Origin of the sequence: Sphingomonas sp. PAMC 26605 (assembly GCF_000241485.1) — a bacterium.
GTDB lineage: Bacteria > Pseudomonadota > Alphaproteobacteria > Sphingomonadales > Sphingomonadaceae > Sphingomonas.
Map to the genome: position 1 here is coordinate 2,827,210 of NZ_JH584241.1, position 43,188 is coordinate 2,870,397.

The 43,188-nt window shown below is 67.3% G+C and carries 31 protein-coding genes; 10 read left to right on the forward strand and 21 right to left on the reverse strand.

Annotation, left to right across the window (positions count from 1 at the left end; translation table 11 throughout):
- Positions 1-131 precede the first annotated feature (131 nt).
- Both RH90_RS13270 and miaA read right to left on the reverse strand, forming a co-directional pair.
- The gene (locus RH90_RS13270) at positions 132-1,877 is read right to left on the reverse strand and encodes an acetolactate synthase 3 large subunit (RefSeq protein ID WP_010186200.1); all 1,746 of its coding nucleotides are present in this window, start codon (positions 1,875-1,877) and stop codon (positions 132-134) included.
- Positions 1,878-1,956: 79 nt separating this feature from the next.
- Positions 1,957-2,886, reverse strand: a complete 930-nt coding sequence (gene miaA, locus RH90_RS13275) for a tRNA (adenosine(37)-N6)-dimethylallyltransferase MiaA (RefSeq protein ID WP_010186201.1) — start codon at positions 2,884-2,886, stop codon at positions 1,957-1,959.
- On the opposite strand from miaA, the gene serB reads away from it, so the two are divergent.
- Positions 2,879-3,760, forward strand: coding sequence for a phosphoserine phosphatase SerB (gene serB / locus RH90_RS13280; RefSeq protein ID WP_029625308.1), 882 nt, complete (start codon positions 2,879-2,881; stop codon positions 3,758-3,760). The genes miaA and serB overlap by 8 nt on opposite strands.
- Before the next feature lie 72 nt (positions 3,761-3,832).
- Here the strand turns inward: serB and RH90_RS13285 are convergent, their stop codons facing one another.
- Positions 3,833-4,870: an SPOR domain-containing protein gene (locus tag RH90_RS13285; protein WP_029625309.1), complete on the reverse strand. Its 1,038-nt coding sequence runs from the start codon at positions 4,868-4,870 to the stop codon at positions 3,833-3,835.
- A gap of 174 nt (positions 4,871-5,044) precedes the next feature.
- Between RH90_RS13285 and RH90_RS13290 the strand changes: the two genes are divergently transcribed.
- From RH90_RS13290 to RH90_RS13300, 3 genes are read left to right on the forward strand one after another with little or no spacing between them, the layout of a single operon-like run.
- On the forward strand, positions 5,045-5,764 hold the full coding sequence (locus RH90_RS13290) for a ParA family protein (RefSeq protein ID WP_010186204.1): 720 nt from the start codon (positions 5,045-5,047) through the stop codon (positions 5,762-5,764).
- Position 5,765: 1 nt separating this feature from the next.
- Positions 5,766-6,320: a hypothetical protein gene (locus RH90_RS13295; protein WP_029625310.1), complete on the forward strand. Its 555-nt coding sequence runs from the start codon at positions 5,766-5,768 to the stop codon at positions 6,318-6,320.
- A 20-nt stretch (positions 6,321-6,340) separates the two neighbouring features.
- Positions 6,341-7,738 (forward strand): SPOR domain-containing protein, encoded by a 1,398-nt coding sequence (locus tag RH90_RS13300; protein WP_010186206.1) that lies wholly within the window; start codon positions 6,341-6,343, stop codon positions 7,736-7,738.
- A gap of 22 nt (positions 7,739-7,760) precedes the next feature.
- Here the strand turns inward: RH90_RS13300 and RH90_RS13305 are convergent, their stop codons facing one another.
- From RH90_RS13305 to RH90_RS13315, 3 genes are all read right to left on the reverse strand, one after another.
- Positions 7,761-8,996 (reverse strand): dihydroorotase, encoded by a 1,236-nt coding sequence (locus RH90_RS13305; RefSeq protein WP_029625311.1) that lies wholly within the window; start codon positions 8,994-8,996, stop codon positions 7,761-7,763.
- On the reverse strand, positions 8,993-9,979 hold the full coding sequence (locus RH90_RS13310) for an aspartate carbamoyltransferase catalytic subunit (RefSeq protein ID WP_010186208.1): 987 nt from the start codon (positions 9,977-9,979) through the stop codon (positions 8,993-8,995). The genes RH90_RS13305 and RH90_RS13310 overlap by 4 nt, the downstream gene beginning before the upstream one ends.
- A 90-nt stretch (positions 9,980-10,069) precedes the next feature.
- On the reverse strand, positions 10,070-12,385 hold the full coding sequence (locus RH90_RS13315) for a TonB-dependent receptor (protein ID WP_010186209.1): 2,316 nt from the start codon (positions 12,383-12,385) through the stop codon (positions 10,070-10,072).
- A gap of 316 nt (positions 12,386-12,701) precedes the next feature.
- Here RH90_RS13315 and RH90_RS13320 point away from each other — a divergent pair, with 316 nt between their 5' ends.
- On the forward strand, positions 12,702-13,682 hold the full coding sequence (locus tag RH90_RS13320) for a LacI family DNA-binding transcriptional regulator (protein ID WP_232280355.1): 981 nt from the start codon (positions 12,702-12,704) through the stop codon (positions 13,680-13,682).
- Here the strand turns inward: RH90_RS13320 and pgmB are convergent.
- Together pgmB and RH90_RS13330 are read right to left on the reverse strand one after the other, a co-directional pair.
- Positions 13,673-14,347: a beta-phosphoglucomutase gene (gene pgmB, locus RH90_RS13325; RefSeq protein ID WP_010186211.1), complete on the reverse strand. Its 675-nt coding sequence runs from the start codon at positions 14,345-14,347 to the stop codon at positions 13,673-13,675. The genes RH90_RS13320 and pgmB overlap by 10 nt on opposite strands.
- Positions 14,344-16,479 (reverse strand): glycosyl hydrolase family 65 protein, encoded by a 2,136-nt coding sequence (locus RH90_RS13330; RefSeq protein ID WP_010186212.1) that lies wholly within the window; start codon positions 16,477-16,479, stop codon positions 14,344-14,346. The genes pgmB and RH90_RS13330 overlap by 4 nt, the downstream gene beginning before the upstream one ends.
- Positions 16,480-16,628: 149 nt before the next feature.
- Between RH90_RS13330 and RH90_RS13335 the strand changes: the two genes are divergently transcribed.
- Entirely contained in the window at positions 16,629-17,867 is a 1,239-nt protein-coding gene (locus RH90_RS13335; protein ID WP_010186213.1) for an MFS transporter, read from the forward strand.
- A 21-nt stretch (positions 17,868-17,888) separates the two neighbouring features.
- On the opposite strand, the gene RH90_RS13340 is transcribed toward RH90_RS13335, so the two are convergent.
- The 3 genes from RH90_RS13340 to RH90_RS13350 form a co-directional block, all read right to left on the reverse strand.
- Positions 17,889-18,971, reverse strand: coding sequence for a catalase family protein (locus tag RH90_RS13340; protein WP_010186214.1), 1,083 nt, complete (start codon positions 18,969-18,971; stop codon positions 17,889-17,891).
- 166 nt (positions 18,972-19,137) lie between these two features.
- Positions 19,138-20,271 (reverse strand): aldose epimerase family protein, encoded by a 1,134-nt coding sequence (locus RH90_RS13345; RefSeq protein ID WP_010186215.1) that lies wholly within the window; start codon positions 20,269-20,271, stop codon positions 19,138-19,140.
- 234 nt (positions 20,272-20,505) lie between these two features.
- Entirely contained in the window at positions 20,506-22,434 is a 1,929-nt protein-coding gene (locus RH90_RS13350; RefSeq protein WP_157134592.1) for a potassium transporter Kup, read from the reverse strand.
- 256 nt (positions 22,435-22,690) lie between these two features.
- On the opposite strand from RH90_RS13350, the gene RH90_RS13355 reads away from it, so the two are divergent.
- Positions 22,691-24,256 (forward strand): DUF1800 domain-containing protein, encoded by a 1,566-nt coding sequence (locus RH90_RS13355; RefSeq protein ID WP_010186217.1) that lies wholly within the window; start codon positions 22,691-22,693, stop codon positions 24,254-24,256.
- A 19-nt stretch (positions 24,257-24,275) separates the two neighbouring features.
- Positions 24,276-25,490: a DUF1501 domain-containing protein gene (locus tag RH90_RS13360; RefSeq protein WP_010186218.1), complete on the forward strand. Its 1,215-nt coding sequence runs from the start codon at positions 24,276-24,278 to the stop codon at positions 25,488-25,490.
- A gap of 18 nt (positions 25,491-25,508) precedes the next feature.
- Here RH90_RS13360 and RH90_RS13365 read toward each other — a convergent pair whose 3' ends face one another.
- Complete coding sequence (locus tag RH90_RS13365) at positions 25,509-26,060, reverse strand: BLUF domain-containing protein (RefSeq protein WP_081476943.1); 552 nt, start codon at positions 26,058-26,060, stop codon at positions 25,509-25,511.
- Between the two features lie 190 nt (positions 26,061-26,250).
- Here RH90_RS13365 and RH90_RS13370 point away from each other — a divergent pair, with 190 nt between their 5' ends.
- Positions 26,251-27,771, forward strand: coding sequence for a hypothetical protein (locus RH90_RS13370; RefSeq protein WP_010186220.1), 1,521 nt, complete (start codon positions 26,251-26,253; stop codon positions 27,769-27,771).
- An 86-nt stretch (positions 27,772-27,857) separates the two neighbouring features.
- Here RH90_RS13370 and RH90_RS13375 read toward each other — a convergent pair whose 3' ends face one another.
- The 3 genes from RH90_RS13375 to RH90_RS13385 all read right to left on the reverse strand — a co-directional run bounded on the left by RH90_RS13375 (position 27,858) and on the right by RH90_RS13385 (position 34,061).
- On the reverse strand, positions 27,858-29,354 hold the full coding sequence (locus tag RH90_RS13375; protein ID WP_010186221.1) for a tryptophan halogenase family protein: 1,497 nt from the start codon (positions 29,352-29,354) through the stop codon (positions 27,858-27,860).
- A gap of 20 nt (positions 29,355-29,374) precedes the next feature.
- Positions 29,375-31,402 (reverse strand): hypothetical protein, encoded by a 2,028-nt coding sequence (locus RH90_RS13380; RefSeq protein ID WP_010186222.1) that lies wholly within the window; start codon positions 31,400-31,402, stop codon positions 29,375-29,377.
- Positions 31,403-31,469: 67 nt separating this feature from the next.
- The gene (locus RH90_RS13385; RefSeq protein ID WP_010186223.1) at positions 31,470-34,061 is read right to left on the reverse strand and encodes a TonB-dependent receptor domain-containing protein; all 2,592 of its coding nucleotides are present in this window, start codon (positions 34,059-34,061) and stop codon (positions 31,470-31,472) included.
- A 480-nt stretch (positions 34,062-34,541) separates the two neighbouring features.
- Here RH90_RS13385 and RH90_RS13390 point away from each other — a divergent pair, with 480 nt between their 5' ends.
- Positions 34,542-35,198, forward strand: a complete 657-nt coding sequence (locus tag RH90_RS13390; protein WP_010186224.1) for a sulfite oxidase-like oxidoreductase — start codon at positions 34,542-34,544, stop codon at positions 35,196-35,198.
- 46 nt (positions 35,199-35,244) lie between these two features.
- Here RH90_RS13390 and RH90_RS13395 read toward each other — a convergent pair whose 3' ends face one another.
- The 6 genes from RH90_RS13395 to RH90_RS23965 all read right to left on the reverse strand — a co-directional run.
- Positions 35,245-36,285, reverse strand: a complete 1,041-nt coding sequence (locus RH90_RS13395; protein WP_037492786.1) for a LacI family DNA-binding transcriptional regulator — start codon at positions 36,283-36,285, stop codon at positions 35,245-35,247.
- Complete coding sequence (locus tag RH90_RS13400; protein WP_010186226.1) at positions 36,282-37,496, reverse strand: MFS transporter; 1,215 nt, start codon at positions 37,494-37,496, stop codon at positions 36,282-36,284. The genes RH90_RS13395 and RH90_RS13400 overlap by 4 nt, the downstream gene beginning before the upstream one ends.
- Positions 37,497-37,545: 49 nt before the next feature.
- The gene (locus RH90_RS13405) at positions 37,546-38,964 is read right to left on the reverse strand and encodes a GH1 family beta-glucosidase (RefSeq protein ID WP_010186227.1); all 1,419 of its coding nucleotides are present in this window, start codon (positions 38,962-38,964) and stop codon (positions 37,546-37,548) included.
- Between the two features lie 81 nt (positions 38,965-39,045).
- Positions 39,046-41,307, reverse strand: coding sequence for a beta-glucosidase (locus tag RH90_RS13410; RefSeq protein ID WP_010186229.1), 2,262 nt, complete (start codon positions 41,305-41,307; stop codon positions 39,046-39,048).
- A gap of 9 nt (positions 41,308-41,316) precedes the next feature.
- Positions 41,317-42,861 carry a tryptophan halogenase family protein gene (locus RH90_RS13415; RefSeq protein WP_010186230.1) on the reverse strand — a complete coding sequence of 515 codons (1,545 nt, stop codon included), beginning with the start codon at positions 42,859-42,861 and terminating at the stop codon, positions 41,317-41,319.
- Positions 42,862-43,000: 139 nt separating this feature from the next.
- A partial coding sequence (locus RH90_RS23965) for a hypothetical protein (RefSeq protein ID WP_037492792.1) occupies positions 43,001-43,188 on the reverse strand: 188 nt, incomplete at its 5' end.

The following is a 43,188-nucleotide window of genomic DNA, read 5'->3' on the forward strand; positions in this document are numbered from 1 at the left end:
TTTCTCCCCTCCCGCTTGCGGGAGGGGTTGGGGGTGGGCGCCCGACCTCCGCGCGCGGAACGCCTGTGGATAGCGCGAGCCCACCCCTAGCCCCTCCCGCAAGCGGGAGGGGGATGACGTCAGCTTGCCCATCACACCAGCGCCTTCGCTTCGTCGTCCATCTCGCCCGAGACTTCGCTCGCCTGGAGCAACATCTCGGTATGCGCGGCGCCGCTCGGGATCATCGGGAAGCAGTTGGCGAGCTTGGCGACGCGGCAGTCGATGATCACCGGCCCGTCATGATCGAGCATCGCGGCGATCCCGTCGTCGAGCTGGCCGAGGCCCTCGATGCGGATGCCCTTCCAGCCATAGGCCTCGCCGAGCTTGACGAAGTCGGGCAGGGAATCGCTGTAACTCTCGGAATAGCGGCTCGAATAGGTGAGCTCCTGCCACTGGCGGACCATGCCCATATATTCGTTGTTGAGGATGAAGATCTTGACCGGCAGCCGGTATTGGCTTGCCGTCGCCAGTTCCTGGATGTTCATCTGGATTGAGGCTTCGCCCGCGATGTCGATGACCAGCGCCTTGGGATTGCCGAGCTGCGCGCCGATCGCGGCGGGCAGGCCATAGCCCATCGTGCCGAGGCCGCCGCTGGTCAGCCATTTGTTGGGCGCGTCGAAGCCGAAATGCTGCGCCGCCCACATCTGGTGCTGGCCGACCTCGGTGGTAATGATCGGCGCACGCTTGTGCGTCGCCTCCCACAGCGCGCGGATCGCACGCTGTGGCATGATGTCGGCGTCGGTCTCGGGAAAGCCGAGGCTGTCGAGCGCGCGCCAGCCCGCGATCATCCGCCACCATTCGGCGAGATCGGGCTTGGGATGGCGCCGCGCCTTGAACACGCGGACCATGTCCTCGAGCGCATGGCCGACGTCTGCGACGATCGCGAGGTCGACACGGACGTTCTTGTTGATCGACGAACGATCGATATCGATGTGGATCTTTCGGCTGAACGGGCTGAACGCGTCGAGCCGCCCGGTCACGCGGTCATCGAAGCGCGCGCCGAGGCAGACGATCAGGTCGGCCTTGTTCATCGCCAGATTGGCTTCGTAAGTGCCGTGCATGCCGAGCATGCCGAGCCACTGTTCGCCGCTCGCCGGATAGGCACCGAGGCCCATCAGCGTCGAGGTGACCGGCGCGCCGCTGATCCGCGCGAGTTCGCGCAGCAACTGGCTCGCCGCCGGCCCTGCGTTGATGATGCCACCGCCGGTATAAAGGATCGGACGTTCCGCGGCCGCGAGCATGTCGACTGCTTGCTCGATCGCGGTCTGGTCCGCCTTGATCTGGGGACGATAGGTCTTGTGGCGGATCGGCCCGGGCTTGGTGTAGCGCGCGGTCGCGACCTGCACGTCCTTGGGGATGTCGATCACCACTGGGCCGGGGCGGCCCGAGGTGGCGATGTAGAACGCCTCGTGGATCGTGTCGCCGAGCCTGGCCGGATCCTTCACCAGGTAATTATGCTTCGAACAGTGGCGCGTGATGCCCACCGTATCGGCTTCCTGGAACGCATCGGTACCGATCAGCGCGGTCGGCACCTGCCCGGTGATCACCACCATCGGGATCGAGTCCATCAGTGCGTCGGTGATGCCGGTGACGGCGTTGGTCGCGCCCGGGCCCGAAGTGACGAGCACCACGCCGGGCTTGCCGGTCGAGCGGGCATAGCCTTCGGCGGCATGCGTCGCGGCCTGTTCGTGGCGTACGAGGATGTGCTTGATCTTCCCCGAGCGGAACAGCGCGTCGTAGATCGGCAGGACGGCGCCCCCCGGATAGCCGAAGACGACCTCCACGCCGAGATCGCACAGCGCCTCGATCAGGATGTCTGCTCCGCTCTTCTCAGTCACGTCTCGTCTCCCGTCGCGCTACCGGTTTTAGCAGCGTTGGAGCGGCGCTGCTAGAGTAACGAAATATGCGTGTCAACGGCTATCCGCGCAACAATATGTCGAATTGCTCGATGCGTTCGCTTGCTTCCATGGCATGCGAGCGCTTCCAGCTCGGCGGGGGCTGATTCCGGAACCAGGTGTATTGGCGCTTGGCATATTGCCGGGTGGCCAGGGCCACTTGCTCGAGCGCTTGCGCCTGCGAAATGTCTCCGCGAAGCGCCGCCGCCAGCTCGGCAACCCCGATCGCACGACGGACGGGGGCATCCGCCGCGATCTCGCCCCGATCGAGCAAAGCGCGGACTTCGTCGGGCGCACCGCCGGCGAGCATCGCCGCGGCGCGACTGTCGCAGCGCGCCATCAACCAGTCGCGATCGGGCAGCAGCACGAGCGCGGCGAGGCGGATGCGCTCGGCGATCCCGCCGCTGCGCTCGCTTTGCCATTCCGCGAGCGTCCGGCCGGTCGAGCGGACCACTTCGAGCGCGCGAGCCACGCGCGTCGTGTCGGCGGGAGCGAGCCGGGCGGCGGCGGCTGGGTCGAGCGGCGCGAGTGCGGCATGCGCCGCGGCGACGGGGAGCGCGCGGACTTCGGCGCGGACGGCCGGGTCGATCTCGGGCACTGGCGCGATCCCATCGAGCAGCGTGCGCAGATACAGGCCCGTTCCGCCGACCAGCACGGGTAGCTTGCCATCCGCGTGCGCCGCGTCGATCGCGGCGCGCGCCTCCTCGGCCCAGCGCGCGGCCGAATAGCTCTCCGCGCCGTCGACATGGCCGAACAGCCGGTGCCGTACGCGGGCTTCGTCCTCGGGCGTCGGGCGTGCGCTGAGAATCCGGAGGTCGCGATAGACCTGCGCCGAATCGGCGTTGATCACCACGCCGTCATGGCGTTCGGCGACTGTGATACCGAGTGCGGACTTGCCGCTCGCGGTCGGCCCTGCGATGAGCGCGACCTGCGGGAGATTCAGAGTGTTCATTGCCACCTTGATAGCATCGGAAACGCTTAGCGCAGGCGATCTTTCTGCCGCGATTGATCGGATCGCCGCGGCGGGGTGTGCGCCGGCGACGTCGGCATGGATCGAGCCCGAGAAAGCGGTCGATATCCTGTTCGGGGTGTCGCCCGACGCGGCGCGCAAGGCGCTCGAGGGCGTGTTCGACGGCGTCGACGTAGTCGTGCAGGCGGTCGAGGGGCGCGAGAAGAAGCTGCTCGTCGCCGACATGGATTCAACCATGATCACCGTCGAATGTATCGACGAGCTCGCCGATTATGCCGGGATCAAGCCGCAGATCGCGGCGATCACCGAGGCCGCGATGCGCGGCGAGCTCGATTTCGAAGGCGCGCTCGATGCGCGCGTCGCCTTGCTCAAAGGGCTCGACGAGGCGTTGATCGAGCGCTGCCTCGCCGAGCGCGTGACGATCATGCCGGGGGCAGTGGCCCTGGTGCAAACGATGCGCGCGCGCGGCGCGACCGCGATCCTCGTGTCGGGCGGCTTCACGCGTTTTGCCGATCCGGTCGCCGAGCGGATCGGCTTCCACCGCGCGATCGCCAACCGGCTCGAGCTGGGCGAGGGTGTGCTGACGGGGACGGTCGCCAAACCGATCGTCGGGTCGGACACCAAGCTGCAGACGCTGCTGGCGGCGCGCGCCGAACTCGGCCTGTTGCCCGAGCAGACGCTTGCGGTCGGCGATGGCGCCAACGATCTGGCGATGGTGCAGGCGGCCGGGCTGGGCGTTGCCTATCACGCCAAGCCGATCGTCGCCGCGGCGGCGGCGGCGCGGATCGACCATGGAGATTTGTCCGCGCTGCTCTACGCGCAGGGGATTGCACGCAACGATTGGGTGATGGCCTAGCACCGCAGAGGCGTGCGTTTCTTGGCGCGATCGGAGCCCGGTCCTTCGATCCTCAGCGTGCTGGTCGGCCCGTCACGGCGCGACCGGCACGCAGGGCTTGACCGCCCCGCACGCCGTCAATGCCGCGCCCTTCGAGGCGAACGGCCCGACCAGTACGCGCGTCATCGCGCCGCTCTTGACGTATTGCACCTCGGCGCCGGCGAAGCGGTGCGCGACTTGCTCCCACAGCTTGCGGGCGTTGGCGGGATCGCCGAACGACCCGAGCTGGACCTTCCAGCCGCCGCGGCTGGTCGCGATCGACGTCGGAGCGGGCGCGCGGGCCGAGCGCGCAGGCGCTGCGGGTTCGGGCGCGACAGGGGCGGACGCCACGGGGGCGGGCGGCCGAACGCGGGCTGGCTTGGCCCGCGTCGGCTGCCGTTCGGGCGCGAGCGCGAGCACTTCGGGCTTGCGCGGTGCGGACGGGTCGTAATCGGACGGCGGCACGTCGGTGCCGCGGATACCCGCGCTGCGCGGCTTGCCCGCGATCTCTGGCGGGAGTTCGGGGCGCTGCGCCTCGGCCTCGTAGCGGCGCGCGAGCTCGAGCCCCTGCTGGCGCTGGTCGGTCGGAATCGCCTTGTCCATCTGCGCCTGCACCTCGGAGGCGCGCGGGGTGTTGGCGGCGGCGGCGCGGACGATCCAGGCATACGCGCGCGGCCAGTCCTTCGCCCCGCCATCGCCGTTGAACAGCATCGTGCCATAGACAAGTTGCGCACGCGGTTCACCGCGATGCGCCGCTTTCTCGAGCCACGGCGCGGCTTCGCTCGGCTTGTGCTGATCGAACAGGACCAGGCCGTATTTCGCCTGCGCGGCGACATGGCCCTGCAGCGCCGCCTTGCGGAACCAGCTTTCGGCGACGGGAATGTCGACCGGCACGCCACGCCCAAGCGTATAGGCCTGCGCCAGGTTGAACTGCGCATCGGCGTCGCCGGCATTCGCTGCGGGGCGCCATTCGGCGACCGCCTTCTTATAGTCGCCGCGGCCCCAGGCATCGACCCCGTCGCGTACGTCCGCCATCGCGGGCGCGATCGCCAGCATCGTTCCTGCCAGCGCCATCCATACTCGCTTGCGCATGCTCTTCGTCCCGTCCCGTCCGACCGTATCGCCTGACCATGCCGACTAGCGCCGGTTTGGCAAAGATTTCGTTAGCCATTCTCCCTGGCACACCCATACGCGCCGTCGCGTTAACCCTTCCTTGACCGATCCTATGGCAATCGGTTGCCTCGATTAAAGGGGCGAAAGGGGCTCATGCGCGTTCTTGCGATGGCATCTCAGAAGGGCGGATCGGGCAAGACAACCTTGTCCGGCCATCTGGCAGTACAGGCGCAGCTTGCCGGGGCAGGGCCCGTCGTGCTGATCGACATCGATCCGCAAGGTTCGCTGTCGGATTGGTGGAACGAGCGGCAGAGCGAGTTTCCCGCCTTCGCCCAGACCACCGTCGCGCGGCTCGCCGCCGATCTCGAGATCCTGCGCCAGCAGGGCTTCAAGCTCGCGATGATCGATACGCCCCCCGCCATCACCATGGCGATCCAGAGCGTCATCGCCGTCGCCGAGCTGATCGTCATCCCGACCCGCCCGAGCCCGCACGATCTGCGCGCGGTCGGCGCGACGGTCGATCTGTGCGAGCGCGCGGGCAAGCCACTGCTGTTCGTCGTCAACGGGGCCACTCCGAAAGCACGGATCACCTCGGAAGCCGCGGTCGCGCTGTCGCAGCACGGCACGGTCGCGCCGATCACGATCCACCACCGCACCGATTTCGCCGCATCGATGATCGACGGGCGCACGGTGATGGAGGTCGATCCCAAGGGCCGCTCGGCGCAGGAAGTGCGCGACCTGTGGAGCTATATCTCGGACCGGCTCGAGAAGAATTTCCGCCGCACGGTGTTCGCGACCCCGACCTCGGTCAACGGCTTCGGCGCGCCGCGCCCCGCCGCGGGTGGTGGCTTCGGCCGCCGCGTGGTGAGCTGAAATGAGCATGTTCGGAAACCCCAAGCCGACTGCCTCGCTCTCCTCGACGCTGCTCGCGCGCAAGGGCATGGCGAAACCCGCGATGCGGCCGCAGGGCTTCGGTGGGTTCGGTGCCATCCCGGGCGCGCACGACGATCTCGGCTGGAACGACATGGGCGGCGACCTGCCGCCGGCCGCGCCGGTGCCGCCGGTGCTGGTCCAGCGCGAAGTGCTGCGCGAGGAATACGCGCAGCACTTCGCTGCGGCTGAGCCAATCGTCGAACCCTCGCCCGTCGCGGCCGCGCCCGAGCCGACGCGTGTCGCGATCAAGCCGGTTTCGGTCGCGACCGCGACGCGGATCGGCCGCGAGACGAGCAAGAAGCATAACAAGGCGCGCCCGAAATCGGCGTTCACGCTGCGGCTCGACGAGGAGCGGCATCTGCGCCTGCGGCTCGCCAGCGCGCTGCACAATGCCTCGGCCCAGTCGCTGGTGACCGAAGCACTCGACCAATTCCTGCAAACGCTGCCCGAAGTCGACGATCTGGTGCGCCAGTTGCCGACGCGGACGAAACGCTAGACCCCGAGGAGGGCGTTACGATGAAGACCCGGTCCGCCATCACCTTCGGCCCGCTCACGCTGGGGCTCTCGATCCTGATCCTCGGCGCCACGGTCGGCGCCGGCGCAGTATCGACGATCGCCGCCGCGAGCGCGCGCGAACAGTCGCGCGCCGAGAAGGAAGCGCGCAGCGAAGCCGCATCCGCGCAGCAGGCGCTGCGCGCCGGCCGCTTCGCCGAGGCGATCGGCCATGCGGAGCGCGCCGTCGGCGACCAGCCCGACGCCGCCGAATATCGCATGATCCTCGGACAGAGCTATCTCAAGGCCGGGCGCTTCGCCTCGGCGCGCGACGCCTTTGCCGACACGCTCACGCTCGCACAGGGCAATGGCAAGGCAGCGCTCAACCTCGCGCTCGCGCAGATCGCCACCGGCGACTGGGCCGGCGCGCGCAAGACGCTCGACGCCAATGCGGCGGTCATTCCGGTCAGCGATCGTGGCCTCGCGACGGCCCTCGCAGGGGATCCGGCGAGCGCGGTCGAAATGCTCGGCGCCGCGGTGCGCGCGCCCGAAGCCGATGCCAAGGTTCGCCAGAATTACGCGCTCAGCCTGGCGCTCGCCGGGCGCTGGCGCGAGGCGCAGGCGGTGGTGGCGATGGACGTCGCGCCGGCCGATGTCGCGCGCCGTATCCTCGATTGGTCGACCTTCTCGCGGCCGACCTCGGCTTCGGACCAGGTCGCGACCCTGCTCGGCGTCAAGCCGGCGGTCGACCCCGGCCTGCCGGCCGCGCTGGCGCTCAACGGCGCGTCGCGCGGCGGTACGACTGCGCTGGCGCAGGCCCAGGCGCCGATCGACAACTATATGCCCGGGCAGGCCACCCCTGACTCGGCAACCCCGGCACCCGTCGCCGTTGCCGACGCCACCGCGACTCCCGCACCGCCGACCGCGCCCTCGCAGCAGGTCGCGGCCGTCGGCCCGACGATCGCTGGCGTGGTGTTTGCCGAGCGCAAGGAAGTCGTCCAGCCGCTGCCCGTCGCCTACGCCAACAGCACGGCCAAGCGCCGCGGCGACGCTCCGCGCCTGACGGTCGCCAACATCGTTGCGGCGTCGCGCGTGGTGGCAACGTCTCCGGCGCCGCGCTCCATTACCCGCGGCAGCTTCTTCGTCCAGCTCGGCGCCTATGACACCGCCGGCGTCGCGCATGATGCCTGGACTCGCGCCACGCGCAGCTATGCCGGTTTTGCGAGCCATACGCCGCAGGGCATGACCGTGTCGCGCGGCGGCAAGCAATTCTATCGCCTGTCGGTCGGCGGTTTCGCGCGCGCCGATGCGGTATCGCTGTGCCAGAGCTATCGCAGCCGCGGCGGCCGGTGCTTCGTCCGCGCCGGTGCGGGCGATCAGGTCGCGATGTGGGCGAAGGGACGCGAACTGGCGTCGCGCTGAGCGCGCGTCGGGCGGGGGAGCGTCAGGCGGGGACGGGCAGGGCGGTGCCGCCCTTGAACAGCCGTAGCACCTTCCCCTGCACCGGCAGCCCGTCGAACGGCGTGTTGCCGGCCTTGGCGTGAAGTCGGTCGCCTTCGATCTGCCACGGCGCATCGGGGGCGAGCAGCAGCAGATCGGCAGGGGCGCCGACGCTCAGCGAGCCCGCGTCGACGCCAAGCACCTTCGCGGGATTGGCCGACAGCAGCGCGAACAGCCGCTGGAGCGACAGTGTCTCGTCGCGCACCAGCCCCAGGCCGAGCGCGAGCAACGTCTCGGCCCCCGCCATGCCCGATGCCGAATCGGCGAACGGCAGGCGCTTTTCCTCGGGGCCGCGCGGGTCATGCCCCGAGCACAGCACGTCGATCGTCCCATCGGCGAGTGCGGCAACCGCCGCCTGGCGGTCACTCTCGCTGCGCAACGGCGGCGAGAGGTGCGCGAAGGTGCGGAAATCGGTCATCGCGATATCCGACAGCAGCAGATGTGCGGGCGTGATCCCGCAGGTGACGTGCACACCGCGACGTTTTGCCGCGCGGACCAGTTCGAAACCGGCGGCGGTCGTGACCTGGCGGATATGGAGCATCGCGCCGGTTTCCTCGGTGAGCATCAGATCGCGCGCGATCGCGAGCGCCTCGGCGATCGCGGGTGCGGAGGGGAGGCCCATCCGCGTTGCGGTTTCGCCTGCGGTAGCGACTGCGCCCGCAGTAACGCCGCCGTCCTCGGCATGGGTGATGACCGCCAGGCCGAGATCGCCGGCATAGGCCAGCACCTTGCGCATCACGCCCGAACCGGCGATCCACTGCCCCCCGGTGCCGACCGCACGTGCGCCGGCATCGCGGTTGATCGCCATTTCGGCGAGATCGGTCCCGGCAAGGCCCCGCGTTGCGGCCGCGATCGGATGGATCCACAATCCCGGCCGCCCGATCAGCGCCGCACGCTGGACGATGCCTGGGTCGTCGAGCACAGGCGATTGATCGGGCATCAGCCCGACGCGGACGATTCCGCCGGCATGAAACGCGGGCAGATCGATCGCGAACACGCCGAGATCGACGATCGCCGGCGCGAGCGTCGCGCCCCCGCAGTCGATCGTCTCGGCATCGGAGGGAACGTCGATCAGCCCGGTCGCGACGATCCGGTCGCCCTCGACCAGCACGCCGCCCTGCGACACGCCCGCGACGGGGCAGATTAGGGTCGCGTTGAGCAAGGCGAGCATCCGGCTCATGCCCAGCCCGCCACACCACGCGAGCGCCGCGTCAGCACGTCGAGGCAGGCCATGCGCACCGCGACGCCCATTTCGACCTGCTCGGTGATCGCCGAGCGCGCATGGTCGGCGACCGCGGAATCGATTTCGACCCCGCGGTTCATCGGGCCAGGGTGCATCACCAGCGCATCGGGCGCAGCGCGCTCGAGCCGCTTGAGCGTCAGCCCGTAGCGCAAGTGAAATTCGCGGTTCGACGGGATGAAACCCCCCGCCATCCGCTCGTTCTGGACGCGTAGCATCATCACGACGTCGGCGCCTTCGAGCGCTGTGTCGAAATCGGTGAAGGGCGTAACGCCCATGCGTTCGATCCCTTCGGGCAGCAGCGTCGCCGGAGCACAGACCCGCACTTCGGCGGCGAGCGCGGTCAGCGCGAGAATGTTCGACCGTGCGACGCGACTGTGGAGGATGTCGCCGCAGATCACCACGCGCTGCCCGGCGATCGTGCCGCGGCGGCGGCGGATCGTCAGCGCGTCGAGCAGCGCCTGGGTCGGATGTTCGTGCTGCCCGTCGCCGGCATTGAGCACGGGGCAATCGACCTTGCCCGCGATCAGCCGGACCGCGCCCGAGCTCATGTGGCGGATGACGATGACGTCGGCGCGCATCGCGTTGAGCGTCATCGCGGTGTCGATCAGCGTTTCGCCCTTCTTCACCGAACTCTGCGCCGCATGCATGTTGACCACGTCCGCGCCGAGCCGCTTGCCCGCGATCTCGAACGACAGCAGCGTCCGCGTCGAATTCTCGAAAAAGGCATTGATCAGCGTGAGCCCGCCGAGGCGCTTGTCGCTGATCGCGCGCGTGCGGTTGGCGGCGACCCAGCCATCGGCTTCGTCGAGCAGGAACAGGATCTCGTGCGGCTGCAATCCCTCGATTCCGGTGAGATGCCGGTGCGGAAACACGGCGCGGCCCGGGATGAGCGAGGCGGGGCGGTGATCGGAGGGTTGCATCGAAGCCGTCGCCTAGCCGGGCTGCGTGACAGTGGCAAGGCAAGATCGGGGGTGGGAGAGGGCGGCTGACGCGACCCTCTCCCGCGGCGGTTAGAAGCCGTAGCCCACCGTCACGCGATACGACCGCCCGAAGATCGGCCGCACGTCGGGCAGCGCGGCGCCCGGCCCGGCGAGGAAGCGCGGATTGCCCTCGGTCAGGCCGTGCGAGTTGGTCAGATTGTCGCCCGCCACCTGGAAGGTGAAGCGATCGACCTTGGCGCGCAGCCCGGCGCTGACGGTGGCATAAGCCGGCAGCAGCTGCGTGTTGGCGAGATCGCTGTAGCGCTTCCCGATCGCTTCATAAGTGCCGTAGAGCGTGACGTCGCTCGTGTCCGATGCTCGCAGCGTATAGGTCGGCGTGACGCGAACCTGATACGACGGGATGCGCTGCGCATTCTTGCCGTCGAACGCCGGGATCGCCGGCGTATCGGTCTTGGCATCCTCGATCACGGCATTGCCGGTCAGCCCGAAGCCGCTGGCGTGATGATACGAGGCGTCGAACTCGATCCCCTTGGTCTTCGAGCCCGCGATCTGCGGCGGCACGCCGACATCGTTATACACCGCGCCGACGACCTCGTCGTAGAAGCCCGTCACTGCCGCATCGAAGCCGCCGCCATGATATTTCACGCCGCCTTCGTAAGAGCGTACACTCCAGTTGAGATCAAGCCGCGGCCCGGTATTGCCGAGCTGCGAGCGGACGTCGTCGAACGACGGCGAGTGATACCCTTGCGAGATTCGCGCATAGACGTCGAAGCTGTGCGTCGCGCGATAGTTGAGCCCGACCGTCCACGGGGTCGCCTCGCGGTGAATGTTCGAATGATTGGGCAGGCCGTTGCCGGTGATCGAGAAGTCGATGTCGGTCCATTGGTGGCGCACGCCCGCATCGAGCCGGAGCGCTTCGGTGATGTTGAACGAATCCGACAGATAGATCGCGTTCACATCGGCGCGGCCGCGGTCGGAAATGTCGAACGCGCTGAGCGGGCCGTTGTTGAGATTGACGAGATCGCCCGATCCGCCGACCTGCATCCAGCGGTTGCCGCCGAGGCTCCATTTGTCGTCAGAGGTGAAGTGCGTGAAATAGTAACCGAGGTTGAGCATGTTGGCACCGCGCTTGTAGTTGAGCACCGCCTCGTTCGACACGCTCTGCAGCTTCTTCTCGACCACCCATGAGCCGAACTGCTGGACGTAATCGGTCGCTGCGACCGGCTGGTTGGTGGTCAGCGTACGGACCGAGGTCTGGCCGGGATTGCGATTGTTCGGATCCGCAAGCGCTGTCGCGACGGTCACTGCGCCAGCTCCGGCGGGGACCAGGCCAACCGTGCGCAGCGTTCCGCTGGTGAACCCGACGCGATCGGTGACCGAGAAGCCGCCGCCGAAATCATAATCGAGCGTCGCGCCGGTCACGACACCCTTCCAGCCGCGCCCCTTGGCGAGATCGACACGCTCGGTCTGCCCGCTGCCGGCGGCGCCGGGGGTGATGATCGTCGCATAGCGGTTGTACTGGTTGAGTTGGTTGTAGCGGCCGAGATCGAGCCCCGGCACGTCCGCCGCGAAGGGTAGGAACCATTCGCCGTGATCGTCGGTGTAGCGCGCGAACACGTTGATCTTGCCGCCGGTGAACTTCTTGGTCACGTTTGCGGTGATCTGCTGGCCCTTCTCGGTGTCGAACCCTGCGCGGCGGACGCTGTCGCCGCGCGAGATATAGCCGCCGACCATGTAGTAGAGATCGTCCGCCGCCTTGCCGCTGACATAGCCGTCGGTGCGCCACGCGCTGTAATCGGTGATCGATGCGCCGATATAACCGTGCGTCACCTCGCCGCCTTCACGCAGCCGCAGATTGGTGGTGAGGCCAGGCTGGCCGTCGGTGTAGAGCGACTGCGGGCCGCCATTGACGCCTTCGATGCCCGCGACGGTCTCGTCGATCCGCACGATCCCGGTCTGGTCCATGAACGACAGGCTGCTGACGCCATAGACGGGCACGCCGTTGAACTGCAGCGAGAGGAACGGCGCGTCGCCGGTGCTCGGGATGCCGCGCACGAACACGTTCGAGGTGCCGACGCCGCCCGAGCTCTCGACCCACACGCCGGGGATCGATTTCAGCGCGTCGCCCGAGCTCTTCGGCGCCTGCAGCTTGAGCGCATCCGCCGAGATGGTCGTGATCGAATAGCCGGCTTCGAGCTTGTTGATGCCGTTGCCGCCCGCACGACCGGTGACGACGATGTCGGGCTGCGCTTCTTCGACGACGGGGGGCGCGGCATCAGTGGGAGTCGGCGCGGGGGCGACTTGCGCGACCGCCGGGCTGGCCAAAGCGACTGCCAGGGCGATCCCCGAAACCGCTTCGAACGCGCGCGTGGGTGAAATGGTCATAATCCTCTCCTGCAATTGCGCGCCCTCTCGCGAAGCGCCTAGAAGCGAAGAGATACACGCCTATGAATTGCATTTCAACGATTTGTTACAGGTGCGTGATATTGCATACTGGAATCGTTGACGACAGAGCGGCGGCAATTTGCTAGCGCTACCAACACGGGGCGTTACGAGGGCGAGCTGTTGCATCGCGGCGGACGTCGGGCCTATCTCGTAGCGAACGCCGTGCCCGGACGGGCAAGGCGAGCGAATTTCAGGATCGCCGCGTGGCCGGGGGTTGAGGAGAGCGAATTTGCGTCGACGCGCGATGGACATGAACATGGGGGACATCGCCCAGCTTGCGAACGTCTCGAAGCCGACGGTGTCGCGCGTGCTCAACAACAGCCCGCTGGTGAATGAAGAAACGCGCGAGCGGGTGCTGAAGATCGCGCGCGAGAACGGCTATGCGATCAACCGCAACGCGCAGAAGCTGCGCCAGGCGCGCAACGACACCGTCGCGGTGGTGCTCGATTTCGGCTCGCACCGCGCCGGGCGAATCGCCGATCCGTTCATCTTCGAGCTGCTTGCCGGCGTTTCGGAAGCGCTGTCGGTGCGCACCCAGGATCTGCTCCTCTCGCCGCCGAGCCTGACCGACGTGCAGAGCCATCTCGACCTGATCAGTTCGCGCGTCGCCGATGGGTTCATCTTTCTTGGGCAAGGCGTGCGTGAGCCGATGCTGCGGGATCTGGCGCGCGCGGGGGCGGCGTTCGTCGTCTGGGGCGGGGTCGATCCGAACGAGCCTTATTGCTCGGTCGGCAGCGACAATCGGCTGGGTGGGCAGCTGGCAGGCGAGTTGTTCGTCAAGCGCCAGGCGAAGCGCTGGCTCTACGTCGGCAACATCGCGCATTCCGAGATCCGGATGCGCTTCGAAGGGCTGCGCGCAGTCGCCGCGCAGCACCCCGAGGTCAGCGTCGAGCATCTCGATGTCGAGCAGATGGCCTATGCGACGACCTATCAGACGATGGCGAAATGGCTCCAGCACAACCCCGCGCCCGATGCGGTGTTCGCCTTTTCGGATACCGCCGCGATCGCGATCGTCAGCGCGTTTCGCGAGATCGGGCTCGAGGCGCCGGCCGATTATGCGCTGTGCGGTTACAACAACATTCCGCCGGCTGCGGATTTTACCCCGGCGCTGACGACGATCGAGCAGGAGACGCATCTTGCCGGCGCGCTTCTCGTCGAAAAGCTGATGCAGTTGCTCGAGGGCGGCAAGCCCAAGTCGAGCTTGCTGCCGACGCGGTTGATCGTCCGTCAGACCTGAGGTCGCGCCGACAGCCTTAAGACTGTCGCGAGATCGACGGCATCGGTTGTCGCGAAGATCAGGTCGGCCTTGGCGAGCGTGTCAGGTTCGCCGATCCCGATCGCGACCATCCCGGCGGCCTTAATCGCCTCGACCCCGGCAGCGGCATCTTCGAACCCGACGCATTCGGCGGGCGGCACGTCGAGCGCGGTGGCGCACGCGAGGAAAATGTCGGGCGCGGGCTTCGACCGCGCGGCGGCGGCATCGGCGACGTGATCGATCGCGTCGGTCAGCCCGGCGCGGTCGAGTACGGTCACCGCGTTGCGGCTCGCGGAGGCCACGCCGATCGCCAATCCGGCCGCGCGTGCATCGGCAAGCAATCGTCGCGCGCCGGGCAGCACGTCGGCTTCGCCCATCGTCGTCAGCGCATCGAGATAGAAGCCGTTCTTGCGCGCAGCGAGCGCTTCGCGCGCCGCCCGGTCGCGCGTTACGCCGCCGAGCTTCAGAATATGGTCGAGCGACCCCATCCGATCGACGCCCTTGAGCGCTTCATTGTCGTCGGCGTCGAACGCGATGCCAAGCTCGTCTGCAAGCCGCTTCCACGCGACGAAGTGCAACCGCGCGCTGTCGACCAGCACGCCATCGAGATCGAAGATCGCCGCGCGAAAGGGAAGCGCGCTGCTCATGCGTCGAGCGCCTCGGCGACAGGCGCGGCGTCGACCCCGTTGATCCGAACGCGGACCGGCCGATCGCCGTGGACCGCAACCGACGCGTCCGCGCCCGATACGGAAACACCGACCTGCGCGCCGCGGAACGAAAGCGAGAAGCTGTAGTCGGGCAGCCCGGGGATCGCGACTGGATCGAGGCACAGGATGTCGTCCTCGACGCGCATTCCGGCAAACCCCATCGCGAGCGTCGTCCAGCTGCCTGCGAGCGCCGCCATGTGAAGGCCATGATCGGTATTGCCGAACAGGTCGGACAGATCGGTCAGCGCCGCGACCCGCCAATAATGCGCGGCGCGCGCGCCGTCACCGGCATGCGCTGCCGCGGTGGCGAAGGCGCTCGCCGACAAGGTCGAATCGTGCGTCGTCGTCGCCTCATAGGTTTCGAGCAGGCGCTGCCGCATCGCGGGTTCGAACGCCTCGGGAAGCAGCGCGAGCGCAAGCACCGCGTCGGCCTGTTTCGAAACGCGCCGACGATAGATGGCGAGGGGATGGAAATGCAGCAGCAGCGGATATTTGTCCGACGGCGTTGCCTCGAACGGCCAGGGCTCGAGCGCGAAATAGGCATCGTCCTGCGCATAGACCTGCCGCGCGTCGTCGAACGGCAGGAACATCGTGTCCGCCGCGCGGCGCATGCGCTCGGCCTCGGCCGCCCCGAGCAGCCCGCTCGCGAGTCCCTCGCGCGCGGCGAAGCGCAGGTGCCGCGCCGCCATCAGATTGGTGTAGAGGTTGTTGTTGACGATCGCGGTATATTCATCGGGCCCGGTCACGCGGTTGATGACGAACGCACCACCCTTGGTCTCGTCGTGGAAGCCGATCGCGAGCCAGATTCGCGCGGTCTCCACCAGCATTTCGGCGCCGCCGGCGTCGAGGATCGTCCGGTCGCCGCTCGCGCTGAGATAGGTCTCGAGCGCGTAAGCGATATCGGCGTTGATATGATATTGCGCCGGGCCGGCGGGGAAATAGGACGAGCATTCGTGCCCGCCGATCGTCCGCCACGGGTAGAGCGCGCCCTCGGTCTGTCCCATCGCGCGCGCATTGTCGCGCGCCGCGTCGAGCCCTGAGATCCGCCACGCGAGCATCGCACGCGCGATGTCGGGATGCGTAAATGCAAAGACCGGGAGCACGTAGAGATCGGCATCCCAGAAGACGTGCCCCTCATAGCCTTCGCCAGTCTGCCCCTTGGCGCCGACCGACGTCATGCCGTCCCGGCCGACCGCCATCGCCAGTTCGGCGAGCGCATAGCGGATCGCGAGCTCGGCCTCGGGCTGGCCCGGAATCGCAACCGTGCTGGTCGCCCAGAAATCGGCGAACCAGGCGGCTTGCTCGACGAGCAACGCGTCATATCCGCGGTTTCCGGCCGCCGTGAGCATGTCGAGCAGCGGCTCGAGCACGGGCGCCGTGCGATCGGCGCGATAGCCCGAAACGAAATCGATCTCGATCCGGCCGTCGCGCGTGCGTCGGGCGATCTCCTGCATCGCGCTCGCGACGACGAAGCCGCTCTTGTCGAGACGGTCGGTCCGCGCCGCGCGCCCCGCGCTCGCCCGGCTGTCGACCGCGCGCCACGGGCTTTCGGCGATCGCCGGCGCGATCCGCGGGTCGTAGATCGCGTCCTCGACCGGAACGGGGGAGACGCCTGCGCTCCCCGGCGGTGCGGTGACCGAGGGCGTGGCATCGATGCTTGCGGTTTCGGCGAAGGTCACGCGAGTCAGGACCATCGCAGGCTGCGCCATCGCGACGAACTGCTCGATCGAGATCGCAACGCCGTCCGCGTCGCGCCGCTCGGTGCGGATACCTCGGTTGAGGTCGAGCTCGACGCCCGTCAGCCGCGCCGCCACCGAGAGCGCGGGCGTCGTCGCGTCCGCCACCGCGAGCCGCAAGTCGGTTTCGCGCGCATAGCCGTGCGCCGCCTCGTGATAGGCGATCGGCATCCGCTCATAGACGCCGTTGAGATAGACACGCGGCGCGTCCGCCGCCTCGCCCGGGCCGCGAAGCCCGATGAACCCGTTGCCGATCGAAAACACCGCGGGAACGTGTGGCAGTTCGATTGCCGCCGCCTCGGCCGAGAGATGCCAGCCGTCGCGCACGAACCGCATCACAGCAAACGACGCTTCCGGTAATGCCCGACCCACGCAACCCCACTCCCCGACATGACGCCGATGCGTCTGATTTGCATATGATATGCATTTCATCATAGGAGATGGTCAAGACAATAAGCCGGACAGGGCGCCGGCAGGGGAGGACCATGCACAAAACGCGATTGATCATCGGGCTCGCGCTGACCTACGCGATCTTCGGCGTGCTGCTCAACAGCGTCGGCACCGTCATCCTGCAATCGATCGAAACGTTCGGTGTCACAAAGGGCGCCGCGAGCTCGCTCGAGGGGTTCAAGGACCTGTCGATCGCCGCGACCAGCTTTCTGCTCGCCGCCCAATTGCCGCGTTTCGGGCTGCGTCGTGCGATGATCGGCGCACTCGCGCTCGTCGCGGTCGCCTGTCTTGCAATGCCGCTCGCACCGGGCTTCTGGACGACCCGGCTGATGTTCCTTGCGGTCGGGGTCGGCTTCGGTATCGCCAAGGTGTCGGTCTACAGCTTCGTCGGGCTGTTGACCGACAGCAGCGCGCGCCACGCCTCGCTGCTCAACGTGATCGAGGGCGTGTTCATGCTCGGCGTCCTGAGCGGCTATTGGATCTTCGCGGCGTTCATCAACCCCGCCGACCCCGCAGACCTGCATTGGCTCGACGTGTATTACGGGCTTGCGGCGGCGAGCATGGTTGCACTGGTGTTGCTGGTGCTCACGCCGTTCGACGAGAGCGCTGTCGACGACTCGGCAAACGCCACACACGGCGCTGGCGCGAAATTCGCCGAGATGGTCGCGCTCGCCTGGCGCCCACTGTCGCTTGCGTTCATCGCCGCGATCTTCTGCTATGTGCTGGTCGAGCAGGGGATCGGCTCGTGGCTGCCGACCTTCAACCGCGAACTGCTCGGCCTTTCGGCGCAGATGAGCGTACAGGCCGCGTCGATCTTCGCGATCTGCCTCGCGCTCGGCCGGCTCGGCGCGGGCGTGATCGTGCGGCGGACCGGTTGGTTTCCGCTGGTCTGCGGCTGCCTCGGGGGGATGGCGGCGGTGATCGTCGCGGTGCTGCCGCTCGCCACGGCGCATCACGCGCCGGTGACGGGTTGGGCGGGCGCGCCGGTCGCGGCCTATCTGCTGCCGATGATCGGGCTGTTGATGGCACCGATCTATCCGGCACTCAATTCGGCGATCCTCTCCGCGATGCCGCCGCGCGAGCAGCCCGCGATGGTCGGGCTGATCGTCGTTTTCTCGGCGCTCGGCGGGACGACCGGATCGTTCATCGTCGGCCACATCTTCGCGGCGTTCCAGGGAACGACCGCCTTCTACGTGCTCCTCGTGCCGATCGCCGCGCTGGCCGTGGCGGCGACGCTGGTGCGGCGGCGGAGCGGCGCGGTGCGCCCCGTCTGATCGTCCGCGCCGCCCATGCGCTCAGCCGGCGGCGCCCGGTTCGTGATACGGGCAACCGTTGGTGCGCGCGCGGAAATCGGCCGAGTGGCGATAGGTGTCGCGGCGCACGCGGTTGATGTTGCCGAGCGGCTGGTGCGCGGCGATGCCGGTCCACACGCTGAAGCGCGTTTCCTCGTTGATCAGCCGGACGTGCGCATCGCTCCAACTGTCCTGCGCCGCCGCGCGGACGGTGCCGACGCGGATGAACGGGCTCACCGCCTCGTCCCACTCGACCGTCGCGTCCTCGACGGGTTGTGCGTCCAGGTCGCGGCAAAGCTGGACGCGGAATTCCCACTCGGCGTCGATCGCTTGCATCTCGGTCCGGACAGCCTCGCGGATCGCGTTTTCGCGGCCGTCGATCGCAACCTCCTCGCCCGTCATCCGTGTCATCGCGGGCGCGATCGGCACGAGGCTGAACTTGGCGATATAGTCGCCGAAGCGGAAAGCGGTTGCGCTATAGTAGGTTTCGCCGAGCGGCTCGACATTGGGCGCGCCGCCGAGCGCGTTGACGGCAGCCGGCGCTTCCGCACCGACCGCTTCGAAGGCATGACGCACACCCCGCAGCGCCGCCGACACGACCTTCTTGGTGCCTTCGAGGCGGTCGGTGGTCTTGGCGAGCATCTTCAGATTGCCGAGGAACGCGTCGGCGGTCTTGGCCTGGAACACCGGGCCGTTGATCATCACGAAATCCTGTGCATCGCCCTCCGATCCCGGCAGGCGATCGCCGGCGACATCGAACACCTTCATCGCGAGGCCGCGCGGCAGACCGATCACGTCGCGCAGGATGTCGCCGGCGTTGGTCGACAGCCGGATCAGCACCCTGTGCGTGCCGGGCACCGCGAACAGGCCTTGCGCGAGTTCGGCGGGCAAGTCGCGATCGACCGTCAATTCGCCTTCAAGCAGACCGTGCGACTTGGCATGGACCGATCGCACGGCGTGGCCATAATCCTCAGCGGTGCGCTCGAGGATCGTATCGAAGGTCGCCTCGAGTTCGGCAACGGTGTGCGGCTCGTCGTTTAGCATGCGCTCGACGTCGGTCTGGTAGCGGATCGGGTCGGAAATCATGGAACGCCTTTTGTAACAGAGGGCGCGCCTCGGGCGCCCCCTGACAACGCCTTTGTAGCCGAAACGCTGCACCGTGCCGGCAGGGCGCCGATCGGGAATCTCATCGCCGGCTGCCCCGGCGGCGCCTTGAGACTTGCGCGCGCGCTTTCGAGCGACCCGGCGCGCGTCAGCGTGTCGTCGAGAAGCGATAGACGATGACGTTGTGATAGGTCTGCCCCGGGTCGAGCCGCGCCGAGCCGAGCATCGGCTGGTTGGGCGTATCGGGAAACACTTGCGGTTCGAGCGCGATGCCGTCGCCCTGACGATAGGCATGGCCCGATTTCCCGACCGCGGTACCGTCGAGGAAATTGCCGGTATAGAGCTGGACGCCGGGCTGATTCGACAGCACTTCCAACGTCCGCCCGCTGGCCGGATCAGTGACGCGCGCGGCGAGCCGCGGGGTCGCACTCAGCCCGCGACCCAGCACATAGTTCTCGTCATAGCCCTGACCGTAAACGATCTGCGGATCGCTCGCGTCGCGGATCCGGCTGCCAATCACGGACGGCGTACGGAAATCGAGCGGCGTGCCCGCCACCGGGCGGAACGCACCCGTCGGGATCAGCGTGCGGTCGACCGGCGTGGTCGTCTCCGCCGGAATGGTGAGCACGGCGTCGTAGATCGAGCGCTGCGCCGCTTCGCCGCCAAGGTTGAAGAAGCTGTGGTTGGTGATGTTGACCACGGTCGGCTTGGTCGTCGTCGCACGATAGTCGAGCGTGAGTTCGTTATTGTCGCCGAGCGTGTAGGTCGCGGTCACGCTGAGCGCGCCAGGATAGCCTTCCTCGCCATCGGCGCTGGTGTAGCTGAGCGTGACATGTGCGCTCGCGCCGCCGGCGAGCTCGACGATCCGCCACAGCCGCTTGTCGAATCCTTTGGCGCCGCCGTGCAGGGCGTTGGTCTTGTCGTTGGTGGCGAGCGTATAGGCATGGCCATCGAGCGTGAAGCGCCCGGCCTTGATGCGGTTGGCATAGCGACCGACGGTCGCGCCGAAATAATTGGGGGCGGTGATATAGCCGTTCATATCGCGATAGCCGAGCGTGACATCGGCAATCTTGCCGTCGCGATCTGGGACATCGACGCCTTGCAGGATTGCGCCATAGCTGAGGATTCGTGCCTTCATGCCGTGCGCGTTGGTCAGCGTGACGATTTCGACCGCGCTGCCATCGGGAAGCGTTCCGAAACGCGCGCGCTCGGCGCCTGCGGCGAGCGCCGCCGACGGGAGCGTTGTGAAAGCAAGCGTTGCCAAAGCGATCATCCGAAACATTGGGGGTCCTCTCGACGGAGCGATCGCAGACGCAGCGTGCGCCGCTGCCGCTTCGTTCTGGCCGTTATAGTCAGACATTAAGCCCGAAAACGCAAGGCCTGCGGCATGTTGCCACGCTTCGCGAAGCTTTGTTCCGAAGCGGTCCGGACTTTCTCCCCCTAGGGAGCTGTACGGCCCATTTGCGCCGAGGCATCGTACGTTGTCCGACTAATGTGGCGGTCGCGCGATCTGCCGTCAGATCCTGATTTCGGTACCGATCTCGATCAACTGGCGCGACGCGATGCCGAATGAAGCGCCGGTCGGCGTCGCGTTGCGTTGCATCCAGACGAACAATGCCTCGCGCCACGGCCACATCCCCGCGACGGCGCGGTCGGGCACGAGCGTCTCATGCCCGATATAATAGCTGATCTCGGATATCTCGTCGTCGGCGACGTTGGTCCGGGCATGGCGGATCCGCGCTGGGATATCGAGATCCTCCATGAAACCGAAGCGCAGGATCACACGCCAGAAGCCCGCAGACAGTTCGTGCGATTCGGCGCAGCGTTCGTCGGGCATGGTCGGGATCTCCTCGGTCACGACCGATACGAGGAAGACGCATGTCTGCAGCGCCTTGTTGTGCCGGACATGCGTCGCCAGGGCGAGCGGCATGCCGCTGGTCGAGGCGCTGAGGAAGGCGGCAACGCCGGGGACACGCGCGATCTGTTTCCGCTCGAGCATCGCGACGAAACGATCCTCCGGCTCGCGCAAACCCGCGCGCGCCGCCTCGACGAGCAGGATGCCGCGCCGCCAGGTGAGCATCAGGAAGGCGATCACTCCCGCGATGACCAGCGGAAACCAGCCGCCTTCGAGCAGCTTCATCGCGTTCGACGAGAAGAAGATGAGGTCGAGCAGCATCAGGCCGCCGTTCACCACGACGACCAGCACCGGGTTGTAGCCCCAGCGCAGCGCGACCAGCGCGGCGAGGAAGGTCGAGATTGCCATCAATCCCGACACCGCGATCCCATACGCGCCCGCCAGTGCATCCGACGATCCGAAGGTCAGCACCGCGGTCAAGGTCGCGACCGCGAGCAGCCAGTTGGCGAGCGGCACGTAGATCTGCCCGCTTTCCTCGCGCGCGGTATGCGTCACGCCGAACCGCGGCAGGAAGCCGAGCTGGATTGCCTGCTGCGTCAGCGAAAACACCCCAGAGATGATCGCTTGCGAGGCGATGACCGTAGCGAGCGTCGCGAACGCCACCATCGGGTAGTGTGCCCAGGGTGGGGCAAGCCCGTAAAAAGAATTGTCGATCTGGCTCGGATCGAGGCTGAGGAGCGCCGCCTGGCCGAGATAGTTGAGCACGATCGCCGGCAACGCGACCGCGAACCAGGCGAGCCGCACCGCGCCCGCGCCGAAATGCCCCATGTCGGCATACATCGCCTCGCCGCCGGTGACCGCGAGAAACACCGCGCCCATCACCGCGAAGCTGACGAGGAGGGGCGCGTGCGTCAGGAACGCGAGCGCGGAAAACGGGTTTAGGGCGATCAGCACGTGCGGCGCGCGGATGATCGACGCGATTCCGAGCAAGGCTATCGCGACGAACCAGCCAAGCATCACCGGGCCGAAGATCCGGCCGATGAACCCGGTCCCGCGCGACTGCACCGCGAACAGCCCGATCAGAATGACGACGGTGATCGGCAGAACGAGGCGTGCGAGTCCGGGCGCGCTCGCCTTTAGGCCTTCGACCGCGCTGAGGACCGAGATCGCCGGTGTGATCGCGCCGTCCCCATAGAGCAGTGCGGCGCCGACCAGCCCGAGCACCAGCAACGCCGCGCGCCGGCTGCCGAGCGGCGCGTCGCGTGTGCCCAGCAAGGCGAGCATCGCCACGACGCCGCCCTCACCGTGATTGTCGGCGCGCATGATGAGCAGGGCATATTTGATCGAGACGACGAGGATCAGCGACCAGATGACGAGCGCGGCGACCCCGCTCGCGGCCTGCGCGACATTGCCGCCTTCGCCCGCGAGCGCGGCGTGGACCGCGACTTTGAAGGCGTAGAGCGGGCTCGTCCCGATATCGCCGTACACCACGCCCAGCGCCGCGAGCCCGAGCACGATCGGTGGCTTTTTCGCGGCGGCGGCGGGTGGAGGCGGGGCCTCGGCCGATGGCGTGGTCGTTGCCGCTTGCACCGTCGTATCGCTCCATCGCTCGCTCGCACCTTGCGCTTAAGCAGCGTGCCGCGGATGCGAAAGTGAAGCTTTGGTCATGCGCCACCGACGCGCGGGGGTATCGCGCCGGGCCGGGGGCAGGGTGTGCGGCGCTGACAAATCCGGTGAGGCAGATCCAGCTCGGCTAAGGCGGTCCGCATGAATTCGGCGTCACAAACCGGGGCGACAGCTACAGTTAAGCGTTGTTCTTCTATATCCGCTCGCAAAGGAGATCGAAATGCCGGCCCGTTCCGCCTTCGTCCTGCTCTTGCTGACGACCGCCACTTCCGCGATCGCTGCTTCGCACGATCAGACGACCGCTGCGTGGAGCAACCGTTTGACCTGGGGCGTCTCGGCGCAATCCCGCGAGGACGCGGCGCCGGGGAGTGACGCCTGGCTCGAGGCGCAGCTCAAACATCCCGACGACACGCTGCCCCCGGCGATCGCCGCGCAGATTGCCGCGATGCAGATCAGCCAGAAACCGGTTGCGCAGCTTGTCGTCGATGCCGACGCCGCGAATCGCTACGCCGGCAAGCTGCCCGACGTTGCCCAGCGCGATGCCGCGCACACGGCGTATCAGCACGACATGACTGCGCTCGCCAATGAGGCCGCGACGCGCTCGCTACTGCGCGATATTTACGCGCCCGACCAGTTGCGCGAGCAGGTGACGTGGTTCTGGATGAACCATTTCAGCGTCCAGGCGCAGAAGCGCGACGTCCGCGCGATGGTCGGCGATTATGAGGAGACGGTGCGCGCGCATGCGTTCGGCAAGTTCCGCGACTTGCTCGAAGCGACGCTCCGGCACCCCGCGATGCTGCGCTATCTCGACAACGACCAGAACGCCGCCAAGCACATCAACGAGAATTACGCGCGCGAGATCCTCGAACTGCATTCGATGGGTGTCGGGGCGGGTTATAGCCAGAAGGATGTCCAGGAACTCGCGCGGATCCTGACCGGCGTCGGGGTCGATCTCAGCCCGACCGCGCCCAAGCTCAGCCCCGAGCGGCAGCCGCTGTATGTCCGCGCGGGGCTGTTCGAGTTCAACCCCAACCGCCACGATTTCGGCGACAAGCTGTTCCTTGGCCAGACGATCAAGGGCAGTGGCTTCGCTGAAGTCGAGACCGCGCTCGACCTGATCGCGCGCGCGCCGCAGACCGCGCATCACGTCTCGCTCCAGCTCGCCACCTATTTCATGGGCGACCAGCCGCCCGCCACGGTGGTCGACCGGATGACCGCGGCATGGCGCCGGAGCGACGGCGATATCGCCGCGGTGCTGCGCGCGATGATCCGTGCGCCCGAGTTCAAGCAATCGCTCGGCACCGCGTTCAAGGATCCGATGCACTATACCGTGTCGGCGGTGCGGCTGATGTATGGCGACCAGACGATCATCAACCCCCAGCCGATCCTCGGCTGGCTCAACCGCATGGGCGAGGGGCTTTACGCGCGCGAGACGCCCGACGGCTTTCCGATGGAGTCCGCCGCCTGGACGGGGCCCGGCCAGATGTCGGTCCGGTTCGAGATCGCGCGACAGATCGGCAGCGGCGCGGGCGTGCTGTTCCGGCTGCCCGCACCGCCGGGGCCGTCGGCGATGGCGGTGATGGCGGGCGCTGCAGTTCCGGCGGCAGCCGCGGCGCCACCGCCGCCATTCCCTGCGCCGCCTGTCCCGCATTTGCAGACCGCCGCCTATTTCACGGCGATCGCCCCTGCGGTCGCCGCGTCCACCACCACCGCGCTGACACAGGCGAGCTCGCCGCAGGAATGGAACGCGCTGTTCCTGTCCTCGCCCGATTTCATGCGCCGTTGATCGTTCCCGGAGACCGCTGATGTTGCTCGATCGTCGCCAACTCCTCGCGGGCGCCGCCGCGCTCGCCCCGCTTGTCATTGCCGGACGCGCCTTCGCCGCGCCGCAGGCGGGCAGCCGACTGCTCGTCGTTTTCCTGCGCGGCGCCTATGATGCCGCCAATATCATCGCCCCGACGGGAAGCGATTTCTACCACGCCTCGCGCCCGACGATCGCGCTCGGCAAGCCCAACGCCGCCGATCCGAACGCGCCGATCGCGCTCGACGCCGACTGGAGCCTGCACCCGGCACTCAAGGAATCGATCTATCCGCTGTGGCAGAAGAAGCAGATCGCGTTCGTCCCCTTTGTCGGCACGGACGACTTGAGCCGCAGCCATTTCGAGACGCAGGACACGATCGAACTCGGCCAGCCGATCGGCGGGCACCGCGACTATAATTCGGGCTTCATGGCGCGCCTCGCCGCGGCGCTCGGGCAAGACAAGCCGATTTCCTTCACCGATCAATTGCCGCTGTGCTTCCGCGGCGGCCCGATCATCCCCAATATCGGGCTCGGCGCGGTCGGATCGAAGCCCGCGGTGCCGCCCAAGGACGCGGCGCTGATCACGCAGATGTACCGCGGGCAGCGCAACGGCACGAGCGACCTCGGCAGCGCCGTCGCTGAGGGCTTCCAGGTGCGCGACAGCGTGTTCAGGACCGTCGACGAGGAAATGAAGCAGGCGAGCCGCGGCGCGGTCAGCCCCAAGGGGTTCGAGCTGTCGGCGCGGCGGATCGGAACGTTGATGCGCGACCAGTTCAACCTCGCCTTCGTCGATGTCGGCGGCTGGGATACGCACGTCAACCAGGGCGGCGCGCAGGGCTATCTCGCGACGCATATCGGCGAGCTCGGGCGCGGGCTCGCGGGGTTCGCCGAGGCGATCGGTCCCGATGCGTGGCAGCACACGACGGTGGTGGTGGTCTCCGAATTCGGCCGCACCTTCCATGAGAATGGCGACAAGGGCACCGACCATGGCCATGGCAGTATCTATTGGGTGCTCGGCGGTGGCGTGAACGGCGGGCGGATGGCGGGCGCGCAGGTCGCCTTGGCGCAGGCGACGCTCAACCAGGGACGCGACCTGCCGGTGCTGACCGATTATCGCGGGCTGCTCGGCGGCCTGGTCGCGCGCCAGTTCGGGCTTGCGCCCGACCGGCTGGGATCGGTCTTCCCCGGCGTCGCGCCGATCGATCTGTCGCTTGCCTGAAACCGCTCCGCCATCGCGTCAAGATACGTCGAGCTCGGTATCGGTCGCAACGCGTTCCATCAGCTCGATCAGGCGGAGTGCGTCACGGGAGCTGGCGACGTGCGGCGCGATCAGCGGCGCGACATAATGGTCGAGATAGGCCGACCGCCCGCGATACGCGAGCGACCAATTGCCGAAACGGCGCGCCGAGAGGTCCTCGGCGTGCAGCACCGTGACATGATGATGGCGAGCGTCGCACCGGATCGCCGCCATGAGCGGGTTGACCGTGTCCGCCGGGCCCTCGATGACTTGCGCGAAATGGCGTTCGGTCGCGATCAGGACGCCGCTGACGCCGACCCGGGCGTTGCGCCGACGCGAAATCGCGACGATCTGGTTGATCGTCCGCTCGCTGTCGGCGGCCGCGAATGCCTGGATGCTGACGTAGAGCATGGAGCGAATCACGAACCCAATCCATTCGATCAACAACAATTTCCCTTGAAATAATGCCAATCCTTTTCGAAGTTGAACAGAGTAAAAAAGTTCGAAGGGTAAGTCTATCATGTTGCCATCGTAGTCGCGCTGGCGCTGCAATCGAGGTAGCCGTGGGTGGGTGCAGAGATCGGCATGACGGCGGGATCGCGCCCGACGCGAGCCGGTCTGCGAGCCTTGCCGAAGGTCGTCGGTCGAATTTTCGCCGCGATTCGAGCGCTCAATCGCGAGGATGAAGCCGGTTATCCTTTCTACCGTCGAACCGTGCGATCGGGCCCGCGTCGGGCCTTCCTTGATCGCAGTCCTCCATTGGCGGATGGTCGCGTGCTTCGCGCTGCTCGCAGCGGTGCCCTTCCTGCTGACGACGATCCCTCCGCTGACCGATATTCCCGGGCATATCGGACGCTTCTCGGTCCAGACCGCGTCGCCGGGGGACGCGCTGCTCCGCTTCTACGGTTTCCATTGGAGGCTGACGCTGAACCTGGCGAGCGACGTGCTGGTCGAGCTCCTGCATTCGATGGCGGGTATCGTTCCGCTGGTTTGGCTGCTGTGCGCGCTGACCCCATTGCTGACCGTGGTCGGCATTGCCGCGATTGCCCGGCAGCTCAACCCGCGCGGCGCCGACTCGCTTCCCTGGGCGTTGCTGTTCGTCTTCAACTTCGCCTTCCTGTATGGATTCCTCAATTTCACGCTGACGCTTGCGCTCGGATTGATCGCAGTGGCGGCGTGGCTCGGCTTGCAGTCCCGCCCGTGGCGCCGCGCGCTGCTGTTCATCGGTGTCACGCCGATGCTGCTGATCGGGCACGGCGTCGCCGGCTTCGTCATGCTTGTGCTGATCGTCGGGCATGGCGTCGGCGAAGCGCTGCGCGATCGTCCGATGCGGCGAAGGCGCGAAACGCGCGCCGCACTGATCCGCCTATGGCCGCCGTTGGTCGCCGGCGCGACGACCGTGCTGGTCTGGCGCCTGACCGGCGCGCGGGGCGGGGGCCCGACCGCCTGGATCCTCGACCGAAAGCTCGATGCGCTGGTGACGATGCTGCGCGACCAGAACATGGTGTTCGATGTCGGCTCGGTGGTCTGCGCCCTGTTCGTGACGATCGTCGGGTTTCGCTCGGGCGCGCGGCTGCGCGGCGGCGCGGCGGGGATGGTGATCGGCCTGACCGCACTGTTCGTGATCACCCCGAGCTTGATCAGCGGGAGCAACCGTATCGATACGCGGCTGGCGCCGGTGATCGCCTTGCTCGCGCTCGCGCTGCTCGACTGGTCGCAGGTCGAGCGGAGCCGCCGGCGCGCGGTGCTGCTGACGGGCTTTGCCCTGCTTGCCGCGCGTTTCATGGTCACGACGATCAGCTTCGCGCGCTATGATCGGCGCTATGCGATGGAATTGCAGGCGCTGCCCCATATCCCGGTCGGGTCGCGCGTGCTCAACCTGGCGCGGGTCGATTGCGGGACGCAGGGCTGGCGGTCGCAGCGGCTCGAGCATCTCGGCAGTTTCGCGACGACGACACGCGGCAGCTGGGTCAACGCGCAGTGGAGTGTCGACGGCCTGCAGCTGCTGGATGTGAAGTATCGCCCGTCACCCGACTATGTCAGCGATCCTTCGCAACTCATCTGGCCGGCGCATTGCATCGATCGGAGCCAGCCGTTCGGCGTGCGCGAACATCATACGTTGCTCGAATCGATGCCGCGCCTGCCGCTTGCCCGCGTCGAGTATCTGTGGCTGATCGGCGAGCGCCTGCCGGCCGGCTATCGCGACCCGCGCCTGCACCGCGTGTGGAACGACGATATCAGCGAATTGTACCGCGTGCAGTAACGGCACCGGGGAAACCGAGGGCGCCGCTGCCGGGAGCACCGCGCCTTCCGGCCGCATATTCGCGAGAAAGCCGGATCGCGCCGGGGTCAGGCGTGTCCAGCCGCTGGCGCGCGAAGCGCCGGCAATCCGGCGGAGGCCGCCGCGATCGCGCGCCGCACGTCGTCGAGCAGTTTGGCATTCGCCGTGTCGCTCATCCCCTCGATCATCGGCGAGTAGCTTTCGGCCTGCACGCCTTGTCCATCGAGCACCGCGAACCAGCTGGCATCGCGGAACAGTTCGTCGCTGCCGAGCATGATCCGCCCCGAGTGGCGATATTGATCGAGTCGATAGGCCAGCCGCTCGGGCAGGTCCATCGCCTGGCAGGCGCGCCACATCGGCTCGTCGCGGCCGCCGGTCTGGGCGTAATGCAGGATCAGGAAATCGCGCACATCCTCCATCTCGGCGGCGAAGACGCGGTTGAATTGTTCGGCCAGCAGCGGATCGCAATCGACTCGCGGGAAGAGCGACAGCAGCTTGGCGATGCCGCTCTGGATGAGGTGGATGCTGGTCGATTCGAGCGGCTCGAGAAACCCGCTCGACAGGCCGATCGCGACGACATTCTTGTCCCAGCTCTTCTTGCGCTGGCCGGGCAGGAAGCGGATCAGCCGCGGATCGGCGATCGGCGCGCCGTCCATTCCGGCAAGCAGCGCGTCGCGCGCCGCGTCGTCGGATTGGTAGCGGCCGCTGAAGACATAGCCGTTGCCGGTGCGATGTTGCAGCGGGATCCGCCAGCGCCAGCCTGCGGTGTCGGCGGTCGAGCGGGTGTAGGGCGTGACGGTGGTTTCTGCGGCGCTCGGCGCGGCCCAGGCGCGGTCGCAGGGCAGCCAGTGCGACCAGTCGTCGAAGCCGCTGCCGAGCGTCTGCTCGATCAGCATGCCGCGAAACCCCGAGCAATCGAGGAACAGCTCGCCCTCGACCCGTACCCCGCGATCGGTGGTGAGCGCGCGGACGAAGCCGGTCTCCGGATGCTGGTCGATCGCGGTCACCTTGCCTTCGATCCGCTCGACGCCTGCTGCTTCGGCAAGTCCGCGCAGATACTGCGCATAGCGACCCGCGTCGAAATGATAGGCGAAGCCCAGGGTCGAGAGCAGCGAGCGGCGATCGGCCACGGGCCGCGCAAACCGACCGGCCCGCGCCGCCCGTGCGGTGAGCGAGAAATCTTCCGCTGCGATCGTCTGACCGGCGAGCCGCCCGCGGATCATCCGATGGAGGAACATCACGCCGTCCTGCGGCGGGCCATAGGTGCCGAACGGGTGGAGATAGGCGCTGCCCGCACCGTTCCAGCCGACGAATTCGATCCCCAATTTGTAGGTCGCGCCGGTCGCCTTCATGAACGCGGCCTCGTCGAGACCGACGATCTGGTTGAACCAGTGGATCGTCGGGATCGTCGCTTCGCCGACGCCAACCGTCCCGATCTCATCCGACTCGATCAGTCGGATGCTGGTGCCCGTCCCGGCAAGCGCCTTGGCGAGTGCGGCGGCGCTCATCCAGCCGGCGGTGCCGCCGCCGAGGATGACGATCTGGCGGATGGGGGCGCTGTGCATCGCGGCGTCCTAGCGTGGCGTCACTGCAGCGGGCAACCGGCATCCGGCGCAGGCGCAGGACGGGCGAGCGCAAGGTAGACCGTGCTCCACAGTTGCGCAGCGTTCGATTCGTCGACGTCGCCGCCGTTCGCCCCGAACGGCGCGATGCGGTAGCCGCCGCGCGCGTAGCTCCACGACCAGAGCTCGGAGTTCTGCACGCTGCGCGTCGCGTCGATCGCGCGCCACAGGCAGGTCTGCGCACCGCGCAGCCGCGTGCGCGTCGCTGGCGGGAGATCGGCGCGCGCGATCTGGCGTGCGAGGCCGGCGGCGGCGAGCGCCTGCTGCCACGACCACACGACGACCCCGTGGTACGCGCCGGGCCCGAACTTCGCCTGGACCGCGGGGCTTGCGAACACCGGATTGGCGACGAGCATCCCGGCGCTGGTCATCAGACCGCTCGGGAAGGGCCGGTCGATCACGTCGGCGGCCTGGTCGGCCGCTTGCGGCGAGAGCTGGCCGAACAGCAGCGCAAAGCCCTCGTCGCTATTCTGGACCGCGATCGGCTGGCCTTGTGCATCGAGCGAGATGGCGTGGAACCGCAACGCGCCCGCAGGGGCGGGGGCGGGGACGCCGAGCTTGGCGGCATAGCTTGCGATCGCGCTTTGCGCGGCGCCTGCCGGGATCGTCACCGCGAACATCTCTGGCGCGCGCTTGCGCCAGATGTCGGCCACGCCCGGCAAGGCGGCGAAGAGCGCCTTGTCCGTGGGCGCTGCGTAGGGCGCGAGCAATCCGCTGCGATAGAATTCGGTCGCGGCATCGAGCGCGGCGGGGACGAACACCGCGTTGACGTCATAGGCGAAGCGCCCGCCGCCGAGCCCGTCATTGCTGTCGCGCCACTGGCCGGCCTCCATGCCGGGCTTGAGCGCGATCAGATGGGTTGCGACCGGCGCGCGGGCGAAGGCCTGCGCGCGGCCCGCGACGAAGCGGATGTTGCGCAGCATCAGGTCGCCGAGCCGCTGCCCGCCGATGCGCTGGGCTAGGAAGGTGGCGGCGCGCGCCTTGCCGCGCGGATCCTCGAGCAGCCAGGCGCGCGCGACCGGCGCGAGCATGAAGTCGCTGTCGACCATGTTGTAATTGTAGACCGGCGCGTCCGAGCTGCTGCCCTCGGCCTTGCGATGATCGAGGATCGCGAATTCGCCGATATCCTCCTCGTGCGCGACCTGACCCTCGGGCGAGAGCCGTTCGAGCACCGAGGCGAGCCCGGTCTCGACCGCCTCGGGCTGGAGCGCGGGCATCAGCAGCCGCACCGACATCAGCGTGTCGCGCCCGAAATAGGTGTCGAAGCGCCACGATCCGGCGAGATACTTCTCGCGATAGCTGAGGAATTCCAGCGCACGCCGCGCGGCAGGGTCGGTCGACGCCTTGGCATTGAGCAGCAGCGGGGCGGGGACGGGGGTGAGCGGCGTCTCGCCGGTCAGCGCGGTGATCTCGAGCGCGATCATCCCGTCCTTGTCGGCGACGATTGCGCCATGGTCGAGCGTGCCGCGTACCGGCTTGATCGCGAGGCGGTAGCCCGGCGCACCATCGAGCCGGTCGCGCGTCCAGCTCAGCGTGCCGTTTGCGGTAACCGGAGCGGTCAGCACTTCGGCGGGGGCGGTGCCGAGCGCCTGATAGTCGCGCAGCACACGGATGCTCGACAGCACCGCTTGCTTCGCCTGCAACCGCGGCGCGCGGATTTCGGCGGTGAAAGTGACGCCGTGCAGCGGACGCCCGCGCGCATCGGCAAGCGTGACGGGCCGGGCCGGGGCGGGCATGCTCCATTCGGCCGCGCTGCCGAGCGTGTCGAACCACAGCCCGACCCCGCTATTGCCTGCCGGAAAGGCGACGATCACGCGCGGGCTGGTGCCCGAACGCAGCACGATATGCGCCGCGACCGGCCCCTGCCGCACGAAGCTGTTGAGGTTGAGCCCCTCCTGCCGCGCGAACTCGCTGTCGGGCGCGCGCGCGCCCACCAAGGCGGCACACGCGAGCAGCCCCGCCAGCACCCGCCGCATCGTCGCCGCCCGCATCGTCACACTCCCGTTTTGGTCGTCAAGGTGCGGGCAACCGGGGTCCCTCCCGGTCGCCCGCACCACATCACAGCTTGAACGTGACGCTCGCCAGCGCGTTGCGGCCGATGATGCTGCGGCCGTAGAAATAGCCGTTCTGGATCGACTGCGTCTGGCCCTGGCGCGGATTGCCTTCGGTATAGCCCTTGGCGTTGGTCAGATTGTCGACGCTGACATTAAAATTGATCCGCGGCGTGATGTTGACCGACGTGCCGACGGTGAACACGCCGTATGACGGCAGCGCCACGCCATTGCCGGCATCGGCGAAGATCTTGCCGACATATTTGTAGCGCCCGTAAATCTCGCCCAGCCCGCCCGGCAGGATGAACGACGGCGTCACCGTGAACAGCTTCTTGGGCGTCCGCTCTGGGGTGTTGCCGTTATATTGCGGCTGCGCCACGCCCTGGAAGCGCAGGTTCTGAAGCTTGGGCTCCTGATACACGCCCGAACCCGACAGGCTGAAGAACTTGACCGGACGCCAGTCGAAGTCGAGCTGCAACCCCTTGATATTGTCGTCGGCGAGCGCGTTGACCTGGTTGATCGGGTTGGCCGGATCCTGGAACGAATAGCTCTGGTCGCGGAACTCGGTCTTGAACGCGACGAGCGAGGCGACGAGCCCGTGCGTCTGGAAGCGCGTACCGACCTCGTAGAGCGTCAGGTCGGACGGCGCGTGCGTGCCCCCGGTGTCGCCGCCTGCGGTCTGGAAGCCCTTGGCATAGCGTGCATAGACCGACAGGTTGCGCGTGATCGTATAGTTCGCGCCGACCGTGCCCGCGAGATGATCGTACGACGCGAACTGGCTGACATACTGCCCGTTGAACGTGCCGCCGAGATCGGTGACGATTCCCGGCGTACCCGGCTGGACCGTCCCGTTCGGGCCGGCCTGGCCGATGTCGACGCGGTCGTGCTGATGCTCGAAGCGCAGGCCGAAATCGAGGTGGAAGTTCGAACCGACCTTGAGTTCGTCGTTGAAATAACCCGAGATCGAGTCGATCTGGTCGTTGAAGATGCCCTGGCCCCAATTGCCGTAGCTGACCTGGCCGTTGTTGGTGAGCTGGCCGACCACGCCGTTGGCAGCGTTGAGCGCGACGATGTCATAGACGTTCGAATTGTTGGTGACGTCGTTGATTACGGTCGACACGCCCGACTGGTTGTTCTCGCGATGGACGTTGTAATACATCCCGCCGATCGTCAGCGAGTTGTCGAAGATCCCGCTGCCGAAGTTCAGCTTGACGCCGAAGTCGCTGCCGAAATCCTTGGTCCTGGTCGTCTGGTGGTTGAGCACGGTCTGCTGGATCAGGCCGTTGCCGTTGAGTGCGTTGAGCGCCGCGGTGGCGCTGACCGGCACGACCTGGCCAGAGACGATGTTGCGCAAGCCGAAGTTCGTCGTGCCGAAACGCGCCGTACCCGCCGCGAGCAGCGAAGCGATCGGCGAGATGCCCGGCGTCAGATAGGTGATCGCCGACGCCGGCGGCGCGCCCGAGCTGCCCGGGAACAGGCCGTTGAAATCGAAATTGGCGTCGAGATAGCGCGCACGCGCGAACACGCTGACATGCTCGGTGATCGGCTTCTCGATATCGAGCCGGTACTGCGTCGTCGTGGTGTGGATGCCGTTGGCGAGGCTGAACGGACGGCTGCACGTTCCGGTCAGGCACGACACCGGCTGATTGATCGTCGTGAACGCCTTGCCAGCGATATTGTCATGCTGGCCGTTGAGCCCGGGAACGTCGCCGATCTGGCCATTGCCGTTCGACGTGAAGGGCATGTCGGCATAATAGGCATCGGACTGGTCACCGCGCTTGATCGTCGCGCGGACGAAGCCGCCGTCGTCGAAGCGCTTCTCGAGCATGCCCTTGATATGATAGGTGTTATAGTTGAACGCCGAGCGGCGGAAGCCGGGGTCGGAGACGACATAGCCGCCGACGCTGAACGCGAGATTGTCGGCGATCGGTGCCGAAAAATAGCCGTCCGCCCGGCCCAGACCATAGCTCGAGCCGGTGAAGCGGACCGAGGCGACAGCCTTGTCGAAATTGGGCTTGAGCGAGATGAAGTTGATCGTCGCCGCGGCGCCATTGACCGCGAGCACGCCCGACGTGCCGCCCTCGACCGCTTCGACGCGGTCGATCGTGATGTCGTTCTGGAAATATTCGTCGGCGCCGCCACCGCCGTAGATGATCGGCAAGCCGTCTTCTTCGAGCTGGATGAAGGTCTGTGCACCGCCGCGCAGGCCACGCACCGAATAGTTGTTCGAGACCGCGCCCGCCGTCCCCTCGACGAAGATGCCGGGGACGAGCTCGAGCACCTCGGCGGTCGAGCGCGGCGCCTTGCGCTGGATATCGGCGGCGCTCGCGAGCGTCACGTCGGACGAGGAGGTGAACAGCGTGCGCTTGCCCGACGTGTTGCCGGTGACGACGATGTCGTTCAACGACGGTCCGTCCGACGCGGCCGGCTGCGCGCCCGGCGCTTCGGTTTGCGCGGTGGCGGGGGTGTCGCTGCCCGACGGGGCGGGCTGATTGACGCCGTTCTGCGCCGCGGGCGCGGGCGTCTGCTGCGCGAGGGCGGGGGTGGCGATGAGCATCGTGCTGCTCGCCAGCAGCGTCATTTTCAGCGAAATCGTCATGCGGTCTTTCCTCGGCGCGAGCGCAAAAGGAAAGGCATGATGTCGCTCTCCCCTTGCTTTTTCTTGTTATGGCGTCGGGCTAACCGCTTCCGCCGAACGTGACAATGCGAACTGACGCCGTTGAGAAACACTTTGTGAAATCGTTTGCATAATGTTGCATTATTATCACAGATCAGTTGGTGCGAGCTTGGCGGATCGGGCGCGCCCAACCGGCGGCTCGCGTCGCCACCTGCTAGGCGTTTCCCGCAGTCGGGGGCGTCGTCAATGGTGGACGGTCGGAGACGGTTGCCGATCAGCATAGCAGATGCGGGAAACCGCACGGTTGAGTCTCGCTGGAGATGCGTGGAGGTCCATCGCACTGCAACGCCTAGCTGAAGGGCTTTTGAGCGCGGATTTCCATGCGCTTCGTGTCCAGCCCCGCCTAGCGGGTTGCACCCGCGGGCATACCGCTGAATGATGCACTTGCCGCTGGAGACCGCCATGACCGACGAACCGCCGCCGCCCGACAGCAAGCTCACCCGCTCCAAACAGCGCTGGGCGAGCGAGCATAAGTTCATCACCGGGCAAGATGCGCGCGCCGCGCAGGGGCGGCTGCCGCCCGGCCAGCATCTGGTCCGCGACTGGCCGGTGCTCGACCTGGGTCGCCAGCCCGACGTGGCGCCGGAGCGTTGGGCGCTGGCACTCGGCGGTCTTGTCGAGCGGCCGGTAACGCTCGACTGGTCCGGCTTCATGGCGTTACCCCAGACCCGGACGCAGTCGGACATGCATTGCGTGACGACCTGGTCGCGCTACGACAACGCATGGACGGGGGTTTCGACCCGCGACCTGCTCGACCTTGTCCAGCCGCGCGCGGAGGCGGCCTTCGCGCTGCTGCACAGCTATGACGGCTATACGACCAACGTGCCGCTGGCCGATTTCGCGGACGCTGCGGCGATGGCGGTGCACAGCTGGGACGGCAAACCGCTGACCCGCGCGCATGGCGGTCCGGCGCGGATGCTGATCCCGCACCTCTATCTGTGGAAGAGCGCCAAATGGTTGCGCGGGGTCGAATTCCTGAGTGCTGACAAGGCTGGGTTCTGGGAGAGCAACGGATACCATATGCGAGGGGATCCATGGGCCGAAGAGCGCTATTCGTGAAGCGGCGGACTGGCGCGCGGTGCGGCGCGGGGTTCGGCGCGGGTGATCAGATGGCCCCCGGTGTCGCGCCTGCTCCTGCATCGGTGCTGCCTCGCACCACCAGGCGATATTCGATCGCGCGGCGATAGTTCGGGTCGGCGCAGTGATCGCGATACTCGGGATTGGTGAGGATATCGACCGCCTCGGCCGCCATCGCCGCCTTCGGTTGATGGATCGTGGTCAGCTGCGGCCAGGTGACTCGCGAACTCGGGGCGTCATCGAAGCCCGCGATGGCGAGTGTCTGCGGCACGGCGAGGCCTCGGCGGGTGGCGGCCATCAGCGTACCGAGCGCCATGTCGTCGTTGCTCGCGAAGATCGCGGTCGGAGGGTCGGGGAGGGCGAGCAAGGCATCGGCTTCGACGAACCCGCTGCGCGATGAGAAGTCGCCTTCGCGGATCAGGACAGGATCGGTCGTCAGGTTCGATCGTTCCATTTCCGACGTGAAGCCCTGCAATCGCGTGGCGGTGGCGCCGTGCGCCGGATCGCCTTTTATGAAGCCGATGCGGCGGTGCCCGAGCGCGACCAAGTGCCGCGTCATTTCGGACGCCGCGGACGCATCATCCATCCGGACATAACCCGAGGCCGACTCCGCGCCGCTCGGGGCGATGCGAACGAACGGGATGGCGGCTTTTTCGAGCAGCTTCGCCAACGCGGTATCGTCGCACAGCGGTGGCGTGAGGATGACGCCGTCGAGGTTCAATCCGCGCAACGAGCGGCTCAATTCGTTTTGCCAGTCGACCGCAACGCGTTCGACGCGTTCGACGATCAGGTGATAGTTCTTCTCGCGGCAGCGCATCAGCGCGCCTAGCTGCACGTCGGCGGCATAGCCCGAAGCGGGATCGTCGATGAGCAATGCGAGGAGATACGACCGCGAGCTCGAGAGACTGCGCGCGAACGCATTGGGGCGATAGTCGAGCTCGCCGACCACGCGCAGCACGCGTTCGCGTTTGTCGGGGCGAACATGCGGTTCGCCGTTGATCACGCGCGACACGGTCTTGGGCGATACGCCGGCAAGCGCTGCCACGTCCTTGATCGTCAACACACTCACGCGCTTTTCGCATCCCTTTTGCCACAGCTCAGCGCAAAGGCCGCTACGGCCAGATAGCACACCGCCGTCGGCAGGAGCGAGAGGCCAAGGCCCGCACGATCGGCGATTTGCCCGCAAAGCGTCGGGATCACCGCGCCCCCGACCACCGCCATGCACAACACGGTCGCCGCCGGCGTCGCCCGTTCTGCCTCGGCCGGAAGCGCGAGCACGTAGATGGTCGGATACATGATCGAATTGCACAGCCCCACCGCGATCAGCGCCACCGATCCGATCACCCCGCCGACGCCGGCACCGACTGACGTCAGGAGCGCGGCAAGCAGCGCCGCCGCCAACAGCGGCTTTGCCGCCGAGACATGGCGCATCAAGACCCCGCCCGCGAACCGGCCGATCATCGCACCGCCCCAATACAGGCTCAGCATCCGCGCAGCGAGGGCGGGGCGCGCGTTGAGCGCGCTGGGCTGCATCAGATAATTGGCGAGCAGCGCGCCGATCGTCACCTCCGCCCCGACATAGGCGAAGATCGCCACCATGCCGCCCATCACCCTTCGGTCCGCGAGCACCGAGCGCAGATCGAGCCGGCTCGTGCTGCTTCGCGCAGCGGACGCGGTATCGAGCAGACGGCGGTTGCGCACATAGGCCAGCGTGAGCCCGATCAGGATGACGAGCGCGAGCAGGAACGGGGGGCCGCCATCGGCGCCGCGCTTCTCGATCAGGAAGGTCGCACCGACCAGCGGCGCGGCGATCGTGCCGACAGAGTTGCAGCCCTGCAAGAGATTGAGCCGCACCGCGGCGCCTTCGGCCGCCCCGACCACGGCGACGACGGTGTTGCTGGCGATCTGCAGAAAGGTGATGCCGCACGACAGCAGCAGCAACGCCGTCAGGAGCAGCGGGAAGAGGCGCAAGGCATTCGCCACCACCAGGATCGCCGTCGCAACCACCATGATTGCAAGCCCGAGCGTTGCCGAGCGCATGTAGCCGCGCCGCGTGATGATCCGGCCGATCGGCACGGCAAACAGCAGGTAGCTCAGGTGGAAGGCCAGCTGCACGAGCAATGCGTGCGAGTAATCCATCCCGTACAACGCCGTCAGGCGCGGCACCAACAGGCTGACCAACGCCGTGATGAAGCCGCCGATCGCGAAGACGCCGATCGACAGCTGGAACAGGCGCCGCGAGATGCGCGGGGAGGTGGCGGCAGGCGAGATCGTCTTCAATCCCGCTCGCACGCCGCTGTCGGCACGCCCGCGCTGCGGCGACGGAGTGTCACACCAAGCGGTTCCGGCTGATCACTTCCTTGTACCAGGCGGCGCTGAGCTTGGGGATGCGTTTCTGGGTCGCGAAATCGACATAGTGGATGCCGAAGCGCTTGCTATACCCGTCGGCCCATTCGAAATTGTCCATCAGGCTCCACAGGAAATAGCCTTTCAAGGGATAGCCGTCGGCAACCGCGCGGTGGAACTGTCCGACATAATTGCGCAGATACATCACGCGATCGGTATCGTCGATCCGGCCATTGGTAACGGGATCGTCGGCGGAAGCGCCGTTTTCGGAGATGTAGAGCATCTTGGGCTTCCACAGCTCGCTGACCGTCCGGACGCCCCAATAGGCCACTTCTGGCCCCACCACGAGCCATGGCGACGCCATGCGCGGCGACGAGGCGATATGCGGGACGATGGCATAGCCCGTCGGCCCCGCATCGGCGCGCACCCATTCGGGCGCGTAGATGTTGAGCGCGACGAAATCGAGCGAACTGCCGATCGCGGCCATGTCCCCGGGCTGGACCTTGGGTGCGTTCGCGCCTTCCTGCGCTAGATATTCGTCGATGTAGCGACCCTCCATGATCGCGGTGAGGAACATCGCATTCTTCTCGCGCGTGGCCTTCCGGGCAGCGGCGATGTGCTCGGGCGTCTCGATCACGGGAACATGGATCGTCGTGTTGTCGGCAATCCCGACCCTGGTCCCGGGCCTTGCATGCGCTCGGATCGCCTGCACGCCGAGGCCGTGTGCGAGAACCCCGTGATGACGGACCTGATTGACTTGCGCCGGCGCGAGCCTGAGGCCGGGCGCGTGCCGCCCTTCCAAATGGCCGATGTCGGTGAAGCAGCGCAGCTCGTTGACCGTCATGAAGTCGTGAACGCGATCGGACAGCTTGCCCGCCATGAACCCGGCATAATCGGCAAAGGCCAGCGCGGTGTCGCGATTCTGCCATCCGCCGGGCAGCGCCTGCGGAAGATCCCAATGAAACATCGTGACATAGGGCTGGATGCCGGCGGCGAGGAGGCCGTCGATGACGCGATTATAATAATCGACGCCTTTCGGATTGGACTTGCCGCGACCGTCGGGAAAGATCCGCGACCAGGCGATCGACATGCGGTAGGCCTTGACGCCAAGCGCCTTCAACAGCGCGATATCCTCGGCGTAGCGATGATAGCTGTCGCAGGCCACGTCGCCGGTATCGTTGTTGGCGACCCTGCCCGGCGTATGCGAGAAGACGTCCCAGTTGGTCGGCCCACGCCCATCCGCCCGGACCGCGCCCTCGATCTGATACGACGCGGTCGCGCATCCCCAGACGAAATCCGGCGGGAACGAGAGATCGACCGGCGCTGCCAAAAGGCGCTGCGGTCCGGCTGCGAGCCCCGCACCGAGCGTCAAGCCGTTCCGGATCATGTCGCGACGGTTCATGTCAACTCCTGGTGTCGTCTGAGACGTTTGCGGGCCGAGGATGAGGCGATCCCGCGGGAAACTCCAGCGCCAATCCGCGGATCACGGTTTGAAGCGTTGCTCGGTGAGCGTGGCCGACGCGTTTGCGGCCAGATCGCCGGCATCATGGCCGATCGCCGCGCGGTACGGGCCACCCGCCAGATGCCAGCGCTTCGCGGCGTCGTCCCATGTGGCGAGCGTCCGTCGCTCGGCGATGAGTGTGACGTGGCGCGTTTCGCCGGGGCGGAGGTCGATCCGCTGGAAGCCGGCCAGCCGCGCCACCGAACCCGCGGTCGGCGGCGTCACATAGAGCTGCGGCACATCCGCGCCCGCGCGCTGCCCGGTATTGGTCACGTCGAAGCTCACCGTCAGTGCCGCGCCCCCCGCGACCTTGAGGTTCGCGTAAGCGAATTTGGTGTAGGACAGGCCGAACCCGAACGCGAAGAGCGGGCGCTGGTCGCGCCTGGCGTACCAGCGGTAGCCGACATCGGCGCCTTCGGGATATTGCGCGGCAAAGCCGCTCGCTTCCCCGCCCGCGCTGCCGGCGTTGGAGGCCGAATCGTCCTTGGCGACGTTGGCCAGGCCGACCGGCCGGGGGCGGGGCGCCTGGCGCTCGTCCGCGGGAAAGGTGATCGGCAGCCGGCCGGAGGGGTTGACCTTGCCGAACACGATGTTGGCGATCGCCTCGCCGCCGCGCTGCCCCGGGTACCAGGCGGCGAGCACGGCAGGAACCCGCTCGAGCCATGGCATCAGCACCGGTCCGCCGCTTTCGAGCACGACGACGGTGTGCGGATTGGCGGCCGCCACCGCGTCGATCACCGCGTCCTGGTTGTCGGGAAGCGCGAGCGTGGTGAGATCTTCGGCTTCGGTGCGCCACTGGGTCGCGAACACCAGCACCACATCCGCCGCCTTGGCCGCCGCGGCCGCGGCGACCGGATCGGTGCCATCGACATAGCTGACCTGCGCGCCCGGATTGAGCGCCTGCACCGCGCGCAGCGGCGAGCTGGCGTGCCAGGTGGTCCGCGCGAACGACGCGGCCGGGCCGCTCTTGAGCGCGATCTCGACGGGCGCGCCGCCGATCGAGCGGACCTGCGACGATCCGCCGCCCGACAGCACGCCGACATCGGCATGCCCGCCGACGATGACGATCCGCTTTGCAGTCGCCGCAAGCGGGAGCATTCCGCCCGTATTGCGCAGCAGGACGATGCCTTCCTCCGCCGCCCGCTGTGCAACGCGCGCATGCGCCGCGGTGTCGATCGGCTGGTTGGTCGCGGCGACGGGATCGTCGTACAGACCGCTCGCGATCACCCCGGTCAGGACGTTGCGCACCATCGCATCGAAGCGGGCTTTGGTCACGTCGCCCTTCGCCACAGCCGCGCTCAGCCGCTCACGGAAGAAATCCGCCTTATCGAGCTCGGCGCCCGAATCCTGATCAAGCCCGGCATTGGCCGCCTTGGCGGTCGAATGGACCGCGCCCCAGTCGGACATCACCCAGCCGCGATAGCCCCATTGATTGCGCAGCACCTCGGTCAGCAGCGTGCGGTTCTCGCATGCCCAATCGCCATTGACTTTGTTATAGGCGCACATCACCGAGCCGGGATGCCCGCCTTCGATGCCGAGCTTGAACGCGAGCAGATCGCTTTCGTGGAGCGCCGACCAATCGAGCTGCGCGTCGACGATCATCCGCCCCGTTTCCTGGGAGTTGAACGCGAAATGCTTGATCGTCGACACGATATGATTGCTCTGCACGCCGCGGATGTGCGCCCCGGTCATGAGTCCCGCGAGCAGCGGATCTTCACCGAGATATTCGAAGTCGCGCCCGCCCCATGGGTCGCGCGTCAGGTTGACGCCGCCGGCGAGCAGCACGTTGAAGCGCTTGGCGCGTGCCTCCGCGCCGATCATCGCGCCACCGGCAAAAGCGATTTCGGGATCGAAACTGGCGGCGGTGGCGAGGCTCGCGGGGAGGGCGGTCGCGGTGTCGCCCTTGCGCTGCTCGATCTGGTTGGCGACGCCGAGGCTGGCATCGCTCTCGCGCAAGGTCGGAATGCCGAGCCGGGGCACGCCCACCATCTCGCCGGCCGAGGGGATGAGATCGTCGGGCGCACCGGCTTTCCCCTGCGCCATCGGCGGGAACCAGGTGCGAACGATCTGCATCTTCTCGTCCTGCGTCATCGCGCGTACCAGTGCGTCGGCGCGCGCCTCCGCGCTCAGCGTGCGGTCGCGCCACGGCGCATGCTCGTCCGCGCTGGCGAGTGCCGGGCTGGAGAGGAGGCACGCAACGCTCGCGAGGAGCAGGATACGCTTCGGTGTCGGATTCGCGCGCATGGGGACCTCTCAGCGGTTTCGATGATAGTGCAGGACGAGGGAGCGGTGGTCGGGCAGCTGCGCGGCCGCCTGGAGACCGGCCTGGCGGATTCTCCCGAACGCCGCGATCGCGTCGCGCGCGTCGTCGGGCTTCGTGCCGAGGATGCCGCGGCCGGCATCGGTCGGATAACCGAGACCGTGGAGGATGAACGCCCAGCTCGGCGGCAGGAACGTCTCGTGATCGACCACGAAGTCGAAGCGTGAGGGCAGGCGATGGCGCCACTGCGCGAGCTTGTCGCGCAGGCCCTCCGGCCAGCTCGCGGGATCGGCATTGTCGCGCCAATACGCCGTGTCGCGTCGCTGGCTGACGCAATAGTGCAGCTTGAGGAACTCGACGATCGCCGCGAACCGCGCGGTCATCTGCCGGTTGAAGCTACGCGCGGCGCCGGCGAGCGCGGCGTGATCGACCGGCCCGGCGAGCATGTCGGCGACCATCCGCGCCGCGACCTCGACCAGCATGATCCCGGTCGATTCGAGCGGTTCGAAAAAGCCCGCCGACAGGCCGATCGCGACGGTGTTGCCGATCCACTGCTGCGTCCGATAGCCGGTGCGGAACTGCAGCCGCCGCGTCGGGAGGTCGACGCCGTTATAGGTGCGGATCACCGTTTCCGCCGCGTCGTCGGACATGTGGCGACTGGAATAGACGCATCCCGTGCCGCGCCGGCTCGAAAGGCCGATGTCCCAGATCCAGCCGGCATCATGCGCCGTCGCCAGGGTATAGGGCGCGATCGGCGTATCGGGTTCGCTCGGCACCTGCATCGCAATCGCGCGATCGTTGAACAGGATATCGCCGATGTCTTGGAACGGGGCAGCGAGCGTCTCGCCGATCAGCAGCGCGCGAAAGCCGGAGCAGTCGAGAAAGAAATCACCCGCGATCGGCGCGCCGTCGGCTGGCGTCACCGCGACGATGTCGCCGTTCGCGCCGCGTTCGACCGATGCGATCGTCGCTTCGATTCGCTCGACGCCGTTGGCTGTGGCGACGTCGCGCAGCCACGACGCGAGCTTGGCGGCGTCGAAATGATAGGCATAGTTCATCGGACCGCCAAAGTCCGGATCCTGTGGACGCTTGGGCCCCTTGCCCGCGCGGATCACACGCTCCTGTGCGGTGACGGCGTCGGCATAGGCAGGGCGACCCGGGTCGTTTGCGGAATCGAGCCAGAAGGGCAGCAGCCCTGGCGTATCGCCGCCAAGCGGCAGGTTGAATGGATGGAAATAGTCATCTTCGGCATGGCCCGGCGTGGCGCGACCCGCCCAGCCGGCGAAGCGGACGCCTTGCTTGAAGGTGGCGTCGCTCGCGCGGATGAACTCCGCCTCGCTGCGGCCGAGCGTCGCGATCGTCGAGCGCAGCGTCGGAAAGCTGCCTTCGCCCACGCCGATCGTGGGAATGTCCGCGCTTTCGACAAGCGCGATCGTCCAGCCGTGCGCATGCGGCGGTCTGGGCAGCGCGCGGGAAAGGTAAGCCGCGCTGAGCCAGCCTGCCGTGCCGCCGCCAACGATTACGATCCGTCTCGCCATCACGTCCAGTCCGACTGCTGATCCGATAGGATAAGCTCAATGACCCGGCACCCTGCCGGCAAGGAAAAAAGCGGCCACCGCCCGCCCGGGGCGAGACAGTGGCCGCAGTCGGGCCTCCGGGGAGAGGCCGGGGGGACGGTTAGAACTTCGCGCGAACCCGCACGCCCCAAGTCTGGGGCGGTTCGTAGTTGGACAGAAACACCGTCGCGAGACCGTTGGTCCCCGGTGTCCCGGAAACGCCCGAGCTGGTGCGGATGCGATGGTCCGTGACGTTGAGGGCAAAGGCCTCGATCTCGTAACGGCCACCCGGCGCCGCGTAGTTCAGGC

Excerpts from the sequence above, each read along its gene's own strand:
- RH90_RS13305 (WP_029625311.1), bottom strand. The coding sequence starts at position 8,996 with ATGAGCCGGATGCTCGCCTTGCTCAACGCGACCCTAATCTGCCCCGTC.
- RH90_RS13345 (WP_010186215.1), bottom strand. The coding sequence starts at position 20,271 with ATGTTTCGGATGATCGCTTTGGCAACGCTTGCTTTCACAACGCTCCCG.
- RH90_RS13300 (WP_010186206.1), top strand. The coding sequence starts at position 6,341 with ATGAAGACCCGGTCCGCCATCACCTTCGGCCCGCTCACGCTGGGGCTC.
- pgmB (WP_010186211.1), bottom strand. The coding sequence starts at position 14,347 with ATGAGCAGCGCGCTTCCCTTTCGCGCGGCGATCTTCGATCTCGATGGC.
- RH90_RS13290 (WP_010186204.1), top strand. The coding sequence starts at position 5,045 with ATGCGCGTTCTTGCGATGGCATCTCAGAAGGGCGGATCGGGCAAGACA.
- RH90_RS13335 (WP_010186213.1), top strand. The coding sequence starts at position 16,629 with ATGCACAAAACGCGATTGATCATCGGGCTCGCGCTGACCTACGCGATC.
- RH90_RS13315 (WP_010186209.1), bottom strand. The coding sequence starts at position 12,385 with ATGACCATTTCACCCACGCGCGCGTTCGAAGCGGTTTCGGGGATCGCC.
- RH90_RS13285 (WP_029625309.1), bottom strand. The coding sequence starts at position 4,870 with ATGCGCAAGCGAGTATGGATGGCGCTGGCAGGAACGATGCTGGCGATC.
- RH90_RS13415 (WP_010186230.1), bottom strand. The coding sequence starts at position 42,861 with ATGGCGAGACGGATCGTAATCGTTGGCGGCGGCACGGCAGGCTGGCTC.
- miaA (WP_010186201.1), bottom strand. The coding sequence starts at position 2,886 with ATGAACACTCTGAATCTCCCGCAGGTCGCGCTCATCGCAGGGCCGACC.
- RH90_RS13355 (WP_010186217.1), top strand. The coding sequence starts at position 22,691 with ATGCCGGCCCGTTCCGCCTTCGTCCTGCTCTTGCTGACGACCGCCACT.
- RH90_RS13385 (WP_010186223.1), bottom strand. The coding sequence starts at position 34,061 with ATGACGATTTCGCTGAAAATGACGCTGCTGGCGAGCAGCACGATGCTC.
- RH90_RS13405 (WP_010186227.1), bottom strand. The coding sequence starts at position 38,964 with ATGAACCGTCGCGACATGATCCGGAACGGCTTGACGCTCGGTGCGGGG.
- RH90_RS13375 (WP_010186221.1), bottom strand. The coding sequence starts at position 29,354 with ATGCACAGCGCCCCCATCCGCCAGATCGTCATCCTCGGCGGCGGCACC.
- RH90_RS13295 (WP_029625310.1), top strand. The coding sequence starts at position 5,766 with ATGAGCATGTTCGGAAACCCCAAGCCGACTGCCTCGCTCTCCTCGACG.
- RH90_RS13310 (WP_010186208.1), bottom strand. The coding sequence starts at position 9,979 with ATGCAACCCTCCGATCACCGCCCCGCCTCGCTCATCCCGGGCCGCGCC.
- RH90_RS13360 (WP_010186218.1), top strand. The coding sequence starts at position 24,276 with ATGTTGCTCGATCGTCGCCAACTCCTCGCGGGCGCCGCCGCGCTCGCC.
- RH90_RS13340 (WP_010186214.1), bottom strand. The coding sequence starts at position 18,971 with ATGATTTCCGACCCGATCCGCTACCAGACCGACGTCGAGCGCATGCTA.
- RH90_RS13380 (WP_010186222.1), bottom strand. The coding sequence starts at position 31,402 with ATGCGGGCGGCGACGATGCGGCGGGTGCTGGCGGGGCTGCTCGCGTGT.
- RH90_RS13320 (WP_232280355.1), top strand. The coding sequence starts at position 12,702 with ATGGGGGACATCGCCCAGCTTGCGAACGTCTCGAAGCCGACGGTGTCG.
- RH90_RS13390 (WP_010186224.1), top strand. The coding sequence starts at position 34,542 with ATGACCGACGAACCGCCGCCGCCCGACAGCAAGCTCACCCGCTCCAAA.
- RH90_RS13330 (WP_010186212.1), bottom strand. The coding sequence starts at position 16,479 with ATGCGGTTCGTGCGCGACGGCTGGCATCTCTCGGCCGAGGCGGCGGCA.
- RH90_RS13410 (WP_010186229.1), bottom strand. The coding sequence starts at position 41,307 with ATGCGCGCGAATCCGACACCGAAGCGTATCCTGCTCCTCGCGAGCGTT.